60 protein-coding genes, 1 tRNA gene and 1 other annotated feature (1 of these 62 only partly in view) are annotated in these 56,319 nt (G+C 47.4%); of the genes, 34 read left to right on the forward strand and 27 right to left on the reverse strand.

The window, feature by feature from the left end:
* Together J0L70_RS03640 and J0L70_RS03645 are read left to right on the forward strand one after the other, a co-directional pair.
* Positions 1–409 carry the 3' portion of a hypothetical protein gene (locus tag J0L70_RS03640; protein ID WP_287453150.1) on the forward strand. The gene continues 314 nt to the left of window position 1, outside the view, so the window shows 409 of its 723 coding nt (coding positions 315–723); its start codon lies off the left edge, out of view; it ends in the stop codon at positions 407–409.
* Positions 406–1,089 (forward strand): hypothetical protein, encoded by a 684-nt coding sequence (locus J0L70_RS03645; protein WP_017287863.1) that lies wholly within the window; start codon positions 406–408, stop codon positions 1,087–1,089. The genes J0L70_RS03640 and J0L70_RS03645 overlap by 4 nt, the downstream gene beginning before the upstream one ends.
* Before the next feature lie 104 nt (positions 1,090–1,193).
* On the opposite strand, the gene rplL is transcribed toward J0L70_RS03645, so the two are convergent.
* From rplL to rplS, 8 genes are all read right to left on the reverse strand, one after another.
* Positions 1,194–1,589, reverse strand: a complete 396-nt coding sequence (rplL, locus tag J0L70_RS03650; RefSeq protein WP_017287862.1) for a 50S ribosomal protein L7/L12 — start codon at positions 1,587–1,589, stop codon at positions 1,194–1,196.
* A gap of 41 nt (positions 1,590–1,630) precedes the next feature.
* Positions 1,631–2,158: a 50S ribosomal protein L10 gene (gene rplJ, locus J0L70_RS03655; RefSeq protein WP_287453151.1), complete on the reverse strand. Its 528-nt coding sequence runs from the start codon at positions 2,156–2,158 to the stop codon at positions 1,631–1,633.
* 35 nt (positions 2,159–2,193) lie between these two features.
* Positions 2,194–2,339: a sequence feature (ribosomal protein L10 leader region), on the reverse strand.
* A 10-nt stretch (positions 2,340–2,349) separates the two neighbouring features.
* Positions 2,350–3,066, reverse strand: a complete 717-nt coding sequence (gene rplA / locus J0L70_RS03660; RefSeq protein WP_017287860.1) for a 50S ribosomal protein L1 — start codon at positions 3,064–3,066, stop codon at positions 2,350–2,352.
* Between the two features lie 49 nt (positions 3,067–3,115).
* Complete coding sequence (gene rplK / locus J0L70_RS03665; RefSeq protein WP_017287859.1) at positions 3,116–3,541, reverse strand: 50S ribosomal protein L11; 426 nt, start codon at positions 3,539–3,541, stop codon at positions 3,116–3,118.
* A 24-nt stretch (positions 3,542–3,565) separates the two neighbouring features.
* Entirely contained in the window at positions 3,566–4,195 is a 630-nt protein-coding gene (gene nusG / locus J0L70_RS03670) for a transcription termination/antitermination protein NusG (protein WP_017287858.1), read from the reverse strand.
* Entirely contained in the window at positions 4,192–4,413 is a 222-nt protein-coding gene (secE, locus tag J0L70_RS03675) for a preprotein translocase subunit SecE (protein WP_017287857.1), read from the reverse strand. Before secE ends, nusG begins: the two co-directional genes overlap by 4 nt.
* 103 nt (positions 4,414–4,516) lie before the next feature.
* Positions 4,517–4,589: transfer RNA gene (locus J0L70_RS03680), tRNA-Trp, on the reverse strand.
* Between the two features lie 88 nt (positions 4,590–4,677).
* Positions 4,678–5,043 carry a 50S ribosomal protein L19 gene (gene rplS, locus J0L70_RS03685; protein ID WP_017287856.1) on the reverse strand — a complete coding sequence of 122 codons (366 nt, stop codon included), beginning with the start codon at positions 5,041–5,043 and terminating at the stop codon, positions 4,678–4,680.
* A 241-nt stretch (positions 5,044–5,284) separates the two neighbouring features.
* Here rplS and cbiM point away from each other — a divergent pair, with 241 nt between their 5' ends.
* From cbiM to J0L70_RS03715, 6 genes are all read left to right on the forward strand, one after another.
* Entirely contained in the window at positions 5,285–5,992 is a 708-nt protein-coding gene (gene cbiM / locus J0L70_RS03690; RefSeq protein ID WP_017287855.1) for a cobalt transporter CbiM, read from the forward strand.
* A 13-nt stretch (positions 5,993–6,005) separates the two neighbouring features.
* Positions 6,006–6,326, forward strand: coding sequence for a PDGLE domain-containing protein (locus J0L70_RS03695; protein ID WP_190649806.1), 321 nt, complete (start codon positions 6,006–6,008; stop codon positions 6,324–6,326).
* Between the two features lie 119 nt (positions 6,327–6,445).
* Positions 6,446–7,228: a cobalt ECF transporter T component CbiQ gene (cbiQ, locus tag J0L70_RS03700; protein ID WP_017287853.1), complete on the forward strand. Its 783-nt coding sequence runs from the start codon at positions 6,446–6,448 to the stop codon at positions 7,226–7,228.
* Positions 7,218–7,982, forward strand: a complete 765-nt coding sequence (locus tag J0L70_RS03705; protein ID WP_017287852.1) for an energy-coupling factor ABC transporter ATP-binding protein — start codon at positions 7,218–7,220, stop codon at positions 7,980–7,982. The genes cbiQ and J0L70_RS03705 overlap by 11 nt, the downstream gene beginning before the upstream one ends.
* Positions 7,983–8,318: 336 nt before the next feature.
* Positions 8,319–9,182 (forward strand): NHL repeat-containing protein, encoded by an 864-nt coding sequence (locus tag J0L70_RS03710; protein ID WP_268184427.1) that lies wholly within the window; start codon positions 8,319–8,321, stop codon positions 9,180–9,182.
* A 158-nt stretch (positions 9,183–9,340) separates the two neighbouring features.
* The gene (locus J0L70_RS03715) at positions 9,341–9,550 is read left to right on the forward strand and encodes a hypothetical protein (RefSeq protein WP_287453153.1); all 210 of its coding nucleotides are present in this window, start codon (positions 9,341–9,343) and stop codon (positions 9,548–9,550) included.
* Here J0L70_RS03715 and J0L70_RS03720 read toward each other — a convergent pair.
* From J0L70_RS03720 to pgl, 3 genes are all read right to left on the reverse strand, one after another.
* On the reverse strand, positions 9,547–10,041 hold the full coding sequence (locus J0L70_RS03720) for a glutathione peroxidase (protein ID WP_017287849.1): 495 nt from the start codon (positions 10,039–10,041) through the stop codon (positions 9,547–9,549). The genes J0L70_RS03715 and J0L70_RS03720 overlap by 4 nt on opposite strands.
* Positions 10,042–10,150: 109 nt before the next feature.
* Positions 10,151–11,467, reverse strand: coding sequence for an ABC transporter substrate-binding protein (locus tag J0L70_RS03725; protein ID WP_287453154.1), 1,317 nt, complete (start codon positions 11,465–11,467; stop codon positions 10,151–10,153).
* Between the two features lie 57 nt (positions 11,468–11,524).
* Positions 11,525–12,247 (reverse strand): 6-phosphogluconolactonase, encoded by a 723-nt coding sequence (gene pgl / locus J0L70_RS03730; protein ID WP_287453155.1) that lies wholly within the window; start codon positions 12,245–12,247, stop codon positions 11,525–11,527.
* A 74-nt stretch (positions 12,248–12,321) separates the two neighbouring features.
* Between pgl and J0L70_RS03735 the strand changes: the two genes are divergently transcribed.
* The 4 genes from J0L70_RS03735 (at position 12,322) to J0L70_RS03750 (ending at position 17,831) form a co-directional block, all read left to right on the forward strand.
* A complete protein-coding gene (locus tag J0L70_RS03735; RefSeq protein WP_287453156.1) occupies positions 12,322–13,302 on the forward strand; it encodes an ABC transporter ATP-binding protein in 981 nt (326 codons plus the stop codon).
* Positions 13,299–14,117, forward strand: a complete 819-nt coding sequence (locus J0L70_RS03740; protein WP_287453158.1) for an ABC transporter permease — start codon at positions 13,299–13,301, stop codon at positions 14,115–14,117. The genes J0L70_RS03735 and J0L70_RS03740 overlap by 4 nt, the downstream gene beginning before the upstream one ends.
* A gap of 2 nt (positions 14,118–14,119) precedes the next feature.
* The gene (locus J0L70_RS03745; RefSeq protein ID WP_287453159.1) at positions 14,120–14,920 is read left to right on the forward strand and encodes an ABC transporter permease; all 801 of its coding nucleotides are present in this window, start codon (positions 14,120–14,122) and stop codon (positions 14,918–14,920) included.
* 154 nt (positions 14,921–15,074) lie between these two features.
* Positions 15,075–17,831, forward strand: coding sequence for a zinc-dependent metalloprotease (locus tag J0L70_RS03750; protein ID WP_268184416.1), 2,757 nt, complete (start codon positions 15,075–15,077; stop codon positions 17,829–17,831).
* Position 17,832: 1 nt separating this feature from the next.
* Here the strand turns inward: J0L70_RS03750 and J0L70_RS03755 are convergent, their stop codons facing one another.
* From J0L70_RS03755 to gatB, 3 genes are all read right to left on the reverse strand, one after another.
* Entirely contained in the window at positions 17,833–18,660 is an 828-nt protein-coding gene (locus tag J0L70_RS03755; protein ID WP_287453161.1) for an FkbM family methyltransferase, read from the reverse strand.
* A 16-nt stretch (positions 18,661–18,676) separates the two neighbouring features.
* Complete coding sequence (gene argJ, locus J0L70_RS03760) at positions 18,677–19,933, reverse strand: bifunctional ornithine acetyltransferase/N-acetylglutamate synthase (protein ID WP_287453162.1); 1,257 nt, start codon at positions 19,931–19,933, stop codon at positions 18,677–18,679.
* 394 nt (positions 19,934–20,327) lie between these two features.
* Positions 20,328–21,839, reverse strand: coding sequence for an Asp-tRNA(Asn)/Glu-tRNA(Gln) amidotransferase subunit GatB (gatB, locus tag J0L70_RS03765; protein WP_017287840.1), 1,512 nt, complete (start codon positions 21,837–21,839; stop codon positions 20,328–20,330).
* Positions 21,840–22,065: 226 nt separating this feature from the next.
* Between gatB and J0L70_RS03770 the strand changes: the two genes are divergently transcribed.
* Complete coding sequence (locus tag J0L70_RS03770) at positions 22,066–23,868, forward strand: serine/threonine phosphatase (RefSeq protein ID WP_287453163.1); 1,803 nt, start codon at positions 22,066–22,068, stop codon at positions 23,866–23,868.
* On the opposite strand, the gene J0L70_RS03775 is transcribed toward J0L70_RS03770, so the two are convergent.
* From J0L70_RS03775 to cimA, 3 genes are all read right to left on the reverse strand, one after another.
* Positions 23,856–24,416 carry a uridine kinase family protein gene (locus tag J0L70_RS03775; protein WP_017287838.1) on the reverse strand — a complete coding sequence of 187 codons (561 nt, stop codon included), beginning with the start codon at positions 24,414–24,416 and terminating at the stop codon, positions 23,856–23,858. The genes J0L70_RS03770 and J0L70_RS03775 overlap by 13 nt on opposite strands.
* Positions 24,417–24,466: 50 nt before the next feature.
* Entirely contained in the window at positions 24,467–24,685 is a 219-nt protein-coding gene (locus J0L70_RS03780; RefSeq protein WP_017287837.1) for a DUF4327 family protein, read from the reverse strand.
* Between the two features lie 447 nt (positions 24,686–25,132).
* The gene (gene cimA / locus J0L70_RS03785) at positions 25,133–26,764 is read right to left on the reverse strand and encodes a citramalate synthase (protein WP_287453164.1); all 1,632 of its coding nucleotides are present in this window, start codon (positions 26,762–26,764) and stop codon (positions 25,133–25,135) included.
* A 99-nt stretch (positions 26,765–26,863) separates the two neighbouring features.
* On the opposite strand from cimA, the gene J0L70_RS03790 reads away from it, so the two are divergent.
* From J0L70_RS03790 to J0L70_RS03805, 4 genes are all read left to right on the forward strand, one after another.
* Positions 26,864–27,193 (forward strand): 2Fe-2S iron-sulfur cluster-binding protein, encoded by a 330-nt coding sequence (locus J0L70_RS03790; RefSeq protein WP_287453165.1) that lies wholly within the window; start codon positions 26,864–26,866, stop codon positions 27,191–27,193.
* 290 nt (positions 27,194–27,483) lie between these two features.
* The gene (locus tag J0L70_RS03795; protein WP_017287834.1) at positions 27,484–27,849 is read left to right on the forward strand and encodes a hypothetical protein; all 366 of its coding nucleotides are present in this window, start codon (positions 27,484–27,486) and stop codon (positions 27,847–27,849) included.
* A gap of 3 nt (positions 27,850–27,852) precedes the next feature.
* Entirely contained in the window at positions 27,853–28,893 is a 1,041-nt protein-coding gene (gene thiO, locus J0L70_RS03800; RefSeq protein ID WP_287453167.1) for a glycine oxidase ThiO, read from the forward strand.
* Between the two features lie 70 nt (positions 28,894–28,963).
* Positions 28,964–29,791 carry a thiazole synthase gene (locus tag J0L70_RS03805; RefSeq protein ID WP_017287832.1) on the forward strand — a complete coding sequence of 276 codons (828 nt, stop codon included), beginning with the start codon at positions 28,964–28,966 and terminating at the stop codon, positions 29,789–29,791.
* Between the two features lie 110 nt (positions 29,792–29,901).
* Here J0L70_RS03805 and J0L70_RS03810 read toward each other — a convergent pair whose 3' ends face one another.
* Positions 29,902–30,888 carry a hypothetical protein gene (locus J0L70_RS03810; protein WP_268184403.1) on the reverse strand — a complete coding sequence of 329 codons (987 nt, stop codon included), beginning with the start codon at positions 30,886–30,888 and terminating at the stop codon, positions 29,902–29,904.
* Between the two features lie 493 nt (positions 30,889–31,381).
* Between J0L70_RS03810 and J0L70_RS03815 the strand changes: the two genes are divergently transcribed.
* Positions 31,382–32,503, forward strand: a complete 1,122-nt coding sequence (locus J0L70_RS03815) for a geranylgeranyl reductase family protein (RefSeq protein ID WP_190649828.1) — start codon at positions 31,382–31,384, stop codon at positions 32,501–32,503.
* A gap of 91 nt (positions 32,504–32,594) precedes the next feature.
* The gene (locus J0L70_RS03820; protein ID WP_287453169.1) at positions 32,595–32,777 is read left to right on the forward strand and encodes a type II toxin-antitoxin system HicB family antitoxin; all 183 of its coding nucleotides are present in this window, start codon (positions 32,595–32,597) and stop codon (positions 32,775–32,777) included.
* Here the strand turns inward: J0L70_RS03820 and J0L70_RS03825 are convergent.
* Together J0L70_RS03825 and J0L70_RS03830 are read right to left on the reverse strand one after the other, a co-directional pair.
* Positions 32,774–33,154: a hypothetical protein gene (locus J0L70_RS03825; protein ID WP_287453170.1), complete on the reverse strand. Its 381-nt coding sequence runs from the start codon at positions 33,152–33,154 to the stop codon at positions 32,774–32,776. The two genes, J0L70_RS03820 and J0L70_RS03825, sit on opposite strands and share 4 nt — an antisense overlap.
* Before the next feature lie 125 nt (positions 33,155–33,279).
* A complete protein-coding gene (locus J0L70_RS03830; protein ID WP_287453171.1) occupies positions 33,280–34,812 on the reverse strand; it encodes a metallophosphoesterase family protein in 1,533 nt (510 codons plus the stop codon).
* A gap of 108 nt (positions 34,813–34,920) precedes the next feature.
* Between J0L70_RS03830 and J0L70_RS03835 the strand changes: the two genes are divergently transcribed.
* On the forward strand, positions 34,921–36,072 hold the full coding sequence (locus tag J0L70_RS03835; RefSeq protein ID WP_017287823.1) for a pyridoxal-phosphate-dependent aminotransferase family protein: 1,152 nt from the start codon (positions 34,921–34,923) through the stop codon (positions 36,070–36,072).
* Between the two features lie 167 nt (positions 36,073–36,239).
* On the forward strand, positions 36,240–37,781 hold the full coding sequence (locus J0L70_RS03840; RefSeq protein ID WP_190649834.1) for an AAA family ATPase: 1,542 nt from the start codon (positions 36,240–36,242) through the stop codon (positions 37,779–37,781).
* A gap of 9 nt (positions 37,782–37,790) precedes the next feature.
* On the opposite strand, the gene J0L70_RS03845 is transcribed toward J0L70_RS03840, so the two are convergent.
* The 3 genes from J0L70_RS03845 to J0L70_RS03855 all read right to left on the reverse strand — a co-directional run bounded on the left by J0L70_RS03845 (position 37,791) and on the right by J0L70_RS03855 (position 41,799).
* Positions 37,791–38,777: a glycosyltransferase family 2 protein gene (locus J0L70_RS03845; protein ID WP_287453173.1), complete on the reverse strand. Its 987-nt coding sequence runs from the start codon at positions 38,775–38,777 to the stop codon at positions 37,791–37,793.
* The gene (locus J0L70_RS03850; protein ID WP_287453175.1) at positions 38,777–40,462 is read right to left on the reverse strand and encodes a 6-pyruvoyl-tetrahydropterin synthase-related protein; all 1,686 of its coding nucleotides are present in this window, start codon (positions 40,460–40,462) and stop codon (positions 38,777–38,779) included. Before J0L70_RS03850 ends, J0L70_RS03845 begins: the two co-directional genes overlap by 1 nt.
* Positions 40,463–40,764: 302 nt before the next feature.
* Positions 40,765–41,799, reverse strand: a complete 1,035-nt coding sequence (locus J0L70_RS03855; protein WP_026148587.1) for an aldo/keto reductase — start codon at positions 41,797–41,799, stop codon at positions 40,765–40,767.
* A gap of 398 nt (positions 41,800–42,197) precedes the next feature.
* Between J0L70_RS03855 and ebsA the strand changes: the two genes are divergently transcribed.
* The 9 genes from ebsA (at position 42,198) to J0L70_RS03900 (ending at position 50,346) form a co-directional block, all read left to right on the forward strand.
* Entirely contained in the window at positions 42,198–42,575 is a 378-nt protein-coding gene (gene ebsA / locus J0L70_RS03860) for a type IV pilus biogenesis protein EbsA (RefSeq protein WP_017287819.1), read from the forward strand.
* Between the two features lie 162 nt (positions 42,576–42,737).
* Positions 42,738–43,826, forward strand: coding sequence for a phosphotransacetylase family protein (locus J0L70_RS03865; protein ID WP_268184378.1), 1,089 nt, complete (start codon positions 42,738–42,740; stop codon positions 43,824–43,826).
* Positions 43,823–44,455, forward strand: a complete 633-nt coding sequence (gene ureG / locus J0L70_RS03870; RefSeq protein WP_017287817.1) for an urease accessory protein UreG — start codon at positions 43,823–43,825, stop codon at positions 44,453–44,455. The genes J0L70_RS03865 and ureG overlap by 4 nt, the downstream gene beginning before the upstream one ends.
* A 182-nt stretch (positions 44,456–44,637) precedes the next feature.
* Complete coding sequence (gene urtA, locus J0L70_RS03875) at positions 44,638–45,963, forward strand: urea ABC transporter substrate-binding protein (RefSeq protein ID WP_026148586.1); 1,326 nt, start codon at positions 44,638–44,640, stop codon at positions 45,961–45,963.
* A gap of 140 nt (positions 45,964–46,103) precedes the next feature.
* Positions 46,104–47,264: an ABC transporter permease subunit gene (locus J0L70_RS03880; RefSeq protein ID WP_268184375.1), complete on the forward strand. Its 1,161-nt coding sequence runs from the start codon at positions 46,104–46,106 to the stop codon at positions 47,262–47,264.
* A 15-nt stretch (positions 47,265–47,279) separates the two neighbouring features.
* Positions 47,280–48,455: an urea ABC transporter permease subunit UrtC gene (gene urtC / locus J0L70_RS03885; protein ID WP_017287813.1), complete on the forward strand. Its 1,176-nt coding sequence runs from the start codon at positions 47,280–47,282 to the stop codon at positions 48,453–48,455.
* Complete coding sequence (urtD, locus tag J0L70_RS03890; RefSeq protein ID WP_268184372.1) at positions 48,415–49,170, forward strand: urea ABC transporter ATP-binding protein UrtD; 756 nt, start codon at positions 48,415–48,417, stop codon at positions 49,168–49,170. Before urtC ends, urtD begins: the two co-directional genes overlap by 41 nt.
* Positions 49,171–49,176: 6 nt before the next feature.
* Positions 49,177–49,923 (forward strand): urea ABC transporter ATP-binding subunit UrtE, encoded by a 747-nt coding sequence (gene urtE / locus J0L70_RS03895; RefSeq protein WP_287453176.1) that lies wholly within the window; start codon positions 49,177–49,179, stop codon positions 49,921–49,923.
* 225 nt (positions 49,924–50,148) lie between these two features.
* Positions 50,149–50,346 (forward strand): hypothetical protein, encoded by a 198-nt coding sequence (locus J0L70_RS03900; RefSeq protein WP_287453177.1) that lies wholly within the window; start codon positions 50,149–50,151, stop codon positions 50,344–50,346.
* On the opposite strand, the gene J0L70_RS03905 is transcribed toward J0L70_RS03900, so the two are convergent.
* Genes J0L70_RS03905 through hisH form a run of 3 tightly spaced genes read right to left on the reverse strand, consistent with a single transcriptional unit; the run spans position 50,343 to position 51,810 of the window.
* Positions 50,343–50,642, reverse strand: coding sequence for a hypothetical protein (locus J0L70_RS03905; protein WP_190649846.1), 300 nt, complete (start codon positions 50,640–50,642; stop codon positions 50,343–50,345). The genes J0L70_RS03900 and J0L70_RS03905 overlap by 4 nt on opposite strands.
* Positions 50,639–51,172: a 16S rRNA (guanine(966)-N(2))-methyltransferase RsmD gene (gene rsmD, locus J0L70_RS03910; protein ID WP_268184363.1), complete on the reverse strand. Its 534-nt coding sequence runs from the start codon at positions 51,170–51,172 to the stop codon at positions 50,639–50,641. The genes J0L70_RS03905 and rsmD overlap by 4 nt, the downstream gene beginning before the upstream one ends.
* Positions 51,169–51,810: an imidazole glycerol phosphate synthase subunit HisH gene (hisH, locus tag J0L70_RS03915; RefSeq protein WP_287453178.1), complete on the reverse strand. Its 642-nt coding sequence runs from the start codon at positions 51,808–51,810 to the stop codon at positions 51,169–51,171. Before hisH ends, rsmD begins: the two co-directional genes overlap by 4 nt.
* A 49-nt stretch (positions 51,811–51,859) precedes the next feature.
* Between hisH and J0L70_RS03920 the strand changes: the two genes are divergently transcribed.
* The 4 genes from J0L70_RS03920 (at position 51,860) to J0L70_RS03930 (ending at position 54,535) form a co-directional block, all read left to right on the forward strand.
* Complete coding sequence (locus J0L70_RS03920) at positions 51,860–52,369, forward strand: pyroglutamyl-peptidase I family protein (RefSeq protein ID WP_287453179.1); 510 nt, start codon at positions 51,860–51,862, stop codon at positions 52,367–52,369.
* Positions 52,370–52,472: 103 nt separating this feature from the next.
* Positions 52,473–52,865, forward strand: a complete 393-nt coding sequence (locus tag J0L70_RS03925) for a Uma2 family endonuclease (protein WP_502711020.1) — start codon at positions 52,473–52,475, stop codon at positions 52,863–52,865.
* 8 nt (positions 52,866–52,873) lie between these two features.
* Positions 52,874–53,050 carry a Uma2 family endonuclease gene (locus J0L70_RS32120; protein ID WP_502711021.1) on the forward strand — a complete coding sequence of 59 codons (177 nt, stop codon included), beginning with the start codon at positions 52,874–52,876 and terminating at the stop codon, positions 53,048–53,050.
* 87 nt (positions 53,051–53,137) lie between these two features.
* Positions 53,138–54,535, forward strand: a complete 1,398-nt coding sequence (locus J0L70_RS03930) for a DUF3370 domain-containing protein (RefSeq protein ID WP_287453180.1) — start codon at positions 53,138–53,140, stop codon at positions 54,533–54,535.
* Here the strand turns inward: J0L70_RS03930 and J0L70_RS03935 are convergent.
* Positions 54,513–55,643: a sensor histidine kinase gene (locus J0L70_RS03935; RefSeq protein ID WP_287453181.1), complete on the reverse strand. Its 1,131-nt coding sequence runs from the start codon at positions 55,641–55,643 to the stop codon at positions 54,513–54,515. The genes J0L70_RS03930 and J0L70_RS03935 overlap by 23 nt on opposite strands.
* Positions 55,644–56,319 lie beyond the last annotated feature (676 nt).

A 56,319-nucleotide genomic window follows, 5' to 3' on the forward strand; every position in this document is an offset into this window, starting at 1 on the left:
TCTGCAATCGACAGATCCCATCGAAACAGCTAAAAATCTGCTCAAGCGAACAAAATCTAAGCAGACAGCAAACACTCAGCCTTACCTCAATTCTTTGCAACGCACGATCGCCACAGTCGAGCAAACCGAAATCAAAATCCTCAAAGCGATCGAGCAGCGCCCCATTGCAATCGAAGATTTAGTCTATGTGGTTGGACTCCCTATCAATCAGGTATCAAGTATTATCCAAAGTCTCTGGAAACGCGGATACATCGATCGCGCTACCAGTAGTTTTATCTCGATGCTATTTCCCCAACGCAAGAAAGCACAGCAACTCGATCCACAGATTCCACTCGCTTTAACCTCAACAGGCTATTTCTTCCTGCACCCGATTATCACAGCCAGTCCATCCGAGGCATTGAATCGATGAATTGGCTGCAATCTTGGGAACCGTACATCGCGATCGCGCTGCTGACTGGACTAATCAATCTCCCCATCTCCATCAAAAAACTACTGAATAAGTGCCAATCTCTTCCCTTCTTCAAACCACTCAGCACGATCGCATTTTGGTGGTGGATTTTGGTGAATTTAGCTCTACCTGCAACCGTTTTCTGGCTTCTCTATTCAATTCCCACTAAACCAACCGTCAACGCAGATCTCGTAACCAAAGCAATTACATTTGGCTTGATCTTCACAGCTTTTGCCAATGCTCGTGTCGATACTGGCTTTTTTGGAGTCGATATCGAGAAGTTTTACAAATATCTCACTCAATTTACCTACGATCGCATCGCGGCCAGCCAAACCAGAGAAACTGCTGCATTTTGGACAGATTTTGAAGCCGATCTGAACCAAAATCAGCCTGATATCAGCGAAGGTCTGAACTATCTAGAAAACTATTTTCAAAATGATGTCTCTCTCGACGAAATCGCAAAACAGGATTACCAGAAACGTCTCGATCGAGTTCGTCAAATGACGGTCAAATCTGAACAAACAAAAGCGATTCGGACTCTTATTGCAATCCGACGACGCGATTTACCCGAAGTATTAAAGCGCTTCAGATGTAGCACTGCCTTCTTAAACAAATATCTATCCAAACTTCCAAAGCAGTAGCATTTTGCATCTATCGATTTCCAATCACTCCACAAGAAATCACAACCAACAAAAAAGGAGCCTCTCGCAAGAGACTCCCAAAATCATCAGAATCGAACGAGTGACTATTTAACCGTCACTTTACCGCCAGCTTCTTCGATTTGTTTCTTGATGTCTTCAGCCTCAGCCTTAGCAACACCTTCTTTGATTGCTTTCGGCGCAGCTTCTACAAGATCTTTTGCTTCCTTCAGACCCAAGCCAGTGATACCGCGAACAACTTTGAGAACGGCGATCTTCTTATCAGCAGGAACTTCTTCCAAGACTGCATCAAATTCGGTCTTCTCTTCGACTTCTTCAGCCGCAGCACCGCCGCCAGCACCCGGAGCCATCATCATCATGCCACCTGCGGGAGCAGCAGCACTTACACCAAAAACTTCTTCGATTTGTTTAACCAGCTCAGAAGCTTCGAGCAGGGTCAAACCTTTCAACTTCTCTACAATTTCATCAGTTACAGCAGACATGGACTAACTCCTAAATCAATTGAAATTTGCCAAGCAGATTACTACGCTGCTTCTTTTTCGGACACCTGTTTGATCGCTCTTGCCAAACCAGACGGTACTTCGTTGATACCCACTGCCAGCTTGGTTGCGACACCGTTGATAGCACCAGCAATCTGTGCAATGAGCTGTTCCTTAGAAGGTAGATCTGCAATCGCTTTAAGATCCGCTTCTTTGAGAACTTTGCCATCCATCACACCGCCGCGCATCTCGGTCTTTTTGGATGCCTTTTGGAACTCTTGATATGCTTTGATCGCACCACCAAGGTCGTCCTTGACCATCACAAACGCGGAATCACCTTTCAGTAATTCGCTGACCGCTTGCCAGCGATCGTCACCTTCGGTCGCTTTCTCCATAAACGTGTTCTTTGTCACCTGACAAATCGCACCTTTCGGACGCAAACGATTCCGTAAATCCGAAATCTCCGCAACAGTCAAACCACTGTAGTTAACGATAAACATCAACTGTGATTCGCTGAGCGTTTCTTTCAGACCTGCAACAATCTCTTTCTTGTTTGCTAACGTTCTTCCCACTCTTTCTCACCTCCTGGTTTGGGACGAATGAGAATATCCAAAAACAAAAAACTCGACTTTAAGAGAAAGCCGAGTTCGCATGATTTCTAAAGAACACTCGAAAGTGTCTGGAAAAATCAAACCTCGGCAGGACATTAAGGCTTTAACCACCTGCTGTCTTTGGTTTGGATATTCAGTTGAAAAACTTTTGTCTAAGCAGCGTCTCCAACCTTGAGGTCACGCAATGCGTTGATATCGACCTCAATGGACGGACCCATCGTTGACGACACGTACATTGTACGCCAATAGCGTCCTTTTGCACCAGCAGGACGATTTCGATCGATCGTTTCTTGCAGGGCTTTCAGGTTCGTCAACAAATCTTCTGCGGAAAAGCCTGCTTTACCAAATAGAACGTGGACGATCCCAGTCCGATCTGCCCGGAATTCAAGCTTACCTGCTTTGAATTCAGCGATCGCTTGCGGCAGATCAAAGGTCACCGTACCACCTTTCGGCGAAGGCATCAAACCACGTGGACCTAGCACACGACCAAGTTTTGCAACTTGAGGCATCACGTCGGGAGTTGCAATCAGCAGATCGAAGTCCATCCGTCCTTTCTGGATTTCATCGATCAGTTCTTCAGAACCTGCAATATCCGCGCCTGCGTTCGTTGCTTCCGTTACTTTTTCACCACGAGCAATGACCGCGACTCGGATTTCTTGACCCGTTCCTTTCGGCAGTGCAACGGTGGTTCTTAACTGTTGGTCGGTGTACTTGGGATCGATACCGAGACGAATGTGCGCCTCAGCCGATTCAGGAAATTTCGCAGTTGCTGTTTCTTTGAGCAATTGCAAGGCTTCAAGCGGCGCATAAGCCTTGTCTTGAACCTTTGCACGCAGTTCTCTGGTGCGCTTTGATAGTTTCTTTACCATGTGTCTCCTGGGGTAAATGGCGAGAAAATCTCTCCCCCGAAAAATTGAACTAGTCGGTGATGGTTACGCCCATGTTACGAGCGGTTCCAGCGATGATTTTCTTAGCTGCTTCAATGTCGTTGGCATTGAGGTCAGGCATTTTGGTCTTCGCGATATCTTCGAGTTGAGCTTGAGTAATCTTGCCCACTTTCTTTTTGTTCGGTTCGCCTGAGCCTGTTTCGATTCCGGCTGCTTTTGCAATCAGCTTCGAGGCAGGAGGCGTTTTGAGAATGAACGTGAAGCTACGGTCTTCGTAAACAGAGATTTCTACAGGTACAACCATCCCTGCTTGGTCAGCAGTTCTCGCGTTATATTCCTTGCAGAACATCATGATATTGACCCCGTGCTGACCCAGTGCAGGTCCGATCGGGGGTGCAGGATTCGCCTTGCCAGCGTTGATCGCCAGCTTGATCACTGCGGTTACTTTTTTTGCCATCGATCTTGACTTTCTGAAAGCCGATTAAATTTTCTGCACTTGGTTCACTTCTAGTTCTACCGGGGTTTCACGCCCAAAGATAGATAGAAGTGCTTTGAGCTTGTTCCGCTCTGGGCTGAGTTCGATGACTTCGCCTTCAAAGTCTTTGAATGGACCTGAAAGCACCGTAATCTTATCGCCCATCGCCATGTCAATTTTTCTGACAGGCTCCTGCTCTTGGGACTGTTTGAAGATGCGTTCCACTTCTCCATGCCCCAATGGCATTGGTTTGACGTGACCTCTGCCTCGTCCGTAGCGCCGTTTTTGCTCCGCGCCGACGAAGTTAATCACGTTGGGGGTGTTCTTAATTACCTGCCACGTTTCGTCATCCATCACCATTTTGACGAGGACATAGCCTGGGAAAACTTTCTCAGCCGATTCCTTGGCTCGTCCGTCTTTTTGGTGCTTGAGAATGGGCGTTTCAGGAATTTGAACTTCCAAAATCCGGTTCACAACGTCGAGCGTCTCGATCCGTTGCTCTAAATTCATTTTGACGCGCTTTTCACAGCCGGATGCGACCTGGACAGCATACCATCGAGCACCTTTGGCTAGCTCTGCCTCCAAGTTTTCTTCGGAGCGATCGTCGTACTGCGTTTCGTCTGAGGTAAATGTCATCCGAATACTCTCACTTGTGCCCAATGAAAGAACTGATCAACAAAGTAAATCAAGCTAGCAGAGAGCGTGACCATCAAAATCACAGAAAGCGATTCTCCAATCAGTTGCTGACGGCTAGGCCACACAACTTTGTCGAGTTCTTCCTTCGTTTCTTTTGCGAACTCGTTCGGATTAAATCCTGATTTTTGCTCCAAAGCTGACTCGCCTTTCTTTGCCACTGCTCTGCTCCATTGTTCGACCGAACTTTTATGATAATGATTTTTGTCGATCGCGGCACACTACCGAAAAAATCCTATTACATGCAAAATCAGAGTAATTCAGCGCGCCCTGGAGGACTTGAACCCCCGACATCAGGTTTTGGAGACCTGCGTTCTACCAACTGAACTAAGAGCGCATATGCTGAACGACTCTGAATTGCGTTCTTTATCTAGTCTACCAGGTGTTGTGCATTCTAGCTAAAAAAACCGAGTGCACTTTAACCACTAGACCAAGGGACGATCGAAACGCTGCTTCAAGCGGGTCGCCTTACCAACGCGATCGCGCAGATAGTACAACTTAGCCCGACGCACTTTCGCCCGACGCATGATTTTGATGCTTTCAATTCGTGGGGAGTGAACCAGGAAGACCCGTTCCACACCTACGCCTTGGAAAACCCGACGTACAGTGATGCTCTGGGTAAGACCTGCACTACCTTTTGCGATCACAACGCCTTCATACGGCTGCGTCCGTTCCTTATCGCCCTCTTGAATGATTACGCCGACGCGAACCGTATCCCCAATGTAAATCGTTGGGAGATTGTCTTTTATTTGTTCCGCTTCAATTGAGCGGATGATTTCTTGCGCGTTCATAAAGGGCTTGCAAAACTCACAATCGCGTATCTTAGCGCGTGATCGCGCACTTTGTCTAGAGGAAGATTCAAGAAAGTTGTTGAATTCTTAAGTCTCGCTTAAATTCCGCCCGTCATCCTCCTAGAGGGGATTGAATTCTCAGAGATAGGTCAATTTTACTGAGGGTTCATCCCCGACCTCCACAAAGTTTGTCCTAAGCATTTCTTCTCATCCGAGAATGTCGTATTGGAGATAGGCAAATATGGTTTTTGTTTCGACTCAGCTTGCCCTGCATGTTCCAGATGGCTTTCTGAATCTACCGGTTACGTTAATTACTTGGATCTGTGCACTTGCACTCGTCGCCATTAGCCTGAGACAAGTCCAATCAGATTATCAAGAGCGGGCTGTGCCGTTGATGGGCGTTTGCGCTGCTTTTATTTTTGCAGCTCAGATGATTAATTTCCCGATTCCAGGCGGCACTTCAGGACACTTGCTCGGTGGAACATTAGCGGGTGTGTTACTGGGTCCTTGGGCGGGATCGCTCGTGATGTCGGTCGTGTTTATCGTACAGGCGTTTCTGTTTCAAGATGGCGGGGTGACTGCACTCGGCGCAAATATCTTCAATATGGGGTTGATTGGAACATTTGGCGGGTATTACCTTTACCGCACCATTCGCTACATGATGGGGAGAGATTCCTTGAAAGGGGTTTTGACCGGAAGCGCGATCGCGAGTTGGACAAGTGTGGTTGTGGCTGCAATCATCTGTGCAGTTCAGCTTGCAATTTCTGGAACAGTTCCGTTACCAGTTGCATTATCAGCGATGACATTTTGGCATGTCATGATTGGAATCGGGGAAGCGATCATTACGGTGATTGCTGTGAGCTATATTTTTAAGACTCGTCCAGATTTGATTTATAAAGCGCCAAGATTGGGAGCTTTGGAACCGGATCGTTCTTATTCTTCACGGTAATTTAGGGGGTAGTATGACTCAAGTTTCACAGACTCGAAATCGAGCGTTTGTGATTTCGGGATTGGGAGTTGCGCTGTTGGTTGCAGTGCTTTTGTCGCCGTTTGCTAGTTCTGATCCGGATGGACTCGATCGCGTTGCTCAGGATCAAGGGTTTGAGCAAAAGGCAGCAGAGGAGCCGATCGCGCATAAGTTGCCGTTTTATCAAGTGTTTGAGGAGTATCAGTTGCGAGGAGTTCCAGAACAAATTTCGACTCCTGCGGCTGGATTGATTGGAACATTAGTGACCTTTGGATTGGCATGGGGTGCAGGGAAGGTTTTGATTCGCGATCGCTAGGCGAGAAGTAATTGCTGCGTTCTCATGACCTTTAGCCTCCTAAAATTCCTGACTCTGGGAACTTAGGGGGCGATTCTAACTATTTTCAACAGAGATCCACACTTGTCTAGGAGATCTCAATGATCCTGTTACACCTGGGTGCAATGCACCTTGTGGAAGCTGAAAAAAATCAAACGCTTTGGCATCGGTTGACTCCAAAGTCGCGTTTACTGTGCACCTTACTTTTAGTCTTTGCGATCGCGCTTACCCCCAATGGTCGCTGGCTGACTTGGGCAGTTTATGCAGGTGCAGTCGGGCTGATTATGCTTTTGAGTCGTGTTCGATTATGGGTCTTATTCAGGCGCGTTGCCGTTGAATTTGTTTTTATTGGTGTGGTTCTGCTCGGAACCTTGTTTCGAGACGGCGGGCACACCCTATTTCGATGGGGTTGGATACAAATTACAACTGAAGGCTTAACCGTTTTAGGGAGTGTCTCACTTAAAGCGTTCTTATCATTACTGATATTGAATACTTTAATTCTAACGACCTCGGTTCCAGCATTGCTTCATGCATTAACTGCACTGAAAATGCCACCGTTGCTTGTCGCAATTCTCGCATCCATGTATCGCTATATTGCAGTGCTGATCGATGAGTTTCATTCGATGCAGAAAGCAGCACGATCGCGCAATTTAATGGGAAATCCCAAGCGCCAACGCATCATCGTTGGCAATATGTTTGGCTCGCTGTTCATTCGCACCTATGAGCGAGGAGAACGAGTCCATCAAGCGATGCTCGCGAGAGGATATCAAGGTCTTCCTCCACTGGCAGAAACTCAGTCCGGAGGTAGGGGCGATATTCTAGCACTCACAATTATGATCTCGGTTCTTTTGTTCGGACAAGCAATTACTTTTCATGCACCATAATCCGATTGAAATCTATAACCTTTCCTACTGCTATCCAGATGGCAATCGCGCACTGAATGGAATTACGATTTCAATTGGTGCGACTGAGCGAGTTGCGCTTGTGGGGGCAAATGGTTCAGGCAAATCGACACTCTTAATGCACTTTAATGGATTGATCACACCGCAAGTGGGACAGGTCATTGTGGGTGAGCTTCCGGTTGAGCCTCAGTATCTTAAGCAGATTCGCAATTTTGTTGGCATTGTGTTTCAGAATCCAGATGATCAGCTATTCATGCCAACGGTTTGGGAAGATGTGACCTTTGGACCTCTAAATCAAGAGATTCACGGGCAGGAATTAATCGATCGAGCAACAACCGCGATGAACTGTGTGGGACTTGATCCGGAGCTGTTTGGGTCGAGAAGCGCAAATGGTTTATCAGGTGGGGAGAAAAAGCGAGTCGCGATCGCAGGTGTTCTTGCCATGCAGCCGCAGGTTCTCGTGTTAGATGAACCTTCGGCACAGTTAGATCCGCGATCGCGAAGACAACTGATCGAATTGCTCGATAGCTTGCCTCTGACACAGTTGATTGCGACGCATGATTTAGATTTGGCGTTGGAACTGTGTAAGCGCACGATCGTACTCAGTAAGGGTCGAGTGGTTTACGATGGTTCAACTGAGAAAGTCATGAGTGATCCTGACCTGCTTGCTCAACATGCACTAGAGCCACCTTTAAGCTATAGTCGCCCTTACTGCCAGCTAGAGGATCTTAAATAAGACCTTTGGCTAGATTTTTCGATTTCGACTGCAAAGCTTTTTGCTGAGTCCAGTACTGCATCTCACTGACTGAATATTGAGGCTACGCCAATATAGCTACGACGAAAGTGCATATCCGATTTTTTCACGAAAAAATGCGGAAGAAATAAAATCGCAACAACCGCTTGAATAGGGCAGCCATTGATTCAAGTCGGTGATTCTGTGATGACAATTCAAATGAGTAGAATAATTCGATCCTCGAACACGAAAAAGCGAGCATCATTCAGGTCATGCAGACTTGGATTAGGCACTGTAGCGCTTACAGCTACGCTGAGCCTTAGCCCATCAAAAGCAGCAGTGGCGTTGTCCTACAATCCAACTGGAGTATTCTTTGCAAACACTGGAGTGCCCACCAGTGATCTAGCACTGACAAGCACTGGTGAAATACTTGCAACAAGTTATGATGGCGGTTGGATTCGACGCTACAACAGCAGCGGAGGCTTGCTGTCCCAATTTGGAACAAATTTGAACGGTCCTTGGGGAATTGCAGCAGACAGCACGGGTACAATTTTCGCTGCTAACTTTAATGCTAATGAGTTGCAGCGTTACAACAGTAGTGGAGTGCTACTAGGAAGTACTCCATTCAATGAGCCTGGGGGTATCGCGATCGAGAGCAGTGGAAATGTGTTGGTTTCAAGTTACTCTGCCCCTTCTATCGGTAGATTCAGCAGCACAGGAACTTTCCTGGGCACGTTTACCACATCGAATCTAAGCAATCCACTTGGAATAGCAATCAATAGTGCGACCGGAGAGGTTCTTGTTGCAAACCGAGGATCTGACTCAATCACACGATACGACAGTGCCGGGGTGTTTCAATCAACATTGGTATCAGGCTTACCTGGAGTTATTGATGTCGTTATTGACAGTACAGGGGATGTCTTAGTATCAACCGCTACTTCTGTACAGCGATTTAACGGGGCTGGTGTTTTGCAGCAAACACTTATCCCATTGGGAACAGGAGAGATTGAAGGACTTACTTTGGATGGTACTGGTTCGCTCTTGGCAGGGCAGCGAGATGGTACGATTACTCGCTTTACTGCAATTCCAGTGCCATTTGCGTTCTGCCCACTCTGGGGATTTTTGCCTCTGGGGATTCGTCGTCTCAAGCAGCAATTCTCAAAGCTGCGAAGTCGCTCATCGGCGCAGGAGTCGAGTTTTTAGGAACTTAATATTCTGGCACTCAGAATTATGATCGCGATTCTTTTGTTCGGACAGGCACTTTATTTTCAAGCACCAAAACATGAGTTATGGTGCTTGATGAACCGTCCGCACAGTTAGATCCGCGATCGCGGATCTAACTGATCGAATTGCTCGATAGCTTGCCTCTGACGCAGTTAATTGCAACGCATGACTTAGATTTGGCGTTGGAACTGTGTAAGCGCACGATCGTTTTGAGTAAAGGGCGAGTCGTTTATGATGGTCCGACTGAGAAGGTCATGAGCGATCCTGATTTACTCGCTGAACACGCTCTGGAGCCACCGTTAAGCTACAGTCGCCCTTACTGTCAGTTAGAACGCGATCCAGCTTAGAGCAGCGCTTGAATATCTTTTTCGATTTCTTCTGGTTTGGTTGTAGACGGATAACGCTTGACGACCTTACCAGAGCGATCGACTAAGAATTTTGTGAAGTTCCACTTGATTCCTTCAGTTCCAAAAATGCCCGGTGCAGATTTGGTCAAATACTTGAACAGGGGGTGAGCATTGCTGCCATTGACATCGACTTTTTCAAACAATGGGAATGTTACCCCAAAGCGAGTTTCACAGAAGGATTGAATCTCACTCGCGGTTCCGGGTTCTTGTTGCCCGAATTGATTACAGGGAAATCCTAAAACTGCAAATCCTTGATTCTCAAACTTATTATAAATCGATTGTAAGCCTTGATACTGGGGTGTAAATCCACATTGACTTGCAGTATTCACGATCAGCAATACTTTATCTTTGAACGTGCTGAGTGAAACAGGCTGACCTTCTAAGCTATTCGCTGAGAAATCATAAATTGAAGAAGATGCTTGAGCAGTCATAATTTCAAGGTTCAGAACGACACTGCTCTGATCTTACAGGGAGATGGGGAGATAGGGAGATGGGGAAATACACACTCTACTCCCCACTCCCCACTCCCCACTCTTGACACTACGGTTTCACTTTCCCGATCGTTGCCAATTTACCATCATCCTTGACTGTCCAAACATCGTAAGAGCCAACCACATCGCCTGCTGCATCGATATCGACATCACCACTTGCACCCTGGTAATTGATATCTTTGCCCTCTTTCAGCAATGCCAGACCTTTACAAACGTCAGTCACTTCTTCTCCAGGGGTATTCGTGACTTCGCGGAGTTTATCTTTCATCGCTTCACCGCTATTCGACTTCGCTGCCTGTGCCGCTAAAGCTAGAATCGCTGCTGCATCCCAAGCATGAGCCGCATACGCAACTAACGGGCGCTTCTGCTTCTCTTCCCACAACTTAGTAAACGCATCTAAACTCTTGCCACTCGCGCCTGGAACCGTTCCTAACGCACCAGTCAAAATCGATTTTCCGTCTTGCCCTTTGCCAACTTTATCCACAAAATCTTGAGAATAAACGCCATCCGTCAAGAGAAACTGCGATCGTTTGCCCTGCTCATATGCCGATTTGACAATCAAGCTTCCTGTATCCGCATAGAGAACAGCGGCAACAGCTTTCGGATTCCCGGCAAAGGCAGCAGCAGCTTCGGTTTCAACCGTTGTTGCTTTCGGATCATAGCGAGTGGGTCTTGCTTTGTTCAGCACTTTGCCGCCTTGCGATTCAAACGCTTTAACAAACTCCTGTTCAAAGCCAACGCCATAATCATTATTAATCACGATCGTGCCTGCTGTATCCAAGTTGCGCTCGGTTGCCAGTCTGGCTAATGCCTGAGCTTGATAGGTATCAGGGGGAGCCGTTCTTGCCCAGTAGCCTTGATATTTACCTTCTTTGGCAGCTTGGGTAAAGACAGGGCTAGTACTTCCTGGTGAAATCAAGACGACTTTATTACGAACCGCGATCGGTAAAGCGGCAGTCGAAACACTACTGGCAAACGAACCGACAACGCCTGCAACTCTCTCTTTCTCAGCAAGGCGGGTCATCCCTTCTGCACCTGCGGCGGGATCAGTTTGATCATCGACACTCACGAGCGTCATCGGCTCACCATTCACACCCCCACAGGCATTGACCGTATCAACCAGCATCGGCACTGAAGCGACCATTTGCTGTCCGACAGACGCAAGATCCCCCGTTGAAGGTAGGAGTGAACCAATCTTGAGACCTTTAGCAGGGGTAGAATTTCCAGACGTTGCTCCTTGACCTTGAGATGTGGGCGGGGCGGATTCTTGGCAGGCAGCCGCCAGAATTCCAACCGTGAGAGTGACGGCAGCGAGGGATAAAGCGCGTCCAAGTTTCAGACGGTTTGAGGAAATCAGGTTGCTCATTGATACAATTCAACTCCTAATCGATGAAGCCGATTGTAAACCCAAGTCTTCCAATATTCAGTTTTCTTTACTGAAATTCGTGGATTGATCCAATAACCACCACAATTCTCCTTGAGGCTGAATCAGCCGCGCTGGATAAGTATCCGTATCAGCTTGATCGGCGAAAATCTGAGTGAGTGCGTGGTGTTTGTTTGAACCTGCGACCATGAAAATGACGGTGTGGGCTGCGTTGATCAGCGGCACTGTGAACGTAATGCGAGGATTGCCGTCTTTGTTGCCCACGGTGATGAGGCGATCGCAGACCTGTAACGCCTGAGTATGCGGAAACAGAGAAGCCGTATGAGCATCATCGCCAATACCAAGCAAAATCACATCAAATGCAGGGAATTCTCCCGGTTTTGAGTTGAAGAATTTTTTGACTTCTGCTTCGTGTCGATCGGCTGCGATCGTCGGATCAATCGCATCCATCTGCATCGGATGAATATTTTCCGCCGGAATCGGGACGTGATTGAGCCATGCCAGTCTTGCCATACGTTGATTACTATCCGGATGATCGGCAGGAACATAGCGTTCATCGCCCCAAAAGACGTGCAATTTTTCCCAAGGCAAGTCTTGTTGAGCGAGTTTTTCGTAGAGTGGTTTGGGTGTGCTGCCGCCTGCAAGCGCGATCGTTGCAATATTCCGTTCGGCGATCGCACTTTGTAATTTCTCTAAAACGAGTTCGAGAGCACGATCGACGAGAGCGGGCACATCAGACAGAATTTCGACATGTGGATTCATAGCGGATTTGTAATGCTGCACCCATCAGAATACGAGAGGATTTATGATTTCTCTGCTGTCTTTAGCTGGACTTTATGTCTCATATCGTTGTCAAAGACCTCAGCAAGACTTTTTACTTATCCGAACGAACGTCTGGACTCTGGGGATCAGTGCGGGGATTGTTCGATCGAAAAACGAAAGCAGTTCAAGCCTTAAAAGGTATTTCGTTCTCGGTTGAGCCAGGAGAACTCGTGGGATACATCGGTCCAAATGGCGCAGGCAAATCGACCACGATTAAGATTTTGAGCGGCATTCTCGTGCCTTCAGGTGGCACTTGTTTGATTGGAGGACGGACTCCTTGGAAAGATCGTATTCAGCATGTGGGGCGGATTGGCGTTGTCTTTGGTCAGCGCACTCAGCTTTGGTGGGATTTGCCCGTGATCGAATCGTTTGAACTGCTGCGAGATATTTATCGAGTGCCTGAATCGGTTTATCGATCGACTTGCGCGGAAATGATCGAACTCTTGAACTTAGAAAACCTGCTGAATACTCCCGTGCGGCAATTGAGTTTAGGGCAAAGAATGCGCTGTGATTTTGCGGCGGCAATGCTGCATCGACCGGACATTCTCTTTCTCGATGAACCGACGATCGGACTCGATGCAGTTTCAAAACTATCAGTGCGGAAATTCATCAAATCCTTGAACCAAGCGCATCAAGTGACGACCATTCTCACAACCCATGACATGGATGATATTGAGGCACTCTGCGATCGCGTCATCATCATCGGCAATGGTGAGATTCTCTGTGATGGGTCGCTGGCAAAACTGCGATCGCAAGTTTCATCACGTCGCTATCTCAAGATTGACCTCAAAACCGATCAGTTTCAATTTGAAGCTTCAGGAGTCAGTGTTTTAAATCAAGAAGGTCATACGATCACACTCGCTTTTGATCCGTTGCAAATCTCTGCTGCGACTTTGATTCAGAAAATCACAGAGCGCTATGAGGTTGAGGATTTGTTTGTTGAGAACCCACCGATCGAGGAAATTGTCGCTGAACTGTATAGAGGTGCAAGATGAATGCTTATCGATCGCTCTTTGTTGCGCGATTTTCGCTCTTACTACAATATCGCGCCGCAGCTTTGGCAGGAATTGGCACTCAGTTTTTCTGGGGATTGCTGAAAGTCATGGTACTAGAAGCTTTTTTTCAGCAATCGACGACCGCTCAACCGATCACGTTGCAAGAAACATTGGGATATATCTGGCTCGGACAAGCTTTTCTGTTTGCGATCGTGCCTTGGTCGGGCGATCGCGAAATTCAAGAACTGATTCGCTCTGGAGCAGTCGGATATGATTTGCTGCGCCCGACAGATTTATATAACTTCTGGCTAACTCGTGCTTTAGCCATGCGAACCGCTCCGATCGTGCTGCGTGCCTTGCCTTTACTCATCCTGACAATGGTGCTTTTTCCGCAAATTGGACTGACTGAATGGGCATTAGCTCCGCCTCCTTCGGTTGCATCTTTGGGTGCTTTCTTGCTGGCTTTCATGGGAGCAATTCTACTTTCTGCGGCTCTCACCATGCTGCTGACCGTTTCAATGATGTGGACACTTTCTGGAGAGGGACTGAATCAAATGGCTCCAACTTTAGTCACCATCTTGTCGGGCATGATTGTGCCATTGCCCTTGTTTCCAGATTGGTTCAAGCCCATTTTGGCAATTCTGCCCTTTTCTGGTTTGCTCGATAAGCCCTTTCGCCTGTTTACAGGCAATCTACCGCCCGAAGCACTGCTCAATGTTTTGCTTCATCAGACCGTTTGGATTGTTGTGCTCATCGGATTAGGGCGATTTCTCGTCAGTCGAGGCGTGAATCGACTGATTATCCAAGGAGGCTAGAGATGAATGCTTTACAGCTTTACTTACGATATATCTCTGTCTCATTTCAAGCTCAAATGCAGTACAACGTCTCTTTCTTACTGCAACTGATCGGACAATTCGGTGGAACAGCGATCGAGTTCTTTGCTATCTGGACATTGTTCAATCGCTTCAACCAACTTGGAACCTGGACACTGGCTGAAGTTGCGCTGTTCTATGGCACGGTTAACACTGCGTTTGCCTGTGCCGATGCGATCGCGCGAGGTTTTGATCTGTTTGGCAAACTGATTCGAGACGGCGGATTCGATCGCTTATTGCTACGTCCGCGATCGACGGTTTTACAACTTCTCGGAACGGAATTTACCTTAAAGCGAATGGGTCGCTTACTCCAAGGATTAGCGGTGCTAGGTTGGTCGCTCTCTACTTTGCAGATTCCTTTATCTCTGTCTACAGTATGGCTGCTCCTTACCGCTTGGCTCGGCAGTATTGCGCTATTTGTTGGAATTGTGATTGTGCAGGCGACGCTGACCTTTTGGACAATTGAATCGCTCGAAATCATGAATATCCTCACTTACGGCGGAGTCGAAACGGCGCAATATCCGTTTTCGATCTATCGCAAATGGTTCCAGCGATTCTTTACTTTTTTGATTCCGCTCGCTTGTGTCAGCTACTTTCCGCTGCTCGCTGTTTTAAATAAAGCTGCTGAATTTTCAGTCCCGTTGTGGGTGTGTTATGTTTCTCCGATCGCTGGCTTTATTTTCCTAGGGGTCTCACTCAAATTGTGGCGAATTGGCGAGCGGTATTACTGTTCAACTGGAAGTTAATGCTCAGAAGTTCATGCTCAATCCGGGCTAAACCGTGTATCGTAAGTGAGATTAAAAATCTCTTAAATTTTTGATTGATCCCACTCAAGTACGTAAGAGCGGGATAGTATCGATCGAACATCGTCCACGGTTGTCCGAAGAGTAGAGCGCACGAATGAAACGAGCATCAAGGTTCCTGGCTTTTCTGCTGGGGTTAATGTTAGTGATGTTGCCAGCTAGCATTCCCTGGATTGTCCCAAGTATGGGTCAATCCTCCGCTAAACCCGCCCAGAAACCGACTGCTGAGCCAGATCGATCGCAGCTTCGACCGTTTGACGATGTGATCAAAGAAACAAAAACGATCAAAGGATTATTCACGCTCTACCGCAATGAGAAAAACGGGAAACTGTTTGCGGAAATCCTGCCCGATCAGCTAGAGCGCAACTATCTGGCTACGATGACGCTCGAATCGGGCATCGGACAGAGTGGAATTTATAGCGGTTTACCGATCGGAGATTTTCTCTTCACCTTCCGGCGAGTCAACAACAATATTCAATTTGTCGTTCCCAATATTTACTTCCGAGCCGAGCGCGGTCTGCCGATTGAGCGATCGATTCAGCGATCGTTTAGCGACTCTGTGCTACAGTCTTTGCCGATTCGGAGTATCCATGCCGAGCGCAAAAGCTTTTTAGTCGAACTCAATCCATTACTCCTCTCTGATCTGCCTGGATTGTTACCCGTTCTCTCTGCAACATTAGGCGGCTCTTACAGTCCAGAAGCAAGCGCTTCGTACTTTGAAACAGTCAAAGCATTTCCTCAAAATGTGGAAGTCGAATCTGTGTTTGGCTTTACAGGCGGAGATAAAGGTGTTGATGCACCCACTTACATCAACACGTTGCCGGACAGTCGAGCTTTTTCGCTGAGAGTTCGCTATAGCTTGTCTCAACTGCCAGAAAATAACGGCTATCGTCCTCGGCTTGCTGACGATCGCATCGGCTACTTTATTACTGCCTATAAAGATTTCACAAACGACAATTCTAGACGACCTTTTGTTCGCTATATCAATCGCTGGAACTTACAAAAGCAAGATCCAGCCGCTCCTGTGTCGAAACCCAAACAGCCGATCGTATTTTGGATCGAAAACAGCGTGCCATTAGAGTATCGCGATGCAGTTCGAGATGGAGCATTGTTCTGGAATCAAGCCTTTGAGAAAGCTGGATTTAAAGATGCGATCGAAGTAAAACAGATGCCTGATCAAGCCGACTGGGACCCGGCAGATGTCCGATACAACACGATTCGCTGGTTCAATAGTAATGATGCAATCTTTGCCATGGGACCATCGCGCGTCAATCCGCTAACCGGTGAGATTCTCGATGCCGACATCATGGTGTCTGCCGACTTTACTCGGGTCATGAAAGAAGACTATCGAACTTTGGTTGAGCAAAACCAAATGCGAACAGCGCCTTTCGTGTCGCAATTAGTCGGAAATGCTAACCTCTGTAACTATGGTATGGCAGCGCGATCGCTGGCGCAAACAGCCAAAGCACAAGAAAAGAAACCGATTCCTCGCTTGCGATTCGGATCTCATCTCGGCAACTATCAAGACCTATGTTTTGGCGTCGATACTGCTAAACAATTTGCTGTCGGCAATATGTTTTTAGGAATTATGCAAAATGAATTGCCAAGCAGTCCTGAGCGCAAAGCATTTGCTCAAGAATTCATGCGTGAATTGATTGCTCACGAAGTCGGTCATACTCTAGGACTGCGGCACAATTTCCATGCGAGCGCAATGCTTAAACCAGAAGAGTTAAACAATCCCGCAATTACACAGCAGCGCGGGTTAACAGCTTCTGTGATGGACTACGCACCTGTGAATCTTGCGCCCCTCGGCACAAAGCAAGGCGATTACTTTACCCATCGAGTTGGAGCCTATGACGAATGGGCAATCGAATACGGCTACACCCCGATCGATGCAAAAGTTCCCCAAGCCGAAAAGCGCGAACTCGATAAAATCGCTCAACGTGCTCCGACTCCTGAGCTTGCCTATGCAACCGATGAAGACGTGACAACGCTTGATCCAAAAGTCAACGTCTTCGATCTCAGTGGAGATTTACTGACTTATGCGCAGTGGCAGCTAACGAATGCGCGAGAAATGTGGAATCGAGTCAACCAGCGATTTCCAGTCGAAGGAGATAGTTTTAATGAAGTGCGGGTTGCTTTTAATGCCGTACTTGACTACTACTTCCAGTACTCGCTCTTTTTACCAGAATACATTGGTGGACAGTATTTCAACCGATTCAAAGCAGGAGATGCCAAGGGGAGATTACCCTTTGAGCCAGTCTCCGTTGAGCAACAACGCCAAGCTTTAGCTTTGATTAATCAGTATGTTTTTAGTGAAGAGCCTTTCCGATTTTCGCCGGATTTGCTGAATAAGCTAGCACCTTCTCGCTGGGCACATTGGGGCAGTGAGCCAACCTCGAACCTGGACTATCCGATTCATGACAATATTCTGTTTTTGCAGAGCATTGTTTTGTATGACCTGCTGAACTACGATCGCTTAGCTCGTCTCAGAGATTCCGAATTGCGAGTGCAAGCAGGACAACCGACACTGACGATTCCTGACTTGTTTGACAGTCTGCAATCGAGCATTTGGGGAGAAGTGACCAATCCCAAAGATAATCTCAAACTCTCAGGATTGCGGCGGGCACTGCAACGGCAGTACATGAATGCCATGATTTCGATGATTCTGCGCGAAGTTGAGGTTCCTGAAGATGCTCGCACGGTCGCGCGCTATGAATTGAGAAAATTGCAGAAATCGATCGATCGAGCCATGCGGAAAGTCAATGATCGAGACATTTACACCAAAGCTCATTTAGAAGAAGCACAAGATCGAATTGGCAAAGCCTTAGAAGCACAACTGCGATCGCAGTAATCTAACGAATAGCATACAGATTAAAGACCTCTGTATTTTGAAACATGGGTTCTTGCTCGATCGTAATTTTGCTAAAGCCCTGCTGTTTGAGTAACGTAGCAATTTGGTCAACTCGCTGCGCTCGATTGTGAATTTCAACTACAATTTGCTGAATCTTATGCCAATCTTGTAATTCAATTCCCAGGAGCACATCTAATTCGCTACCCTCAACATCAATCTTCAGCAGATCAATCTGTTGAACGTCGTGATCGCGAATGATGTCAGACAGCGATCGCATCTGGCAACGAACCGACTTGACCCGCAATAGCTGATTCAACTTGAAATTGACCAGCAGCGATCGCAAAAAAGATGGAAATCGTCGTAACAGAGTGATATCAGCGGGTTCATCATCCGATGGGTTGGCAAGTGAAGTCGCGATCGTTTGGCGAATCGTCGATCGGGTTTGTTCCCAAGAATCAGAGTAAGCCGTCGAGAGAATGGTTAGATTTGGATAGTAATCAAATACAACCGATTTCGATGCTTGCGCGAGTCCACACTCAAACACCTTCATCCTGTTCTGTGGCAGCAGTTGTGCATTGCGCTTTAAAACTTGAAAGACCTCTGGAATCGGCTCAAATGCATAAATCTGTAAATCGTTTTGACACTGCTCAGCCGCCCAAAGGCTAAATAACCCAATATTTGCCCCAACATCAAACAACATGTCGCTTGGATGTAGCTCAATCCCATTCCGAACGTATTGTTGAACCTGTCCATAAACAACAGGCACTTCCTGTTTCCGCAAGTAGTAAACTCGCTTGCCATTCGGAAGTGCCATTGTTGGAATGCCCATTTGCGGAACCCTTTGATCAGGTTGTATACTCCGCGTTGATTTTTACATAGTCATAACTCAGGTCACAACCCCAAGCCTTTCCACTGCCTGAACCATTGCCAATCTTGACTCCAATCACCACAGGCTGATCCAAAACTTGGCGATCGCCGTCTAAATTCTTCGCCGCCTGTTGCTTCAAATATTCATTTGCCGCAACGCGATCGAACGATTGGGGCTGACCATCTTTTAATAACACAAACTCACCAAGCGTAATCTGCAACTCTTCTTGATCAAAAATCACATCTGCTCGTCCTGCTGCTCCCGCAATTCTGCCCCAATTCGGATCGCGTCCAAAAATCGCAGATTTTACTAGCGAAGATCCCGCGATCGTTCTGGCAACTTTCCGAGCCGATTCATCATCACTTGCACCCGACACCTGAACTTGAATCAAACAAGTCGCGCCTTCTCCGTCTCTCGCGATCGCTTTTGCCAAATGAATACAGACTTCTGTCAGCATCGCTTCTAATTTATCCGCTTCAGCTCCCGCTTCCGTAATCGCAGGCGTTCTCGACTGACCATTCGCTAAAGCAATCAAACTATCATTCGTACTAGTATCACCATCCACAGTAATTTGATTAAAACTGCGATCGGCAGCTCGACTTAACATTTGCTGCCACAGATGAGAAGACACGGCTGCATCACAAGTGACGAATGCTAACATCGTTGCCATATTCGGGTGAATCATTCCCGATCCCTTAGCAATTCCACCAATCCGAACAGGGCGATCGCCGATCGTGGTTTCTAAAGCAATCGATTTCGTGACTAAATCTGTGGTCACGATCGATTTTGCAGCCGCATCACTTCCGGTTTCACTCAGACTCGCAACCAGATTCGGAATGCCGGATTTCAGCGCATCCATTTTAATGCGTTGACCGATCACGCCTGTTGATGCGAGCAACACCATATCCGAGGAAATATTTAAAGCTTGCGCGACTGCTTGAGCGCTTTCGAGCGCATCGATCATGCCTTGTGCGCCTGTTGCAGCATTCGCCTGTCCTGCATTACAAAGAATCGCGCGAGTGGTGGATTTAGTTTGAAGACGTTCTCGACAGTAATCGACGCAAGCGGCGCGGACTTGACTTGTAGTGAAAACTCCAGCCGCGATCGCGTCTACCTCTGAGACGATGAGAGTGAGATCGGGTAAGCCGGAGGGTTTGAGTCCTGCAGTAATTCCTGCTGCCTTGTAGCCTTTAGGTGCTGTAATACCGCCTGAGATTTGCTGCCAGTCTGCCATGAAGTGTAGCCCTCTCTCTAATTCCTGAACCGCGATTATATCGGGAGTTATGATGGAAGGCTAGTGTTTTGGCGAGGAAATCAGACGCTTCTCTCAGGTTCCATTTTCTGATTTCCTTTGCAAGCCAACTCGGAATTCGGCTTTAAAAAGAAAAAAGGAGGGTCGCGGTTGGCGAGTCCCCCCTGTCATCAGGGTGCATCTACTTATCACAGTATGCCATTAATGGGGTGAGGGGTAAAACCCCTCTCAGCGGATCTTCGTAAAAAATACATGGATCTTTCGATAAGGCTTCACAAAAATCAGTGTTTTTGCGGTGAAGCAAGCACAATGATGCGTTTGATGTGTCTACTGAGTACAAATCGCACTTAGAGCCTGATCAAATTGCGACTTCACCTTAGCCTTGATTCAGCTTCTTTGCCAAGAGTTGATTGGTCAGTTTTGGATCTGCCCGTCCTCCGGTTTCCTTCATCACCTTACCCACAAAGAATCCTAAAAGCTTCGTCTTCCCGGCGCGATACTGTTCTAGCTCATTCGGATTCGCTGCCAGAACGGCATCGATCGCTGCTTCGATCGCGCCCGTATCTGAAATTTGAATCAGTCCTTTCTTCTCGATCAGTTCCTTTGCCGAGCCACCTGTGGTCAGTAATTCTGGCAAGACATCTTTCCCAATTTTGTTACTGATCGTGCCGTCTTCAATCAGGGCAATCAATTCCGCCAAGGTTTCAGGCTGCAATGCCAATTGAGAAATACTCAGTCGCTCCTGATTTAGATAAGCACTGATATCTCCCATAATCCAATTAGCTGCCAGTTTGGGATTTGCTTTCGCTGCGATCGCTGCTTCAAAATAGTCCGCGATCGCTTTGTCCTCGGTCAAGATTCTCGCATCGTAAGCGGATAGCCCTAACTCATCTTCATAGCGATGCCGTTTCTGATTCGGCAATTCCGGCAGTTGAGATTTCCACTCTGCTAATTGCGTCGGAGCAACCTCGATCGGACCTAAATCAGGTTCCGGGAAATAGCGATAATCGCTGGATCCTTCTTTGATCCGCATACTAATCGTGCGTTGTGCGCCTTCTTCCCACAATCGAGTTTCTTGAACAATCTTTTCACCGTTCTCGATCGCAGCAATTTGCCGTTCAATTTCGTAATCGATCGCTTTTTGAATGGCGCTAAACGAGTTCATATTCTTGATCTCGACTTTCACACCGAATTCTTCTTGCCCAATCGGACGGACGGACACATTCACATCACAGCGCAGTGAGCCTTCCTGCATGTTGCCATCGCTGACTCCGAGATAGCGCATGATCCGGCGAATTTCTTGCGCATATTCAGCCGCTTCTAATCCGGTACGCAGATCGGGTTCCGAGACAATCTCACACAAAGGCACACCCGCGCGGTTGTAATCAACCAGAGAATAGGTCGATCCCGCCAGTCGATCGCTGCCTCCATGCACCAGTTTGCCTGCATCTTCTTCCATGTGCAGTCGCGTGATCCCGATGCGTTTCGTCTTCGCTTTGCCGTTTTCATCCAACAGCGGTTTGCCTTTGTTGTCAGTCAGTTCGATTTCGATCCAGCCATGTTCTGCGATCGGCAAATCGTATTGTGAGATTTGGTAATTTTTCGGTAGGTCAGGATAAAAATACTGTTTACGATCAAACTTACTGTAGGGTGCAATTTGGCAATTTAACGCTAGCCCAGCCTTAACTGCATATTCCAGCACTTTCTGATTCAAAACGGGCAATACCCCTGGCATTCCCATGCACACAGGATCGATATTGACGTTCGGATCAGTGGTGAACTTGGTTGAGCTATCGGAAAAAATCTTGGTCTCAGTGTTTAACTGGCAATGAGTTTCAAGACCGATAATCGCTTCATACTGAGTTTTAGCGGGAGCAGCAGTAGTCATGGCAAATCATACGCCTGTAAAAAGGTTTATTCATTTTAAATGATGAAGGTTGATTTAGAAGAGGTAGGGAGTAGGGAGTGGGGAGTAGGAAAAAGAATTTATCCCCTACTTCCCCACTCCCACTCCCCCCACCCGAACCGAGACAACGTAGGCTAAAATTGCTACACCCTGAAAAAGACTGAGTAAGATTGAGAAAACTTCCCGATCGGGAACCGAGGAATTTGGAATGCTGGTTTGCCCTCAATGCCAATTTGAGAACCCAGAAGAGCATAACTTTTGTCAGGCGTGCGGAACTTCATTAGTTGAAAAACCCTGCCCCAATTGTGATGCACTGGTCGATTGGAGTACTTATGAATGCCCAAAATGCGGCGCGATTACGGGAACCGTGCGATCGCTAGCAGTCATTCCTCCAGGAGGGACTTGGCAACTTGAGTCACGCTATCAAATTCTCGACGCGACCCAATCGCTGATTCAAGTTCTCGATCGCGAACCGCTCAAACCTGCGATGATTGATGTCCCGCCAACGAGTGCCATACCTTATCTCGAATTAGAACCCTACTTACATCAAATTCTGCCCTTGCTTTACAACGCCTGGCATGAGGAAGAGCGAGACTTTCTGGTGTTAGAAGCGCGATCTCAGTTCACTCAACTCGCTACCTTTCTCAAGCACAATAAGCAAATTCCGATGCTGCAAATTCTGCATTGGTTTTATGAAATGGTGGATCTCTGGGAAGTTCTCGAACCCCATCACCTGACTCAGAGCTTGCTGAGTTTGCCCAATCTTCGACTCGATGAAGATCACCTGCTGTGTCTCGAACAACTGCTACCCAACAGCGCAACTGCGCCGACCCTGCGAAACTTGGGTACAATCTGGCAAACACTGCTTGCTCAATTGACTCAGACTCAATCTGCGTCTTTGCATCTCCTGATTGCTGATCTCTGTACCGAATCTGTTTCCACACCTGACCAATTAAGATCACGGCTAAAAGCGATCGCCCAAGAAACCCAAGCTGATTTAATTGACTCTGAGATTGAGATCATGTCTGACCCACAAGTGCCCGATTTTCCCCAAGCTCCGATTCCCAACTCCGAAGTTCCACCTGAAGAGATCGTCACGGTATTTGCCGATTCGGAGCCAGATTCAGAAGGCGATGATATGCCCACGATCGTGCTGCCGATGCTATTGTTTAGCCTTGACGATGCAGGTCGAACCGATATTGGACGGCAGCGAACTCACAACGAGGATTGCTTCGGGATCGATGCAATCATTGATAAGGTACAGTCTCCTACAGGCAGATTAGTGAAAGCACGTGGGCTGTACATCCTGTGCGATGGCATGGGCGGACATGCCAGTGGAGAAGTGGCAAGCCAAATGGCACTGGATTCTCTCAGAGCATTCTTCCGGCAATATTGGCGCGAGATTGATGCAGGCAAAATTCCTGCCAAGTTGCCTGCGGCAGATGTCATTCGGGATGCGATTCAGCAGGCGAATAAGGCGATTTATAACGTCAATCAGGAAGGACTAAAATCAGGCAGTGGCAGAATGGGGACGACTCTAGTCATGCTGCTGGTTCAAGATACGGAAGCCGCAGTCGCGCATGTCGGAGATAGCCGCATGTATCGCTATACCCGCAAGCTCGGTTTGCAACAAGTGACGCTCGATCATGAAGTGGGACAACGCGAAATTCTACGAGGCGTTGAGCCTGAAATCGCATACGGTCGCCCAGATGCCTACCAACTGACTCAGGCATTAGGACCACGGGACGAGTATTTTGTGAATCCAGATGTGCAGTTCTTTGAAATTAACGAAGATATGGTGCTCATTCTGGCATCGGATGGCTTAACTGATAATGATCTGCTGGAAACGTATTGGCAAAGTCATATTGACCCAATGTTGAGTTCGCAGACCAATCTGGATCAGAGTGTCGCGAATTTGATTGAGTTGGCAAATCAATACAATGGGCACGACAATATTACCGCGATCGCAGTTCGAGCTAAGGTTCGCCCCAATTTGGATCAGTTGCGGTAGAGATAATCTGCTTTTAAGTCAGGACGATATTTCTCGAAATAAGCACGATCGTTGGGTGTCCAACAATTGATCCAAATTTCGGATTCATCAATGTTGTATTCTGTCTTTCCCCGGTTTAGACCGCGAGCCTGAGCGAGTTCCAAGGGACAATCAACCCAGATTGTGAACCCATAATAGGAGCATAAATCTGGATGGAGTACGCTGATGCCTTCAATGATCAAATAATTTGAGGCAGGAAGCTGTTTTAAGTTTCCTAACTTGCCTTGTTCCCAATCGAAGACTTGATAGGTAATGGGCTGATTTTGATGGGCTGGAATAATGACTTGCTGTCTGAGTCGATCTCGATCGAACACAATCCAATCTTCGGATAGAACATTGCAATCGGGAAGCCAGAATTCGTCGATCGAAACAGTCTCAACGCTTTCTAATTGTTGAGCGAGTTCTCTAGCAAGCGTACTTTTTCCAGAGCCGCCAAAGCCAGAGATGCCAATTAGAAAAGGTGGAGACTGAAACCGCGATCGAATTTGATCTGCAATCTGCAAAATCATATCTATAGCAAAACGGGCGAAACTCAAATGGATCGCCCGTTTCAAAAAAATTAGTCTTCTTCCCAACTCTCAACCGCTAATAGTTCACTGACCGGATCTTTCATTGAAAACTCGAATGCTTCTAATTCTTGTTTCCAAAAGCTCCAATCATCCCCATAAAGCAGTGCGATTTTCCAAAGACTATCATTTGGCTTCAGCAGCTTCGAGTCCACTAATTTTTGAACTTGACGCTGCAACTTCTCCATCGGATGAGCAACCTGTAGGTTCATACCTTTGATTTACCAAAATTCAATTGAGTTGTACAAATGTTGCATACGGGCTACAGCCAGAAGACATATCACTGAGGAGGTGTCTGTTTCTTACGGCGCATTGCCATTCCAGCTACTAATATTAGCTTACTTTTTTGAGTTTTTGACAAGTCGTTTCAACAATTCGCTTTCGGATTGCCGTACATACACCGGGAAGCATTGAAATTTATTGTTTCTTGATTTCCCGATCCGTAAATCTACCCTGAATCTATTTCTAGATTAAGATGCGCCCCGTATTTTCTAAGCAGTTGTACTGCTTATGAAACCAGAATTGGATGCCCTCCAATTTTAGCAAGATAGTCGATCGTAGGGTGCATCGATCGTGTTGCAATCCCTTGACAGGGATATGTCTATGCAAGTTCTAAAGCCTCGCATCTAGACCCTGCGGATGAAATCCGCCAAAGCAAACTATGCAAGAAGTCTACTAGACAATGGTGATTGAGCACGTTGTTGCAACAATAGCCCATACTCTAAACTTTCAACGACAGCTTGATAGGACGCTTCCAGGATATTTCCTGAGACTCCTACCGTTGCCCAACGTTGAACACCGTTACTTGACTCAACGAGCACACGCGTTTTGGCGGAAGTTCCCGCTGCACCATCAAGAATTCTAACTTTGTAGTCTGTGAGGTAAAAGGTTTCAATCTCAGGATAGACCGTGATCAAGGCTTTGCGTAAGGCTGCGTCTAAAGCAGAAACAGGTCCATTCCCTTCTGCGGCTTCCAGAATTTCTTTGCCTGCGATCGCAACTTTCACCGTTGCTAACGATCGCGCGCGTCCACAATAACTATGCGTTGGGGCTGCCTCTGCCATCATGTCGTAATGCACCTGAAATCCTCGAACTTCAAAGGGTGCATTTCTCTCTCCCAAAGCCTGCCGAATCAGCAATTCAAAGCTCGCTTCTGCGGCTTCAAACTGATAGCCATCTTGCTCTAGATGCTTCAACGATTCAAGAATCTCCCGACAGGTGGGATCTTGACGATCGAGATTGAATCCCAAAGATTTTGCTTTTGCCAGGATGTTGCTAATTCCGGCTTGCTCTGAAATCACAATTCGCCGACCGTTCCCTACCAGTTCTGGCTGCAAATGCTCGTAAGTAATTGGATTACGCTGCACTGCGCTGACATGCAATCCACCTTTGTGGGCAAATGCAGACAATCCGACAAATGCCGCATGATCATCTGGCGCAAGATTTGCGACCTCACTGACAATTCGACTGACTTGGGCAAGCGTCGCGAGTTGCTCAGCCGATAAACAGTCATAGCCTAATTTCAATTGCAAGTTCGGAATTACCGAGCAGAGATTGGCATTGCCGCAGCGTTCACCATAGCCATTGATCGTGCCTTGAACCATTGTTGCGCCAGCATTGACCGCCGCGATCGCATTTGCAACCGCCAAATCACAGTCATTATGCGGATGGATGCCGATTTTCACATCTCCAACTGCATTTCTCACATCTCTCACAATCTGCTCAATCTCATGCGGTAATGTTCCGCCATTGGTATCGCAGAGAGTTATCCATTCTGCTCCTGCTGCGATCGCGCTTTTCAAGGTTGCAAGCGCATACTCTCGATTGTGCTTATAGCCATCAAACCAATGCTCTGCATCATAAATGACTTGGCGATCGTGGCTTCTGAGATACGCGATCGTGTCTTGAATCATCGCGAGATTTTCGTCGAGCGTAGTTTGTAAGCCTTCGGTGACATGCAAATCCCAGGACTTGCCAACAATCGTGATCCACTTTGTTCCGGCTGCTAAAATCGGCTGCAACATTGGATCAGTTGCAGCCGTCTTTCCAGGACGGCGAGTGAAGCAGAACGCAACGATTTCAGCCTGACTCAGCGGTTGCTCTTTGAGGTGCCAGAAGAATTGCACATCTTTGGGATTTGCTCCGGGCCATCCGCCTTCGATAAAAGGAATCCCGAGTCGATCGAGTTCTCGCGCAATGCGGATCTTGTCTTCGACTGAAAATGAAATCCCTTCTCGCTGAGCACCATCGCGCAATGTTGTATCGTAAATCGATAAAGAGATTGGAGTCATACGTTTGACTCTAAAAAAATTAAGACAGCTTCCTATTCTGAAAGACTGAGAAACCTTCCAGAGTGACCATTTGCAAAACTTAATTCAACGAGGTGCGAAATGCCGCAAATTACAGCCCAGGGAAAGACGATTGAATGTGAATCCGGTGCAAATTTACGTCAAGTTTTGCTCAAAAACGGAATTGATCTCTACAATGGCGGTTCTACTGTGATTAACTGTCACGGCATCGGAACTTGCGGAACCTGTTCAGTTGAAATTGAAGGAGAAGTTTCGCCGATGGAATGGCGCGAAAAAACTCGCCTTTCTCTGCCACCCCACAATCCTGAAAAATCTCGTCGTTTAGCCTGTCAAGTTCGCGTGTTAGGTGATATTCGGGTTACAAAACACAGTGGATTTTGGGGACAAGATGACGCGATTCAATGGGAATAATGCCTGCTTCAGCGTTAACGATAAATTGACATCATGATCACTGAATAGCACAGTAGAAGTAACAAAACCCGCCAAGGCTATGCGCATGAGTGCATCCTCAAACTGGCGGGTTTCTCAATATCATGGACTTTTCAAAAGATTAGAAGAGTCGCTGCATTTGGCTAGAGCGATAAAATCATAGAACAGTACAATTATTGGGGCGCAAACCCTAGCGCTATACTTTACACAAAGAGCGTTTTTTGCCCGCGATCGGGCTTTCTAGAAAAGAAACATTACGTCAGGCAAGTGTTATGAATCCGACTGGAAGAATTGTGGGTGGGGGATTGGTCTTAATCGCATTGTTATGGATTTTGCGAATTGCAGGAGCCTTACCTTTTAGCGATCGCTCAATCAATCAAGTGGCAGCACAAGTTCCCCAAGATCGTCCTCCCATCTCAGATCTTGATGCCTCGCGCACCACGATCGCGAACTTCAATCCTCCAACAACAACTCAGCCGTTAAATCCGAATGGAACAACATCGGGGAATGGTTCTTCCACGATTGGAGATTTGGCAAATGCTCCGGGAACGAGTACTGCTAACTCAGGCACTTCGACAGGCAGCACAACCAGACCGAGCGGAGCCACAACACGACCCGCAATTCGAGGAGCTTGGTAATCGATGCAACGTGAGGTGTTGATCATCGGTGGCGGTATTATCGGACTCGCGATCGCGATCGAACTTAAATCTCAAGGCGCGGCAGTGACCATTCTCTGCCGCGATTTTGCTGAAGGGGCAACTCATGCAGCAGCAGGAATGCTCGCGCCTCAAGCAGAAGAACTTCCGCCCAGTCCGATGCTCGATTTTTGTCTAGAGAGTCGGGCGCGCTACCCCGATTGGATTCATAAGCTCGAATCTTTAACCGGAATGAATGCTGGATACTGGGCTTGTGGCATTCTTGCACCCCGGTATCAAGTCAGTGCCCATGATCAATGGCTCGATCGAGCCAGTTTACTCACGCATCAAGCAGACCTCGGTGAAGAAGTCGTTGGAGGCTACTGGTTCCCGCACGACGCGCAAGTGGATAATCGCGCGCTAGCAAAAGTGCTATGGATGGCAGCAAAAGAGCTAGGAGTCGAAATTCAAACCGGAATCAATGTTGAGCGATTTGCATTTGATACCAACATTAATTATCTAGAGACAAATCAGGGAACTTGGAAAGCCGATCATTACGTTCTGGCAACCGGAGCTTGGGCACAAGAACTGCTGCCGATTCCCGTTTTTCCCAGAAAAGGGCAAATGCTTGCAGTGCAAGTTCCCGACCCTGCAAGGCTGCCACTGCAACATGTGTTGTTTGGAGACGCTTACATCGTGCCGCGTCAGAATGGGCGCATTATTATCGGCGCAACTAGCGAGAATGTTGGATTTCAGAGAGGCAATACTGCGATCGGCATTCACACGTTGTTAGCAAAGGCCATACGACTTTACCCCCCGATCCAGAACTTTGCATTGCAAGAGATTTGGTCGGGGTTCCGACCTGCAACACCGGATGAACTGCCGATTTTGGGCGAAAGTCCCTATGCTAATTTGACGCTAGCCACTGGGCATTACCGGAATGGGATTTTACTGGCTCCGATTACGGGTAGTGCGATCGCGCAATTTGTCTTCACGCAAAAGTCTGACTCTCGCCTAGAAGCTTTCCATTATTCGCGGTTTTCATAGATTCTCTAGGTTTGGGAGGGGGCAATTTTCGGCATAATGGATATCCGCAATCCGCGATCGAGGCAGCATTATGCAAACTTTAGAAAAACCCCTAGACAAGAATTTAGAGGACAGTTTAATCATCGCAGGACGCAAATTTCGCTCCCGCTTGATGACTGGAACCGGAAAATATCGCAATTTCGATGAGATGCGTCAAAGTATTGATGCGAGTGGCTGTGAAATTGTCACAGTCGCTGTGCGGCGCGTACAAACGCAGGCTCCTGGACATGAAGGACTCGCGGAAGCGATCGATTGGAACAAGATTTGGATGCTCCCGAATACCGCAGGTTGCCAAACCGCTGAAGATGCGATTCGAGTAGCACGACTAGGACGGGAGATGGCGAAACTGTTGGGACAAGAAGACAATAATTTCGTCAAACTCGAAGTGATTCCTGATGCGAAGTACCTTCTCCCTGATCCCATTGGCACACTAGAAGCGGCTGAACAATTGGTGAAAGAAGGTTTTGCCGTCCTGCCTTACATCAATGCAGATCCACTGCTGGCCAAGCGATTAGAAGAGGTAGGATGCGCAACCGTGATGCCATTGGGGTCTCCAATTGGTTCAGGTCAAGGGATTCGGAATGCGGCAAACATTCAGATCATTATCGAGAATGCCAAGGTTCCGGTCGTAGTAGATGCAGGGATTGGGACTCCCAGTGAGGCAGCGCAAGCGATGGAATTTGGTGCGGACGCATTGTTGATCAATACCGCGATCGCTCAAGCAGCGAATCCGGCAGCAATGGCGCGGGCAATGGGATTAGCTGCTGAAGCCGGTCGTTTGGCATATCAAGCAGGTCGAATTCCGGTCAAGGCGTATGCAAGTGCGAGTTCGCCGTTAACGGGCAGGATCAACGATTAATCAAAGGGTGACTTCGTCACCTGCATTCATTGTGCAAAGTAGGGAGATGCGGGGCAATAACCTTAATTTCAGACCCTCTCCCTATCTCCCATCAGATTGATCGTGCTGTACTAATCTACAATTCGATCCAAAGCCCGATCGCTCTTTAAATAAGCTGAGTAAACATAGAGCGATTGCGGATCGACTTGATCCGACTGCATCTTGTAATCGTGCGTGGCGAATTCGATTTGTAGCATTAAGCGATCGTGGCGAATCGGGGGCATTCCTTTGTGGAAGCACAAGGTATCTTCGGCAAACCCAAACCCTGCATTGCCACATACTGTCACTAATTTATCGATTCCGTAAGTCTCAACAATCTCAGAATCTCTAAATCGCTTTCTCACCCATTCGTGAGCAAATCGTTTTCGACGATGCGTGCCTTGAATACAGGCATGAGCACCCGTGAGTGAATCGACATTCGTGAGATAGAAAAAGAATTTGATAAAGCGGTAATCATCAAGATCGTAATGAAACAGTTGCGCTGCTTTACGACGAGCGTGTAAAGAGGCTTCTGTTGCAAAGCTCCACCAAAGCTGACTACTAATCAAAATTGGCTCGGTTCCTAAATACTCTGCTGCGATCGACAACAATGTGGGATCTTGAGTCAACCGCTCGATCGCAGGACAATTCTCCACCGTATTGAAATAGTGCGCCGTGACAAATGCCCGGTGATACCATTGTTGCGCTTCTCGCTTGCGGGTGTAGTGAAAGCCATATTCCGGTTTACGATCGCCATAACAAGGGTACTGCTTTGCATAAGTAATGATGTCTTCGCGCAGATCCGGCGGCAAATTCAAACCTAAGTAAATTCCGTCCTTGACTAAAGACTGCACGACTGTCTCAGGAGCAGTTTCGGGAAACGCAGACTCGCCTGAAAATCGAGCGATCACGCTTGCACGGGATCTGAACCGATGGATCAGCGATCGCACTGCACCAAACCGTCCTAACTTCCGCATCAGTAGCCAATTTGGATTTTTAGTGATCCCTCGAAACAACTCGTAGCCGTAGTCATACGCATCATGGTAAAAATTGCGCAGCCAATAGAAACCTAAGAACACATCCGTCTCCACTCAAACAGATTTGATAACTAATGATTGATGAGCCTTCATTTCACCCTTACAGGAGACTACAGAGACTCCCGGTAAGTTTTTAAATACTTCATGATTATTCCCGCTCAAGGATGAAGTTTTGACAAACTTAATGGCTTTATTTCGCAAGAAAACTCATAGATTTGATGAATCAAAAGGGATAAAACTAAATAATTAAAACCTGAATTATATAGAAGCAAAACACTTTTTTGATTACCTGAAATAGCGAATTCGCAAAGCTTTCGTCAAACTTAATGTAATTGTTAAATACAAAAAGTTCTTCTGAATAATGTGGGCTAAGAAAATCTATAGGGTAAAATCTGCCAAAACAGGTTACATTGCTCTAAGTGATATGACATTCCTCACCTCGCGCACTTATGAGGATTCTTAAAACAGTTCGGATCGCGGTGAGAAAGTTTGAATGACCTAGATAGCGTTGACGTAGGAGTGAACTTCCAGCTTTATGTTTGACTGTATTGTTGTTGGAGCAGGTCCCGCCGGCGGAACTGCTGCTTACCATCTCGCAAAACGCGGACGTTCAGTTTTAGTGTTAGAGAAAGACGCTCTGCCTCGTTACAAACCCTGTAGCGGCGGAGTTTCACCTGCGATCGCGCAATGGTTCGAGTTTGATTTCAGCCCCGTCATTTCTCGCAAAGTCAATACAATCCGCTATACCTGGAAGCTCGGTGATCCGGTCGATGCGACACTGGAAACGCCTGAACCGATGTGGATGGTACGCCGTGATGAGTTTGATCAATTTGTGATCAAACAAGCTCAGCAAGTCGGTGCAGAAGTTCGAGACGGAACGGCGGTAACGGGGATCGAATTTAAAGGCGATCGCTGGCTCGTTCAGACCACCGCTGGATCTCTAGAAGCAAAGTATCTAATTGCCGCAGATGGTGCAAAGGGTCCGATGGCAAAATGGCTCGGATTCAAAGAGCGCAAGACGCAAATGGGTGCAGTCATGGAAGCACCTCATGCGATCGGGCAAACGGCTCAATTTGATTTCGGCATGTTGAAGAACGGATTTATCTGGAATTTACCGAAATCCGAAGGGTTCAGTGCCGGAACTGCATCATTTAGAGGCAACGATAAGACCGACTTTGATAAAGCCTTGTCGAATTATGCAAAAGAGGCTGGATTCAATACGAGCGGCGCACAGATTTATACCCATCCGATCGTATTTTGGGACGGGGATCAAGTCTTACATACTCAGAATGCAGTCCTTGCTGGAGAAACGGCAGCGATCGTTGATCCAATGACCGCAGAAGGCATTCGTCCTTCGATGTTTAGCGGCATGAAAGCGGCAGAAGCGATTGATCAAGCACTCAACGGCAATGCAAACGCGCTTGCTGAATATACCAACGTGATTCAGCAAGAGTGGGGCAGCGATATGGTTTGGGCACAACGATTAGCAAATCTGTTTTATCGAGTTCCGGGGATCGGGTACAAGGTGGGTGTGAAACGTCCGACTGCAACCGATCGTTTGGGCAAAATTATGTGCGGTGAGTTGCGTTATGCAGATGTAGCCACCCGCGCATTGAAGCGTTTAGGCGGTGGATTGATCCCTGGAATGGGCGGTTAGTCTAGCTTTTAATGAAGCAAAGCCTCGGAATTAATCTAAATTCCGAGGCTTTGTTATGCTGACTAATGATAGGTAGAGTTTTGGGAATGCGATGAAAACTCGTAGCTTTACAGTCATTATCTCTAAAGAAGACGACATGTATATTGCCGAATGCCCAGAAGTTGGCACAGTTGATCAAGGTGAAACGATCGAACAAGCTGTTGCCAGACTGAGAGAAGCAACCCGTCTGTATCTTGAAGAATTTCCGACCTGCACTCAGCAACGCATTCCCTAAGCTTTTTGCTCGTAGTAGCTAGAAATATGCTCGTAAACATGTTGCGGAAATTCTAGATCTCGATAGACATTACAAGCATCGGGATCATCAGGATTTGGACAAATTGGAAAGTTTTGATGCTGCTGCCAATCTAAAACACGATCGCGTTTCGGTGGATTGTAATCTTTGCCTTGAACCTGCTGATAAAGCGATTTTGCTTCCGCCTCACTGCATTCTTCATCTTTCAGAAGATACTCGATCACCTCTTCCTGCGAAAGAAAATGCCGAGCCACCATTGCGAAAACTAAACGCCCATAATGCTCGATATTTTCGCCCGCATCTAACGCATCCAGTAAATGCGCCATCATGTCACTTTTTCTCAAATCTTCGACAGACATAGACTTCTCAATAAATTGATCTACTATGACTGTTGTAGAACTGATGATCTAAGATGACTTCTGCCAAAAGATTCAAATGATCCGCATCAAGCTGATCCAAAGAATGATCTGATTCACATCAAACATCAGCCGATTACAATCGGGTCTAATGCTCGATCGTGCCATTGCCGCTGCGACCATTCCGAAACATAAGGACGCAGAACAAATTTCACAGGTTCACCATCCATCACGTCAATTCGTAGAAAAGAATAAGGACGCTGTTTGTCCTTTCCTTGCCCAGTTCGTCCGACAAAAAGTTGAGACTTCGCCACAATGCGATCGTCTTCTTCAATCTCGGTTCCCTCCTCTCGTTGTCGTCGCAAACTATAGCCACTCCCACCACAGATTACCCAATTAATATTGGAATCTGCATGTCCAGTCTCAACTGTCCGAAGGTACTCAAAACAATGAGCGTGACCCGTAAGCACAAGATCAACAATCGAGCGCTCCTTGATATCAACCGCTTTCGCTACATCATCAAAAACCTGCCGCAATCGATAGCGCACCGCATGAGTTTGTGCTTGATACCATTTCGTCGCCTCGGTCACATAGGGGGGATGATGAAAATAGATAATTCTGCCTCGCACGTCAGGAGAATTGAGCGATGCAATTAAGCGATCGCGTAACCAGTCTAACTGCTCATAATCTGTCACCGATGCTTCTGTATTCAATTGCTTATCAATGTCAAGCTGAATCTCTTCAAGTTGTTGAAGTTTGACACGAATATCGTCTGCTGCGTCTGACTGTTCGGGTTGATTGACATTTAAGCGAGAGAGTTCTTGTAGCAACTGTTGCATTTCTTGCTCGATCTCGTTACGACGATCAAGTAATTTCCCACGGTCTTCTTGAGTACTCGAAGGCACAATCGGCTCATTAAATGTATTGGAGTCGAGGGCAAAGAAATCAATCCCGCCGTAACGGAACGTATAGTAGCGGTTTGGCAAACGAGTAAATAACCCAGGCTCGTATTTTAAGCACCGTCCCGTTGAAGTTTCAGCCGTGTAATGTCGATCGAGATGTTCGGCTAAATGCATTGGGTCTTTCAACCACAACGTGTCCATGAACGCTTGGGCAAATGCTTTTCCTTGATAAGATCCATGAAAACGAATATCGAGATCAATCTTTTTTCGTAATAACAGTCTCAATGGATAAGAAATCTGAGCTAATACACCATAAAATAGGGTTAAATCATAATAATCATGATTTCCCAACACAGGTAAGAATGGGAAGTTAAACACCATTTGATCAAACTTAATCTTGGTCGGTGTTTCTCCCCCAACTAAAAATTCTCGGTAAGGCTCAATAAAATTTTGGGGATAAAATTCACTAGAGCCAACAAGATAAACGACATCTCCAGTATGTAAAACAAACCGACATTCGTCCTTATGAAGCAACATCTGCTCAGCAATTTGGCGTTGGGGAAAATGCCCAGGGTGTCGTCCCGATCCACTATCACCAATCACCAAGAAAGAAAAAGCATTTTGTTCGCGCGGATCATCAATGACAAAACGGGTTTGATCAATTCCGCGATCGCGCAAACTAGGGGCTTTCCACTGCACCCGCTCCTGCATTTTTTGAATTTTGAGTGCAGTAGAGGGTTCCGAAACAAATCTCATCATGATCAATCTCGATACATGATTAAATTCTGAACGCTGAAACCCGAATTTTCAACCATCTGTGTAATCCTGGATCAATGCGTAAATTTCTAGCTTTCTAAGGAACCCATCATGGACGACAAGTTAATGTTAATGATTCCGGGACCAACCCCTGTCCCTGAACAGGTCTTATCGGCAATGGCAAAGCATCCGATCGGACACCGGAGTGGCGATTTTGGCAAAATTGTGGCAGAAGTCACGCAAAATCTCAAATGGCTCCACCAAACGCAAAATGATGTCTTAATCCTCGCAGCAAGCGGGACAGGCGCGATGGAAGCCGGGATTATTAATTTTCTTAGCCCAGGCGATCGCGTTTTGGTCGGAACGAATGGAAAATTTGGCGAACGATGGGCAGAAGTGACGGATGCCTATGGGTTGCAAACCGAACGCCTTTCAGTAGATTGGGGGAAACCGCTTGATCCAGAAGCATTCCGTCAACGCTTGGAAAGTGACACTGACAAGCAGATCAAAGCGGTCATTGTTACCCATAGCGAAACTTCAACGGGTGTGATCAACGATCTCAAAACGATCAGCAGCTACGTTAAAGCACATGGAGCGCTGATGATGGCAGACACCGTGACCAGCCTCGGTGCAACCAGCGTGCCCGTGGATGAGTGGAGCTTGGATGTGGTGGCATCGGGTTCACAGAAAGGCTACATGATCCCGCCTGGATTGGGATTTGTTGCAGTCAGCGCAAAAGCTTGGGAAGCCTACAAGACGGCAAAACTGCCTCGGTACTATTTGGATTTAGGCAAGTATCGCAAGTCGAGCGCAAAAGATACCACGCCGTTTACGCCTGCGATTAATTTGTTCTACGCGATGCAAGCCGCGCTGAGAATGATGAAAGCTGAAGGCTTGGAGAATATTTTTGCGCGTCATGAACGCCTGCGCCAAGCTGCACGGGCTGCTGTAAAAGCGTTGAATATGCCTTTGTATGCAGCAGATGAGTGTGGCAGTCCAGCGATTACTGCGGTGATGCCAAACGGAGTCGATGCAGAACAAATTCGCTCTGTGATGCGGAAACGATTTGATATTGCGCTGGCAGGTGGACAAGACCATCTCAAAGGCAAAATCTTCCGAATTGGGCACTTGGGATTTGTCAGCGATCGAGATTTATTAACCGCGATCGCGGCGCTGGAAGCGACGTTACAAGAATTAGGCTATGACAGTTTCACGCCTGGGGCAGGAATTGCAGCAGCGGCGAAGGTTATCTCGAATTCCTAATTGAACTGCCGCGTTTCGGCTACGCTCACCGCTCAGTGCTGAAGATCTTTAGGTTCCAGTGCCTTTGCGGATTGATCGCAGCCGAAACCCAATCCTCAAGATGTCACTCGCGCTAATTCTGTATTCAAAGGGAATTCTGGGAAAGTGTTACTTTTCAGAACCCCCCTATGAGTCGTTCCGTTTCGATCGCATCAAATCTCCAAGACCTTCAGACTTTAATTCTGTCTTTTCATCCGGTCATCGCGATCGAAACCGTCGAAGAAGAGCGGGTACAAGACTTACTCAGAACAGCAACGCAAGAAATGGGCTTATCGTTGTTTGAGTGGAGCATGACTCAGGGATTAGTTCGTGTCTCTCAGAGCGATCGCTGGACAAATGAGTATGCTCCGCCCGGACAAACTACTTCTGGGTACGAAAACTCAGGCGATCCGCTAAAGCTGCTCGAAACAATTCAATCTTTAAACATCCGAGGAGTCTTTTTACTCAAAGATTTTGCGCCACACCTCGAAGATGCAAAGACAGCCCGGCAGTTTCGAGAACTAGTGCAATTGTTTGGGCAAACGCGATCGGTGATTGTTCTAGTGGGGGCTGAGATTGCATTGCCCGTCGAACTTGCACATGATGCTTGCTTTTATGATCTCAAACTTCCAGGACGAGATGAATTGCTGCAAGCTGTTCAAGACATTGTGCGATCGCTGCGCGTCAAAAATCGGGTGCAAGTCGAAGTTCAAGATCAAGACTTACAACTTCTCGTGAAATCGCTTAGCGGGATGACCTTAAAACAAGCGCGTCAAGTAGTAGCTTATGCCGCTTTAGAAGATGGCAAACTGACGGCGCAAGATGTGCAGCGAATTCTGCAACGCAAAGCGCAGATTATTCAAGAAGGCGGCGTTTTAGAGTATTTCCCGATGGATGATACGCCGCTTGATTTGGGCGGTTTTACCGGACTCAAACAATGGCTTGCTTATGCCAAGGTTGGATTTAGTCCGCAAGCTCAAGCCGTGAATTTGAAACCACCCAAAGGAATTTTAATTGTCGGGATTCAAGGCTGCGGAAAATCTCTGGCAGCAAAAGCAATCGCGCGCGCCTGGAAGATGCCCCTGTTAAAGCTCGATGCAGGTCGGCTGTATGACAAATATGTTGGTGAATCGGAGAAGAATTTCAGACATGCGATCGCACTTGCTGAATCGATGGCTCCCGCCGTGTTGTGGATTGATGAAATCGAAAAAAGCTTAGGCAACAATGGTGGAGATGCGGACGGCGGTTTGAGTCGGCGAATGTTTGGATCATTTCTCACCTGGATGCAAGAAAAAACAGGCGAAGTCTTCGTGATTGCTACCGCAAATGATCTCTCCCAAGTCCCGCCAGAACTGTTACGCAAAGGGCGATTTGATGAAATCTTTTTTGTCGATTTACCGGACGATCGCGAACGCCTGACAATTCTACAAATTCATCTCACCCGCCGCCGCCAAAATCCAGAGACGTTAGATTTATCAGCTTTGATTGCTGCAACGGATGGATTTAGTGGTGCAGAGATTGAACAAGCAGTGATTACAGCATTGTACAAAGCGTTGTATTTAAATAAACCGTTAGAGACTGCACTGTTGTTAGAGGTGATTAAATCGACGGTTCCACTGTCGATTACGCGGCGTGAAGATGTGCAGCGACTTAGAGCGATCGCTCAAGAGCGGTTTGTTAGTGTTCGATAATTGCCGATTTCAATCGTGACCTCGCTCGACTTGTTCTTGGGGCACAGAATATGTTCGTTGCTCGAATCCCGCGACTTCAGATAGTGTATAGAGTGGGCGGTTTTTTACTTCTTCATAGATGCGCCCAATGTATTCTCCCAAAATTCCAATGCTGAGCAGTTGCACCGCACCTAAGAAGAAAATAGCGACTACGATGATAGTTAATCCAGTCAAGGGTGAAGCGGGATAAGCAATTCTCCAGTAAAACGTCAGCAGCATCATCACGATCGCAACTAAAGCAGCAAATAATCCTACATAGGTTGAAATCCGCAGCGGCACTTTCGAGAAGGAAACTAAGCCATTGATGGCTAACCCAAGTGATTTGTGAAATGTGTATTTCACATCGCCAGCAATTCGAGGATCGCGCTCGAATTGGATTGCAGTCTGAGAAAATCCAACCCACGATCGCAAGCCCCGAATGTAACGATTGCGCTCAGGCATTGCATTGAGTAAATCCACGACTTGACGATCCATCAAGCAAAAATCGCCTGTATCCGTTGGAATATCGACATCCGCAAGCTGTTTGAGCAATCGATAAAACACAAAAGCTGTCAAGCGCTTAAACCATCCTTCCTTGCGCCGCTGAGTCCGCTGAGCATACACCACTTGATAGCCTTGCCGCCACTTCTCAATCATGGCGGGAATCAGTTCGGGCGGATCTTGTAAGTCTGCGTCTAAGATGACAATCACGCGACCTCGAACATAGTTCAAGCCAGCCGTGACAGCAATTTGATGTCCGAAATTGCGAGCTAAGCTGAGATAACAAACGCGCGGATCGCGATCGTGTAATTCTCGAATTAACTGCAAAGACCGATCTCGGCTCCCATCATTGACCAAAATCAATTCAGATGGGGCATCGAGCCTGTCCATTAGCGCACTCACGCGACCATACAGCGCGGCGATCGTCTCTTCCTCATTGTAAATCGGAATAATTAGCGTGTACTTCGGTAAAAGCATCAAACCCACCTCCACAACAAGATCAACGCGATCGCACTTAGACTACTGACTGCAACGCCGATCGTAAAGATCGTTGTCCATCCATACCAAAGTTTGACCTCGGATTTTCCAGATGGAACGCGAATCTCGATCGTGCCATCTTTTGCCTTTGAGAGATCTAACTTCGCTTCATTTGCTTTTCCTTGCCAAGCCGGATGGTAGTAAGTTCTGAGTTTAAGGATTGCGGGTTCTGGCGTGTCGATATTCAGGACGCGAGATTGACCTGTCCAACGTTTGATATCAATTTTGGCAGTCTTAGGAGCTTCCATCACAGGAGCTTGACCTCGCAGAGGTTCTGGAATTTTGCCATCGTCTAGGGGCGGTCGATATTCTGGTAGATCGATGAGATTATCTGAGTACGGATCGTGAACAATCGCTTTGATCGTTTCCAGATTCATGATGGTTCCTCTGCCTGCATGATTCAAAGTGGGCAGACGGCGAGCAAGCTGAAAAGAGTATCTAAAATTTGCAACTAACACTGCCACAATGATCAGTGCAAATAGAATCTTCAGCCGCGATCGTTGCAGGGCATAGACCGCGATCGTGCAACTAATTCCCCCTGCCAGCGCGAACATTCCGAGTAGTCTCACCGGAAATTGCACCATCTGTAACGTTGGACTAGCTTCCCACACTGGAGCCGAGAGAATGCTCATCATGAAAGCAAGCGCGATCGCAAATCCTAGTACTCCCAATGCTGGACGCAACACTGTCTTGCGATTCCAAAGCGTTAACGCAATCGCTGAGAAAATTAAGATTGCGATGCCTTGATGGACATAGATGTAAGCCATTTTTTGTAATTGGCTAAGCGGCAACAATTGCAACTGTCCGCTGCCAATCATATTGGCTTGAAAGCCTCCGTTCACAGCTTTTAAGGCTTTGATATTGGCAAAAGACTGTTCTAGTACAGCAGGAAGCAGAAAGAATCCTGCAAGTCCAAATCCTATGCCTGCTGAGGCAAATAGTGGCAGAATTCGTTTCCAAGATTGCTGGATCATGAGCACGAAAAGATATCCGACCCAAGCGATTGTACAAAGCAGCAAGGTTGGAACATGGGTTAGTGCAACGACTGCCCAAAATAGAGCGAGCACAACTTTCCATCTCGGTTGCTCAAGTGCTTTATCTGTAAAGTACAACCCCAACGGCATCAACGGCTGAGCAAACAGCGCTGGAATTCCCCCAAAATAAGCTAAGTTTGTGAGTTGTGGAGCCGAAACATAGAATAATGCGCCGACAACCGCAGCTAATTTTCCCCACTTGCGTGCTGTGTAGATGTAGAATCCTAACCCGGAAATAAACAGAGCGATCGTACAAAGCACCGCGATCGTTTGCTGAATATCAAAGCCTGAACGCCTAAGCAGCGCACCGAGGTAGTAAACCAACGGGGGATAAAAAACAAAGGTGGGACTGCCGTATCCGTAGTTTGTTCCACCTAGCCAGCGGGGGTAAATCGTTTCCGTCAGCTCTAGAGCAAAGTGCTGAATCCAAGTCATATGCCAGGACAGATCGCCAAGTCCATTGATTCCATCTCGGAGCATTCGCCATGCGATCGCGATTGCGGCAAGGCTAATGAGGAGAATTGCGATTGTGTCGTAAACGCGCTTAGAAATCGAAGGACTTCGGGAAAGTCCAGAGAAAGAAGGAAACATAGTGGGGCAGATTCAAAGGGGCTTGAAGGTATTTTGCCCAATTTATTGGCGTGCTAGCGTTTGAATGCAGAATTCTCGAAGGTGCGGATAAGAAACGCTATCATCGTCACTCGCTTGACTCATTGCGAAGCAATTTCATAGTCAAGCACAGCTTGTTTGTATGACTGTTCTACCTTGATGAGATAGTAAGGAAACGTGCTAGCTGAAATTAAGGTTCAGCTAGTGATGCATATCAATCAGTTAAGTTAGTACTGATTCAGCTAGCACTTCTGAAGTTGATTGATAAAAGCTCAATGTAGAAACTATTGACGAGTTCGATCGAGTTTAGAAACGACTCCGCCAAATGCAAAATTTTGCACCATCTCGCTTGCCAGAAAGTCATGCGGAAAGCCAAGCTCGATCGTACTCACATCATTCAATCTCTGAAGCTGTTCTGAACTGAGTTCAAATCCTAAGCAATCCATGTTCTCCTTGAGTTGATCGAGCTTGCGCGAACCAATGATTGGAATGATGCTACCCGGTTGTTGACGAATCCAATTCAGTGCGACTTGCGACGGGAGCTTACCTATTTCAGCAGCAATATCGAGCACAGTTTGAGCGATCGCGAGTTGCTTTTCAGTGACCGGGCGCGAAGTATCAGGATTACTCAATCGTCCTTCCACAGGTTCCGGCTTGTTATATTTACCCGTTAAAACTCCTGCTCCAAGAGGACTCCAAGCCGTTACTCCAATCTCAAATGCTCGTGCCATAGGCAGGAGATCTCGCTCGGGAGTACGTTCAATCAGAGAGTACTCAATCTGTAGTCCGATAAACGAAGTCCAGCCGCGAAATTGCGCGATCGTATTTGCCTGAGAAATAATCCAGGCAGGTGTATCTGAGATGCCAATATAGAGAATCTTGCCTTGTCGAACTAAGTCATCAAATGCTCTCATGACTTCTTCGACAGGTGTTGTAAAGTCCCAAGCATGGAGCCAAAGTAGATCGATGTAGTCTGTTTCTAGGCGCTTCAAACTTGCTTCAACTGCTTGCACCATGTTTTTCCGATGATTGCCAGCAGCATTCACCCCGCCGTTGCCCATGTTGAGTGAGTACTTTGTAGCGAGTACCCACTTTTCGCGATCGCGTTTAATAAATTCTCCAACAAACTTCTCGCTGGTTCCATTGGTATAGAGGTTTGCGGTATCAATGAAATTTCCGCCTGCTTCTGCAAAGGCATCAAACATTTTGCGGCTCTCTTCATACGCTCCGCCCCAGCCCCAATCCTCTCCGAAGGTCATTGTGCCGAGACACAATTCCGAGACTCTGAGACCGCTCTGTCCTAGTAGTTTGTATCGCATCGTTTTTCTAAAAGTGCAGTGAAGGGTAGCGGTTCATTCTTCCCCGGATTGAGGGAAATTGAATGAAGCATTGCATGACATGCTGCAATTGAAAAGTCATCGAATCAATCGGACTCGCGGTGCATCGATTGCGCATCGCGTCGAGCATCTTAATTATCAAGACTAGGCTAAAACTCTCCGATGAGTCAGGCTCAGAATCAATTTCTTAGTGTTGTTTTACAAATTGCAATAAACGGTTCAACTTCATGACGAATTTAGATTTAGCATCGCGCGAAAGCCTAGCAAAATCTGACCTGTGCGCTTTCTACTCATCCTGGGCATAATGAATCCGCCCACCAAGATACTCACGGTTCTGTCTGATACATTCACCCTTTGGATTGACGAAACAGGAAGCCAGCATGTCCATTGAGAAACTTCAACCTGCACCTACGCAGCAAGTCGGGGTCTACACGCCATATTATCCTCAACAAACCAAAAAACAACTTCTTCCATTTGCGATTAGCCTCTATCAAAAAGGGGCGCTTGAAGGAGAACGCAGAATTGAGGGAGCTGAAAGTATTCCGTTTATTGCGACTTGGAATGTTTCAACCCTACCTGCGGATTTGTGCCGTTGTCGGATTCAATTTGAAGGCAATGCTGAACTCAGTTATGAGATCATGATGGCGAACTTCGAGTTTGTTGACTTCTTAATTGATGTCATTCTTAATTTTAAGCGGAGTCGGCTTTCTGATTTTTCCCAGTCGTTTTATCGCAAGCTGTTGCGCATCGACGAATAGAGGGTTCAATTCCATCTGATTCTGATCAAGTCAGGGCGATCGTAGAATTCTACGATCGCCCTGACTTTTGCCGTAGTTCCGAACTGAGTGTATCCAAGATTGCGATAAAATTCATAAAGCTACAAGGCTGTTCATTGAGTCATCATTATCCGGAGTAAGCGCGTGCCAAAGTCCGCCAAGTATTTAGTCATCGGTTCGCTAGAAGCTTACAGTGGCAAATCGGCTGCCATTTTAGGAATTGCTCATCAACTCAAAGCGAAAGGGATTGATCTTGCCTACGGCAAAGCGTTAGGCGGCGGCTGGGGTCAAACTCAGATGGCAGATAATGATGGTGATATTCAATTTGTAGCAGAGGCGATACAACTGCCCCAAGAACGGCTCCAGGCTCCCGTCCTCAACCTCGATACGGATACGGTTGAAAGACGGATTAGTGGAACTGATCAGCAGGACTATCCACAATTGTTGGCGCAGCGATCGCAAGCGCAAAAAGGCGATTTAGTCATTCTGGAAGGACCTGGAAATCTCAGTGAGGGTAAATTGTTCGATCTCTCATTGCTGCAAGTCGCAGAAACCATTCAAGCCCAGGTAATGCTCGTCACACGGTTTCATTCTGTACTCTTGCTCGACCAGATTTTGAGTGCAAAAGAGCAATTAGGCGATCGCTTGTTAGGAGTTTTGATTAATGATGTTCCGGCGGATCAGATCAATTCCATCAATCAGTCACTCCGTCCTTATCTAGAACAGCAAAATATTCCCGTGCTAGGGGTGTTGCCGAGTAGTACGTTGTTAAGAAGCGTCAGTGTTGCAGAATTAGTGCATCAATTAAATGCAGAAGTGCTCTGTCGCCCTGATCGCTTAGATCTCATGGTCGAAAGTTTGACGATCGGCGCGATGAATGTCAATTCTGCTTTGAAGTATTTTCGAGCGAGACACAATATGGCGGTGGTCACAGGCGGCGATCGCACGGATTTACAGCTAGCAGCGCTGGAAACTTCCACACAGTGTTTGATCTTGACCGGGCACATTGCGCCGACGAAAGAGATTGTGGCACGCGCAGAGGATTTGGAAGTGCCGATTCTTGCAGTCGATTTAGATACATTAACAACTGTTGAAATTATTGAACGAGCCTTTGGAGAAGTGCGATTGCAGGAGCCAATTAAGTTTCAATGTATTTGTCAAATGATTGAAGCTCATTTCGACAGCGATCGCTTATTGTCCGCTTTAGGATTAATGCCAGCAAGTACACGATGACACAAACATTAGTTTCAACCGCATTCCGAGTCGGAATTGCAGGTCCCGTGGGATCAGGGAAAACAGCGTTAGTTGATGCCCTTTGTAAAACGCTGCGTGATCGGTTTGCGATCGCAGTCGTGACGAATGATATTTACACGCAAGAAGATGCGAAATTTTTAGTGCGATCGCAAGCTTTAGACCCGAATCGAATTTTGGGAGTCGAAACGGGAGGCTGTCCTCATACAGCAATTCGGGAAGATGCATCGATGAATCTTGCCGCGATCGAGCAGCTTGAGCAGCGATTTCAGGATTTAGAGCTGATTTTCGTCGAGAGTGGTGGCGATAATTTAGCTGCAACCTTTAGTCCTGAACTGGTTGATCTGAATCTCTATGTAATTGATGTTGCAGGCGGGGATAAGATCCCGCGCAAAGGCGGTCCCGGCATCACAAAATCTGATCTATTGGTCATTAATAAGATTGATTTAGCGCCCTATGTCGGTGCCGATCTGCAAGTTATGGAGCGAGATGCAAAGTTGATGAGAGGGGATAAACCTTTTGTCTTCACAAACTTAAAAACACAAGCTGGATTAGGCACCATTGTTGATTTTGTGACCACTTACGCAGGGCTGAACCTGACGCAAAAATAACAAAATAACCCTTAAATTGTAGTCCTCAATACAATTCTTGCCAGAACACAAGCCCTAGTATTTCAGAGATATTACTGAAGCTTGAAATCGCGACATCTCTGCGACTCGCTCCTTCGCAGAGCCAATCTTTTTTGGATTGTTCGATCGCTCTTGCTTGGTTCAATACGTCACTACTTTGGACTATGACAAACTCATTCGGACGGCGTGAATTTATTGTTTTTGGCTCCACTCTTGCAGGGAGTATTTTGTTGAAATCGTGCGGAGCGCCCACAGCTTCAACGGGTTCAAGTTCAGGTTCTTCTCCTGCTGCTTCTCCTGCTGCCAATACCGCAGCATCGGGCAACACGATCAAGGTGGGAATCTTGCACTCGCTCTCTGGCACGATGGCGATCTCTGAAAAGAGTGTCGTCGATGCTGAGCAATTAGCGATCGAGGAGATCAACAAAGCGGGCGGTGTGTTAGGCAAGCAGATCGAAGCGGTCGTTGAAGATGGCAACTCGGATTGGCCAACCTTTGCTGAGAAAGCGAAGAAATTGATCGATCAAGACAAGGTGGCAACGGTCTTTGGTTGCTGGACTTCAGCAAGCCGGAAAGCGGTACTGCCTGTGTTTGAATCGAAAAAACACTTGCTCTGGTATCCCGTGCAGTATGAAGGGCAAGAATGCTCTAACAATGTGTTCTATACGGGTGCTGCTCCCAACCAACAGATCGAACCTTCGGTCGAATGGTTGTTGCAGAACAAGGGCAAAGAGTTCTTCTTGGTGGGTTCAGACTATGTCTTCCCCAGAACTGCAAATACGATCATCAAAGCTCAGTTAGCAGCTCAAGGCGGAACGGTGAAAGGGGAAGACTACATTCCCTTAGGCAACACCGAAGTCAAATCGGTTGTAGACAAGATCAAGCAAGCGCTTCCGAATGGCGGCGTGATCTACAACAGCTTGAACGGCGACACGAACGTTGCATTCTTCAAAGAGCTGCAAGCATCTGGTTTGACACCTGACAAGTATCCTTCGATGTCGGTGAGTATTGCAGAAGAAGAAGTTAAAGCGATCGGGGTTGAATATCTCAAAGGTCACTATGCAGCATGGAACTACTTCCAAACGGTGAATACACCTGCTAGCCAAAAGTTTGTGCAAGCATTCAAGGCGAAGTATGGCAACGATCGAGTCGTGAACGACCCGATGGAAGCTGCTTACATCATGGTTTATCTGTGGAAGCAATCCGTTGAGAAAGCAGGAACCGCTGATGATCTCGATAAAGTGAAAGCAGCCGCGTATGGTCAGACCTTCGATGCACCCGAAGGAAAAGTCACCATGAACTCGAACCACCACTTGTCGAAGTTTGTCCGGATTGGTGAAGTTGGAGATGATGCGCTGTTCAAGATTGTTTCCGAAGGCAAGGAAGCGGTGAAACCGTTGCCTTGGAATCAGTTTGTTGCAGAAACGAAAGGCTTCTCCTGTGATTGGTCTGATCCGGCGAAAGGTGGGAAGTTCAAGCTGACAACCTAGGGATTGATGGCTCTGTCTCATGTCACAGAGGTAGGGAGTGGGGAGTAGGGAGTAGGGAAAGAATTGTACGATTCCGTTTCCCACTCCCCACTCCTCACTCCCTACTTCCTCATTTCTGTCATACCGACTTGGAGGAGATTTTGCTATCAGGACTTTTGAATGGATTGTTCAGTGGGCTAAGCCTAGGTTCAGTACTGTTACTTGCAGCATTGGGACTGGCGATCGTCTTTGGACTCATGGGTGTGATCAACATGGCGCACGGTGAGTTAATGATGCTCGGCGCTTACACAACTTTTGTGGTGCAAAATGCCCTGAAGCCGTTGGGTGGCATTTGGTTTGATGCCTATATTTTTGTTGCTTTGATCGCAGCGTTTATTGTGACTGCCATATTTGGCGTGGTGCTAGAGCGTGGGGTGATTCGATATTTGTATGGGCGACCGCTGGAAACGCTACTGGCAACGTGGGGTGTGAGCTTGATCTTGCAGCAGTTGGTTCGCAGTGTGAGTTGGCAATTTGTAGTTGGGCTGATTGTCTTCTGTGCGTTCTTCTTCGGGGGACTGTGGTTTTTAGCAAAACGCCCGAATTTTGAGCAATTTCGAGGGTGGGCGATCGCGCTTTTACTGCCGATCTCGGCTGGGATCGCGCTCTCGCTCGGAAATTATTTAGGTCAAGCGTATGGGCTGCTGATGACCAAACCGTGGTTTGGCGCGCAAAACGTGGATGTGACGGCTCCGCGATGGTTGCGGGGTGGATTGTCGATCGCCGACACACAGCTTTCCTATGCTCGGATTTTTATTATTGTCTTGACGATCGCGTGTTTGTTTGGCGTGTATTGGTTTTTAAATCAAACGTCCTGGGGCTTGCGAATTCGTGCGGTCACGCAGAATCGCAGCATGAGTGCTTGTCTCGGAATTCCGACGCAGAAAGTGGATGCTTTGGCATTTGCGATCGGGTCTGGGCTAGCTGGAGTCGCAGGATGTGCGGTGAGTTTGCTCGGATCAGTTGGTCCTAATACGGGACAGAACTACATCGTCGATACCTTTATGGTGGTCGTCGTGGGTGGGGTTGGTAAGTTAGTCGGCAGTATTATCGCAGCACTGGCGATCGGAACCGCGAACTATATTATTGGCTCGAACTTGTTAGTCGATGCGTTTAGTTTCTTTCCGCCGTTGGCTGAATTCTTTCGGTTCTTCTCAACGATCAGCATGGCAAAGGTGATGGTCTTTGCATTAATTATTGTGTTTCTACAGTTCCGCCCGGCTGGACTGTTCCCGCAAAAGGGTCGAACGGTGGATGCTTAAAAAGAGGATGACGTTGTGAAAAGGGAAATTCCTTGGTGGAAAACGAAATCGTTTGCAATCGAAGTTGGACTTGTGATTGCGATCGCGCTCTTGCTGATCTTTGTGATTCCGCCTTTGTTAGTCGGCGTGGGTCAAGCCTTTCGCGTGAATTTGCTCGGGCGGTTTTTAGCGTTAGCAATTGTGGCGTTAGGGATTGATTTAATTTGGGGCTACACTGGCATTTTGAGCTTGGGTCACGGATTGTTTTTTGCGCTCGGTGGCTATAGTTTGGCAATGTATTTGCAGTTGCAAATTCCCGCCGGACAGCTTCCTGAATTTTTCAGTCTCTATGGCGTCACTGAACTGCCAGCTTTTTGGTTGCCGTTTTACTCGCTGCCGTTTACGGTCTTTGCGATCGTCTTGTTGCCGACGGTCGTGGCGGCAGTGCTAGGCTATCTGGTGTTCCGAAATCGGATTCGGGGCGTTTACTTTTCGATTTTGACGCAAGCGGCTTTGATCGTATTTTTCAACTTCTTCAATGGTCAACAAAAGTTGATCAATGGAACGAATGGATTGAAGACGGATACGGCGACTATTTTTGGACAAGCGGTAGGTTCGCCCGAAGTGCAGTGGGTGTTCTACATGCTGACGGTCTGGTTGCTGGTGGGCGCTTATGCACTGTGTCGATGGCTCACGAGTGGTCGATTGGGACGGTTACTGGTTGCAGTTCGGGATGATGAACCGCGCTTGCGATTTTCTGGGTATGACCCGACGGCATTTAAGGTGTTGGTGTTTGCGATTTCTGCGGGACTTGCGGGGGTTGCAGGTGCATTGTTCACGGTGCAGTCTGGGATCATTTCGCCCAAGTCGATGGACATTGCTTTCTCGATCGAGATGGTGATCTGGGTGGCAGTTGGCGGTCGGGCAAGTTTAGTCGGCGCGATCCTGGGTGCTTTGATTGTGAACTTTGCTAAGAGCGTGCTGAGTGAACAGTTTCCCCAGGTTTGGTATTTTTTCCAAGGTGCATTGTTCCTCACAGTTGTGACGGTGCTGCCGGGTGGATTGGTGGGCTGGATTCGCAATGAAGGCTTAGAGCTTGTGCGATCGCGAATTCTTGGCAAACGCTACCTGATGACCTACCCAAGTTTAGAAGAAGATCCGGAAGTGCAATATGAGCGAGAAAATCTTGCAAATCGAAAATCTGACCGTTAGTTTTGATGGCTTTAAGGCGATCAATGACCTGAATTTTGACCTGGATACGGGCGAGTTGCGGGTGGTGATTGGACCGAATGGAGCCGGAAAAACGACCTTTTTGGATACGATTACTGGGAAGGTGCAGCCGACGGTTGGAACGGTCTACTTTCAAGGTCGAAACACAAAAGGTCTCAAAGAACACCAGATTGCGCGGTTAGGTGTGGGGCGAAAGTTTCAAACGCCGAGGGTGTATCTAAATTTGACTCCGCGTGAGAATTTGGAGCTTTCTTGTACGCGCGATAAGAATATCTGGAATGCGATCGTTGGAAAAACTCCGGCTGCGGAACGGCGAACGGTGTCTGGGCTGCTGGAAACGATCGGGCTAGATCTCAAAGCGGATATCAAGGCGGCGTTGCTGTCTCATGGAGAGAAGCAGCGTTTGGAGATTGGCATGTTGGTGGCTCAGTCTCCGGATTTGCTGTTAGTCGATGAGCCAGTTGCAGGGTTGACGGATGAAGAAACCGAGAAGGTAGGGGATCTGTTACTGGCGCTGGCTGAGAGTCATTCGATTATTGTGATCGAACACGATATGGAGTTTGTCCGACAGATTGCTCGCAAAGTCACGGTGCTGCATCAAGGCAGTGTGCTGTGTGAGGGTTCGATGGATGAGGTACAAAACGATCCGCGAGTCATTGAAGTATATCTAGGGCAACAAGAAGATCACGCTGCGTAATTTACTATGACGAATACAACGTTAGAACCAATGGGAATGGACATTGCGGTTCCGATGCTTCAGGTGTCGGGATTGAATGTGTACTATGGCGAGAGTCATATTTTGCGGGATGTGGATATGACGGTGCATCCGGGCAAGATGGTCTGTCTGATTGGGCGCAATGGGGTGGGAAAGACGACGCTTTTGAAGTCGATTATGGGGTTGCTGAAGCCGCGCCGAGGAACGATCGATCTGGGTGGTGAGGCGATTACGATGAAGACTCCGGATCAGCGTGCCCGGTTGGGGATTGGCTATGTGCCGCAGGGGCGGGAGGTGATTCCTCGGCTGACGGTGAAGGAGAATTTGATGTTGGGGATGGAGGCGTTGCCACCGAAGAAGCGTACGGCTGACATTCCGGATGAGATTTTTGAGTTGTTTCCAGTGTTGACGACGATGCTGGCTCGGATGGGCGGGGATCTCAGCGGTGGGCAACAGCAGCAGTTAGCGATCGCGCGGGCTTTGATGGGTCAACCGCGGTTGCTGGTGCTAGATGAGCCGACGGAGGGGATTCAGCCGTCGATTATTCTGGAGATTGAAGCTGCGGTGCGGCGGATTATTGAGACGACTGGGATTTCAGTGTTGCTGGTTGAGCAGCATTTGCATTTTGTGCGTCAGGCGGATTGGTACTATGCGATGCAGAAGGGCGGGATTGTGGCTGCTGGATCGACGAGTGAGTTGAGTAATGAGGTGGTACAGCGGTTCTTAGCGGTTTAGCATCAGGGCGTGATTTTTCTGGCAAACCGAAGCGGGAGCGAAAACCCTGGAAGGTTTGCCAAAAGCCTAGAACTACAACAACTCAATGGTTTTGAGAAGTCAACGAGACTGCAATTCTTAATTGCTATCCTTCGAGATAACCTTACGATCGAGGACTTTGAAATTTGGCGAAAAAGTAGGAGTATAGTCTTGAAACTGCTTCTGCTTTTGCAACAGGAGAACGCAATGCCAGAGATTCCACAGCAACTGAAACCCGATGAATTGCATCAATGGCAGCTAGCAATTGCAGAAGCCGATCGACATAACATTCTCTGTCATTGTCGAGACTGTGACTATGAATGGGTTGCATCCAAGCCAGAACCTTGTCAATGTGGAAGCAAGCAGGTCGAACATATCGCTTGCTGGCAGTTTCCGGATGGTTAGCGAATTGGGATAAACGGAAAAACCGTTCTAATAAACTTCCGTAACCGCAAAAGCCCGATCGTTTTTCTCAGTCCCGGAGAAACCTGATTGCGCGGATTTTCAGGCGGACGTTGTTGAAGTTGAGCCTGAAGATCAGCATATTCAGCCGCCGTTAGCCGTTTATTATCAATCGGCGATCGCGCTTCTGTAATAATCTCAGTTCGCGCCACTTCCTCGGGCAAGTCTTCCGGCGGTGGAAGTGCCGTTGCAGGCAGCGCAGCAGTCAGAATAAACAACGTCACAAGCTTCCAATTCATAGCTGATAAAACGTCAGTGCAGTGTTGCCGTAGCGTTTTTGGCGAACGATCGAAAATCCCGAATCTGGTAACTCATACTCAGGACTATGCTCGATCGCAAACTCACCGTGGGGAGCAAGTAGATTCAGTTGCTCGACCAACTGTAAGACCGGAACATACAAATCGCTCGCATAAGGCGGATCAAAATAAATTCGATCGAACTGTTGCCCTTGTAAGCGATTGAGTTGTTTGACGACATCCCCTCGTAACAATTGAAAAGACTGATCTGGCTTAGCAACTTGTTTCCAATTTTGCTCAATCACAGCACAAGCTTTGGGAGATTGTTCAATCCCAACTACGATCGAAGCTCCTCGACATAGAGCTTCCGCCCCCATCGAACCACTTCCAGCACACAGATCGAGCCAACGACACTGATCGATCGTACCTTGCCAAATGTTAAATACTGCCTCGCGCACCCGCGCTACCGTTGGACGAGTCGCCTGTCCTGGAAGCGTTTTCAGAGATCGATTGCCGTAAATTCGCAAACTCATACCTGCAATAGCTGACGTTGATTCACTAGCTCAACAAAGTTCGAGAGCAACTGCAAGCCAGCCGTAGAGGATTTTTCTGGATGAAACTGCACTGCCATCAGATTATCTCTCGCGATCGCAGCCGTCACCGTTTGCGTTCCATGCGTAATCGTTGCTGCCCGAATGCTCGGATCAGTCGGCTCAACATAGTAGGAATGCACAAAATAGACCCAAGGCTTCTCACCCAAGCGCTGCCAGAGGGCACAATCTGGCTGAGTGAACTCTAATTGATTCCAACCCATGTGCGGAATCGTAATCTCAGGCTCGTGGTGAAATCGCTTCACAACTCCTGGCACAATTCCCAATCCAGCTTCTTTGCCTTCTTCGCTCGACTCAAACAAGATTTGCAAGCCTAAACAAATTCCTAAAAAAGGCTTACCACTCGCAATCACATCTTTAATCGGCTGAACGAGATCGCGAGATCGCAAATGCTGCATCGCCGGATCAAACGATCCCACCCCTGGAAGCACGACCGCATCTGCGGATTCGATTTCTTTGGCAGAGTCCGTCACGATCGTAGTTGCACCTGCGTTATCTAGCCCTTTACAAGCCGAGTGCAAGTTTCCCATATCGTAATCGATGACCGCGATCGTGGGCATTGCTCATTCCTCCAATCTAATATTTAGATTCTAGTAGCAATCTGGAACGATGAAAATTCTCCTCACCTCATTTTCGACTTGGATGCCTCACCAGATCTCCAATTCATCGGATGATTTACTTCAAGCGATCGCTGATCACCAAGACTGTCATTTTCTACGCAGTATTCCAGTCGATTTTGAACTTGCACCAAAAGTCACGATCGCCCAAATTCAAACGCTTAATCCTGCTGGAATTATTTGCTGTGGAATGGCAGAATCGCGTCAAAAGTTATCGATCGAATCTAATGGCAGATTTCAGAGCGAAATTCTGCGATCGCGCTTGAATCTAGAAACTCTGCTCGAAGGAACGACCACCACCGAAATTAGTCATGATGCAGGAGATTACGTTTGTAACTATCTCTACTATTCCGTTTTGAAATATCTAGAGCATTGCCAACTAAATCAACCCTGTGTGTTTATTCACGTTCCAATTTTGACTTCAGCAAATCACACTGCGATCGTTGAAGATTTTCTGAGTATTCTCGATCGCATTCGATCGCAGTGCAATGAATTGATGTAAAACTTGCTGGGGCGAGACTGACCGTAACAATTTCTCATAAAAATCCCATTGTTAAGCGAATCCTCTTGTTACGCTAAAAAACATCAATTTAGCGAGGCATACCATGACGGCGATCGTCATCAATCTCCGTCCAACGATCGAACTGACCGACGACGAGTTCTACCAGTTCTGTCAGCAGAACCCAGATCTCCGCATTGAAACCACAGCTACCGGAGCGCTAATTGTTACGCCACCAGCGGGAGGAGGAACTGGAAAACGGAATGCTGGCTTAACAACTGACGTTGGACTTTGGAATCGCCAAACTGCTTTAGGAGTTGTGTTTGATTCTTCGACGATCTTTAAGTTGCCAAATGGAGCCAATAAATCGCCTGATGTTGCTTGGGTCAGTTACGATCGCTGGAATGCTCTAACCGTAGAACAACAAGAACGCTTTCCGCCGATCGCACCTGACTTTGTGATTGAACTACGATCGCGCACCGACGATATGAAGACTTAGAAGCCAAAATGCAGGAATACATAGACAACGGAGTGCGCCTCGGTTGGCTGATTGACCCCCAAACACAACAAGTCAAAATTTATCGGCAAGGTCAGTCTGTTGAAACGCTACAATCACCTCTCACACTCTCCGGCGAAACCGTTTTACCCGGATTTTTACTCGATCTCAGCCGCCTTTTTCGCTAAATCGTCAAGAATTCAACGAGACAAATAGCAAACTGCGATCGCGGTTTTTCGGTATGATCAATCCCGCTCTCGATCTTGAATTCCTTTATGTTGTCGCTTCTCTCCAGTTTGATCTTGTCACAAGCAACGCCCGCTCCTACTCCGACACCGACACCGACTCCCACTCCTCCCCCACAGCAAACGATCGTAGAACCGCAAGAAATGCGCGCTCTGCCCGGAGAATTAGATTCAGTGCCCGTCTTCAACAGCAACAGCCCAGAAGTGGTGCAAAAAGAAGGAATTTTACTGTCCACATTTCCCGCAGCAGGCAAACAATTCCCATCAGCACACCTCAATCAAAGCTTTTCCGGCAGATTTGACATCTTCACCCATCACATTGCCAAAGCCCTCACCCCAGAAGATTTGAGAACGCTTTATCTCGGTGTGATTGCTCATAATCCCGGCAAGACAGCCGTCACGATCGACATTCTCCAAGCTGCGAGCTATCTGAGCCAACCTGATGCGCCGTTTATTTCACTCGATCCCGCGATCGCCAATGAGGATGGCAAAACTTTCGCAGGTCCCGGCAGTCGCGCTGTCGGGGAAGTCCTGCGCGGATTACGCCAAGATATCTTTCCGGCTCAAGTTGTGATCCCACCTGGGGAAAGCCGGATGTTAATGAACTTGCCGATTCCTGTGAAGCCGCTCACCCCACCGCTCAATGGTCGATCGTCTTTGATGAGACTGCGCAGCACTGGAGAAGTGTATCTTGCAAGCCTAGGCATGTTTGCCAAACAAAATCCCGACAGCACAGAACGCGAACCCACGGTTGAAGAATGGGAAGCATTGCTCAATACAGCAGATCTGTCAGGACCACGCGATAAAACGCCAACCCCGATCGAAGAAACCACAGGCACTTTAATCTACGGACGAGTTGCAGGGGTCGCCGTTGGCTCGCAATGGAACGGACGAATTTTAGATGCAAACCGAGATTCTCTCAGCATTCCTGCACCAGGGGCAGGCTTCTCTTATGGATTAGCCACGCTGCATCGCGGCACATTGGGCACGAATCAAAACCAAAGCGCTAAAATGATTCGCCGCTATCCTGATACAGCCTATCAAGCCCACGGAAACTATGCCATTCAATATAGTCTGACGATGCCGCTGGAAAATACCAGCGACCAGCCTCAAACCGTTGTTCTCACGGTCGAAACCCCGCTGAAGCGAGAAGACACCGACAAAGGACTGCGCTTTCTTGAGCCTGCGGGACCGCAGATGAACTTTCGCGGCACCGTCCGTTGGAGATTCAACGACGATCAAGGATTACCCCAAACTCATTACGTTCACCTCGTTCAACGTCGCGGTCAACAAGGTGCGCCGCTTGTCACCTTGCAGATGCAACCTCAAGAACGACGACTCGTGCAGTTCGATTTTCTTTATCCTCCGGATGCCACGCCACCACAAGTACTGACGATCAAAACCCTTAAATCGGAACCTGCACCGTAAAGCAAGTGCCCACTCCAACCGCGCTCTGAATCGCAATTTGTCCTCCTAAGAGATCAACGCAGCGTTTGACGATCGCGAGTCCCAAACCTGTGCCGGGAATGGCACTTGCATTCTGAGCGCGATAAAACGACTGAAACAATTTCGATTGCTCAGATGCGGGAATGCCAATCCCTTGATCGGCAACTTGTAGGGTCAGATGGCTGGAATGAACTTGCAAATTGCATTCGATCTTGCCGCCTTTCGGTGAATACTTGATGCCATTCGACAGCAAATTCACGACAATGCGCTGGAATAGAGTGGCATCAATTTGGGTCACGGGCATCGTCGTTTCAGATGAAAACACAATCTCATGGCAAGACGTATTCGCCTGGGCTTCTTCGATCAGTTCTGCACACACTTGTACAGGGTTCACCTCGGTCGGACTGACCTTAAATTCAGGCTGCTCTGTCCGACTCAGCACTAGGACATCTTCTAACATCTGAGCCATCTGCTTGATCTTCGATCGAATCCGCTGAAAATGCTTGCGTGCCCGATCGCTCTGCGGAGCTGTCGCCGTTTGCAATAAATCGATCGAGGTCGAAATCACCGCTAAGGGAGATCGCAATTCGTGAGCGGTATCTGCTAAAAATTGAGTCTGCGGCTGTGGCGATTCTTGTGTCGGTTGCGGTGATTCAATCGGGTGGCTAATCGTGGCAAATCCGATCGGTTGATCGGTTTCGCGATCGCGAATCAAAAACCACTGACTTTCAAACCAAACCAGTTCAGACGATCTTAAGAGTGCAAACTTGCCTCGCCACTCTCCAACTTCATAAAGTCTCGGCAAGATCGTGTCATTCCAAACCTGTTGCCGGGCTTCGTCTAACTTGAACTCAAATGATTTAAGTAAAGTCTTTCCACTCGGATTCAGACAAATCCACTCGTGATCGAGGGACACGACTCCGATTAAATCTTGACTCTGCTGAGCGATCGCGCCGAACCAACTTAACTCGCTCCAAACCTTTGAGGGACACCTGCTTTCAACCTCTGGCTTTCGAGACGCTTGAAAGCGAGAAGCATGATTGAGGGTTGGGGTAAAACACACTTTAACAGCCTGATGCGTTGACTTCATGGCAGCTTGCTTTGCTTAATCACATCCAGGGAACCGACTGCGACACGCTGATGTTGCGCCTCAGTGATTTCTATTAGCTAATTTCCCCGATCTCTGTGGATCATCCGTACAATTTCGGGCATCTTTATTGTTTCTTTATATTATTGACCTGTATTATTGAAAACAATTCAGAGATCGCGCTGAGCAAGGTGAACAATTCAGTGTTCACGCAGAAGTGGAAAAAATTGATACATACTGACGCTCGCTCTCTACGATTTTACGATTGTCACCTTGAGAATACGCAGGAGCGATCTCGATCTTAATCCGTACAAGTACTTGGAAAATATGCGGTCTTGCTGCAATTTGAACGGTTTTGAACGTCTAGACGCAAGTTTTACCGTAATAACCCTGAAATTTTGCGCAAGCCATAGCCGTGTAATTTACCAGAAAATCTGTCTGAGATTTGCGTGTTTGAACGCTTAGCGATCGCGTTCAGGCTCGTTTAATCTAAATAGGATTCATGAAGCTTTAACTTCGCTTTTTCTCAGAATCATCAGTTTGTTTACACTAAATCAAAAGCTAGACAAACTAAACTTGAAAACTTGAGTGCATCCATCAGATTTTGAAATTTATCTCTAGTTTATAAACGATTTGATTCCTTGCTCATTTCTTTAAGTACGAGACTTCAAGAAGGTAG

It is taken from the genome of Leptolyngbya sp. UWPOB_LEPTO1 (assembly GCF_017302695.1).
Classification (GTDB): Bacteria; Cyanobacteriota; Cyanobacteriia; order Leptolyngbyales; family Leptolyngbyaceae; genus Leptolyngbya; species Leptolyngbya boryana.

What these genes read in the sequence shown, in the direction of transcription:
- J0L70_RS03645 (WP_017287863.1), top strand. Translation starts at nt 406, where the DNA reads ATGAATTGGCTGCAATCTTGGGAACCGTACATCGCGATCGCGCTGCTG.
- rplL (WP_017287862.1), bottom strand. Translation starts at nt 1,589, where the DNA reads ATGTCTGCTGTAACTGATGAAATTGTAGAGAAGTTGAAAGGTTTGACC.
- rplA (WP_017287860.1), bottom strand. Translation starts at nt 3,066, where the DNA reads ATGGTAAAGAAACTATCAAAGCGCACCAGAGAACTGCGTGCAAAGGTT.
- rplK (WP_017287859.1), bottom strand. Translation starts at nt 3,541, where the DNA reads ATGGCAAAAAAAGTAACCGCAGTGATCAAGCTGGCGATCAACGCTGGC.
- nusG (WP_017287858.1), bottom strand. Translation starts at nt 4,195, where the DNA reads ATGACATTTACCTCAGACGAAACGCAGTACGACGATCGCTCCGAAGAA.
- rplS (WP_017287856.1), bottom strand. Translation starts at nt 5,043, where the DNA reads ATGAACGCGCAAGAAATCATCCGCTCAATTGAAGCGGAACAAATAAAA.
- cbiM (WP_017287855.1), top strand. Translation starts at nt 5,285, where the DNA reads ATGGTTTTTGTTTCGACTCAGCTTGCCCTGCATGTTCCAGATGGCTTT.
- J0L70_RS03695 (WP_190649806.1), top strand. Translation starts at nt 6,006, where the DNA reads ATGACTCAAGTTTCACAGACTCGAAATCGAGCGTTTGTGATTTCGGGA.
- cbiQ (WP_017287853.1), top strand. Translation starts at nt 6,446, where the DNA reads ATGATCCTGTTACACCTGGGTGCAATGCACCTTGTGGAAGCTGAAAAA.
- J0L70_RS03705 (WP_017287852.1), top strand. Translation starts at nt 7,218, where the DNA reads ATGCACCATAATCCGATTGAAATCTATAACCTTTCCTACTGCTATCCA.
- J0L70_RS03720 (WP_017287849.1), bottom strand. Translation starts at nt 10,041, where the DNA reads ATGACTGCTCAAGCATCTTCTTCAATTTATGATTTCTCAGCGAATAGC.
- J0L70_RS03725 (WP_287453154.1), bottom strand. Translation starts at nt 11,467, where the DNA reads ATGAGCAACCTGATTTCCTCAAACCGTCTGAAACTTGGACGCGCTTTA.
- pgl (WP_287453155.1), bottom strand. Translation starts at nt 12,247, where the DNA reads ATGAATCCACATGTCGAAATTCTGTCTGATGTGCCCGCTCTCGTCGAT.
- J0L70_RS03735 (WP_287453156.1), top strand. Translation starts at nt 12,322, where the DNA reads ATGTCTCATATCGTTGTCAAAGACCTCAGCAAGACTTTTTACTTATCC.
- J0L70_RS03740 (WP_287453158.1), top strand. Translation starts at nt 13,299, where the DNA reads ATGAATGCTTATCGATCGCTCTTTGTTGCGCGATTTTCGCTCTTACTA.
- J0L70_RS03745 (WP_287453159.1), top strand. Translation starts at nt 14,120, where the DNA reads ATGAATGCTTTACAGCTTTACTTACGATATATCTCTGTCTCATTTCAA.
- J0L70_RS03750 (WP_268184416.1), top strand. Translation starts at nt 15,075, where the DNA reads ATGAAACGAGCATCAAGGTTCCTGGCTTTTCTGCTGGGGTTAATGTTA.
- J0L70_RS03755 (WP_287453161.1), bottom strand. Translation starts at nt 18,660, where the DNA reads ATGGGCATTCCAACAATGGCACTTCCGAATGGCAAGCGAGTTTACTAC.
- argJ (WP_287453162.1), bottom strand. Translation starts at nt 19,933, where the DNA reads ATGGCAGACTGGCAGCAAATCTCAGGCGGTATTACAGCACCTAAAGGC.
- gatB (WP_017287840.1), bottom strand. Translation starts at nt 21,839, where the DNA reads ATGACTACTGCTGCTCCCGCTAAAACTCAGTATGAAGCGATTATCGGT.
- J0L70_RS03770 (WP_287453163.1), top strand. Translation starts at nt 22,066, where the DNA reads ATGCTGGTTTGCCCTCAATGCCAATTTGAGAACCCAGAAGAGCATAAC.
- J0L70_RS03775 (WP_017287838.1), bottom strand. Translation starts at nt 24,416, where the DNA reads ATGATTTTGCAGATTGCAGATCAAATTCGATCGCGGTTTCAGTCTCCA.
- J0L70_RS03780 (WP_017287837.1), bottom strand. Translation starts at nt 24,685, where the DNA reads ATGAACCTACAGGTTGCTCATCCGATGGAGAAGTTGCAGCGTCAAGTT.
- cimA (WP_287453164.1), bottom strand. Translation starts at nt 26,764, where the DNA reads ATGACTCCAATCTCTTTATCGATTTACGATACAACATTGCGCGATGGT.
- J0L70_RS03790 (WP_287453165.1), top strand. Translation starts at nt 26,864, where the DNA reads ATGCCGCAAATTACAGCCCAGGGAAAGACGATTGAATGTGAATCCGGT.
- J0L70_RS03795 (WP_017287834.1), top strand. Translation starts at nt 27,484, where the DNA reads ATGAATCCGACTGGAAGAATTGTGGGTGGGGGATTGGTCTTAATCGCA.
- thiO (WP_287453167.1), top strand. Translation starts at nt 27,853, where the DNA reads ATGCAACGTGAGGTGTTGATCATCGGTGGCGGTATTATCGGACTCGCG.
- J0L70_RS03805 (WP_017287832.1), top strand. Translation starts at nt 28,964, where the DNA reads ATGCAAACTTTAGAAAAACCCCTAGACAAGAATTTAGAGGACAGTTTA.
- J0L70_RS03815 (WP_190649828.1), top strand. Translation starts at nt 31,382, where the DNA reads ATGTTTGACTGTATTGTTGTTGGAGCAGGTCCCGCCGGCGGAACTGCT.
- J0L70_RS03820 (WP_287453169.1), top strand. Translation starts at nt 32,595, where the DNA reads ATGAAAACTCGTAGCTTTACAGTCATTATCTCTAAAGAAGACGACATG.
- J0L70_RS03825 (WP_287453170.1), bottom strand. Translation starts at nt 33,154, where the DNA reads ATGTCTGTCGAAGATTTGAGAAAAAGTGACATGATGGCGCATTTACTG.
- J0L70_RS03830 (WP_287453171.1), bottom strand. Translation starts at nt 34,812, where the DNA reads ATGATGAGATTTGTTTCGGAACCCTCTACTGCACTCAAAATTCAAAAA.
- J0L70_RS03835 (WP_017287823.1), top strand. Translation starts at nt 34,921, where the DNA reads ATGGACGACAAGTTAATGTTAATGATTCCGGGACCAACCCCTGTCCCT.
- J0L70_RS03840 (WP_190649834.1), top strand. Translation starts at nt 36,240, where the DNA reads ATGAGTCGTTCCGTTTCGATCGCATCAAATCTCCAAGACCTTCAGACT.
- J0L70_RS03845 (WP_287453173.1), bottom strand. Translation starts at nt 38,777, where the DNA reads ATGCTTTTACCGAAGTACACGCTAATTATTCCGATTTACAATGAGGAA.
- J0L70_RS03850 (WP_287453175.1), bottom strand. Translation starts at nt 40,462, where the DNA reads ATGTTTCCTTCTTTCTCTGGACTTTCCCGAAGTCCTTCGATTTCTAAG.
- J0L70_RS03855 (WP_026148587.1), bottom strand. Translation starts at nt 41,799, where the DNA reads ATGCGATACAAACTACTAGGACAGAGCGGTCTCAGAGTCTCGGAATTG.
- ebsA (WP_017287819.1), top strand. Translation starts at nt 42,198, where the DNA reads ATGTCCATTGAGAAACTTCAACCTGCACCTACGCAGCAAGTCGGGGTC.
- ureG (WP_017287817.1), top strand. Translation starts at nt 43,823, where the DNA reads ATGACACAAACATTAGTTTCAACCGCATTCCGAGTCGGAATTGCAGGT.
- urtA (WP_026148586.1), top strand. Translation starts at nt 44,638, where the DNA reads ATGACAAACTCATTCGGACGGCGTGAATTTATTGTTTTTGGCTCCACT.
- urtD (WP_268184372.1), top strand. Translation starts at nt 48,415, where the DNA reads ATGAGCGAGAAAATCTTGCAAATCGAAAATCTGACCGTTAGTTTTGAT.
- urtE (WP_287453176.1), top strand. Translation starts at nt 49,177, where the DNA reads ATGACGAATACAACGTTAGAACCAATGGGAATGGACATTGCGGTTCCG.
- J0L70_RS03900 (WP_287453177.1), top strand. Translation starts at nt 50,149, where the DNA reads ATGCCAGAGATTCCACAGCAACTGAAACCCGATGAATTGCATCAATGG.
- J0L70_RS03905 (WP_190649846.1), bottom strand. Translation starts at nt 50,642, where the DNA reads ATGAATTGGAAGCTTGTGACGTTGTTTATTCTGACTGCTGCGCTGCCT.
- rsmD (WP_268184363.1), bottom strand. Translation starts at nt 51,172, where the DNA reads ATGAGTTTGCGAATTTACGGCAATCGATCTCTGAAAACGCTTCCAGGA.
- hisH (WP_287453178.1), bottom strand. Translation starts at nt 51,810, where the DNA reads ATGCCCACGATCGCGGTCATCGATTACGATATGGGAAACTTGCACTCG.
- J0L70_RS03920 (WP_287453179.1), top strand. Translation starts at nt 51,860, where the DNA reads ATGAAAATTCTCCTCACCTCATTTTCGACTTGGATGCCTCACCAGATC.
- J0L70_RS03925 (WP_502711020.1), top strand. Translation starts at nt 52,473, where the DNA reads ATGACGGCGATCGTCATCAATCTCCGTCCAACGATCGAACTGACCGAC.
- J0L70_RS32120 (WP_502711021.1), top strand. Translation starts at nt 52,874, where the DNA reads ATGCAGGAATACATAGACAACGGAGTGCGCCTCGGTTGGCTGATTGAC.
- J0L70_RS03930 (WP_287453180.1), top strand. Translation starts at nt 53,138, where the DNA reads ATGTTGTCGCTTCTCTCCAGTTTGATCTTGTCACAAGCAACGCCCGCT.
- J0L70_RS03935 (WP_287453181.1), bottom strand. Translation starts at nt 55,643, where the DNA reads ATGAAGTCAACGCATCAGGCTGTTAAAGTGTGTTTTACCCCAACCCTC.